Origin of the sequence: Paenibacillus albiflavus, from assembly GCF_004344915.1 — a bacterium.
Classification (GTDB): Bacteria; Bacillota; Bacilli; order Paenibacillales; family NBRC-103111; genus Paenibacillus_AM; species Paenibacillus_AM albiflavus.
Map to the genome: position 1 here is coordinate 57,672 of NZ_SKFG01000013.1, position 57,671 is coordinate 115,342.

Genomic DNA, 57,671 nt, shown 5'->3' on the forward strand with positions numbered 1-57,671 from the left:
AATAGGTCTCTGAATCCATACCTACTTTCTCAAGCAGCTGAATAACCTCATCCTTTACATCCTTTTCAGAACGATTACTGTAGTTGCGAATGGGTTCGGAAATCAGGTGTCCTATCATCATTTTCGGGTTAAGGGAAGCAAAGGGGTCTTGGAATACCATCTGCATATCCTTGCGGATTTGCCTGAGTTTAGTTCCTTTAATATTTGTGATGTCATCACCTTGAAAATGAATCGATCCTTCAGTTGGTTCTAATAGTCTAAGAATGGTTCGACCTGCTGTTGATTTCCCACAGCCTGACTCGCCAACAAGACCAAAGGTCTCTCCGTATTTAACCGTAAGTGACAAATCATCGACTGCTCGAACGGCGCCAACCTGTTTGCTAAGAAATCCAGCAGTAATGGGATAATGCTTCTTCAGGTTATCTACTTGAAGTAATACATTTGATGATTTGGATTCAGATGATTCTTTTAGGCCCATGTTGTTGCCTCCTTCGTACGAGTAGGATGACTCTGCTGGTACAGTAAACAGCGTACATGATGGTTGTTCCCGATATCTGAGAGTAATGGTGTAACCGATCTGCATTCATCCATTACATTCGGACAGCGGTCAGCGAACCTGCAGCCAACCTTGGGCATATTGATAAGGGAAGGAACAATGCCTTGAATGGATTCTAGGCGTTCTCGTTCCTGATCAAGCCTAGGAATTGATTGAAGAAGCAGTTTTAAGTAAGGGTGCTTAGGATCGTGGAAAATTTGATTGATAAGACCTCGTTCCACAATCTGACCTGCATACATTACGAGTACTTCGTCTGCCATTTCTGCAACGACACCAAGGTCATGAGTTATGAGAATCATGGCCATACCGCTTTTCGTTTGTATATCTCGCAAAAGTTCAAGGATTTGTGCTTGAATCGTAACATCGAGAGCTGTGGTTGGTTCATCGGCGATCAGTAATTTAGGCTCGCATGCGATTGCCATTGCAATCATGACCCGTTGACGCATACCACCGGATAATTGGTGAGGATACTCATCTACAATCGAATCCGCTCTTGAAATTCCAACGGATTTAAGTAACTGGATGATTTTATAACGCGCTTGTTTCTTGCTAATTGTAGAATGGTTAAATAGAACTTCCGCCAGTTGATAACCGATTGTGAAGACTGGGTTAAGAGCAGTCATCGGTTCCTGAAATATCATGCCGATTTCCTTGCCACGAATATTGTTCATTTGCTTATTCGTCAGCTTGGTTAAATCGACGCCGTTCAGTTGAACCTCTCCACTTGATATTTTACCGATACCTTTGGGGAGGAGTCCCATGATGGATAAAGACATGACACTTTTGCCACATCCAGATTCGCCAACGACACCAACTACTTGCCCGGGTTTGAGTTGAAAGGAAACATCATCGACCGCATGATGAAATTGATTGTCAATCATAAACCCAGCTTCTAGACGCTGAACATTTAGTAAAGAGTTAGATTGATTTATGGACATAGAACACCCCTTATAAAAATGTATGCGATTACACGCTTGAATTATTTAACAAAAGGTTAATAAATATTTGCACTACGAATTGATTATTGTGTAGTTAGAGGCATATTCAAGGTATCGTGAGTATGTATTATCGATGTTGTCATGAAGAGAGTAACCGTAGTGAGCTGAAAGTGATGAGTAGATGTATGGAGTATGAATGGAGAGATTATTAAACTAACTAATTGAATATTCAGATAATTCTAATTGTTAATCCTCGAATAAGCTAAATATAATAATTGTCTTATTATTCGTCAAGAAAAAAATGAACAAAACAGTTAAATGACTATACAATTAAAGTTAAATTTTAGCAAAAAACTAAACTAAAAGTAAATGTGAGATTTATTCACTTCTCATTACTCCTAACCCAATCTGATATAATGAAACGCAACGGAACTCCGTCCTGGTTGCTTTGCTATCTCTATGTTACAGCTGCTCGCATTATTAAGTAAAACAAACAAATCCCTGCTCTGAGTAATCAGAGGCGGGGATTTTTATTTACAGAAGATGTTTTATTTAGATCGATTCTAAATGTTACGAGGAAATAAAATAATTGTCCTAATCCTATCAAACATAAAGGTAAGGCAGAGTAAAAATATCTCGATACAGGTGCAAATGGAAGATACACAAGAATATTAGTCAAAAAAAACATAAATAAAATTAATCCAGAAGAAAGATTTCTCTTGATTGTCATAAATATTAGACCTATAACACCCAATATTACTGAAATAATATGAATACTCCGGAAATAATCTTTTGTTATATATGATGTCCCCGGAAAAATATCTTCAACTAAATATCGCAATTTCCCCCACGTATACCATTCAAGGTAAGTAAAAGGTTCGTTTTTAAACCCATTTATAATTCGATTTATAGCAATTTTACCCATGTCTTCTGGTTTCATTAATGGATCAATATCTGGGAAAGGATTGTTAGGGTATGCTCCCCACAGAAGTGGATTACCCGCTTGCTCTGCTAGAAGCACAATTTTATCAAGAGAAATTACATTTCTAATCCACCAAGGAAGCATCGTAACGAAGAAGCCAATGATGAGAAATACAGAATCCATCAATTTATATTTTAGCTTTTTATCTTTTTCTCTTATAAAAAAATAAAAAATTAATATGAACAAAAATGGTAAAATTGCTGGACGAATCAAAATACAAACACCAAATGTAAATCCAAGTAAAAAGAGAATGGTTTTGTTTTTCTTGTTAATAGAATGTATTAATAGAAATATAAATAGAAGATTGAATAAACCATATAAGGTTTCGGTTAAAATATAGGAAGAAGAAAGTATAAATGTTGGGTGTAGCAAATAACAAGCCATAACGAGTAATCCAACGATTCGTCTACTAAACAATTTAGTAGCAATTAAATAAAGCAACAAAGAGCAAATTAGTTGAATTAGTATTTGAAACAACTGAATTTGCATTATTGGTGGATTTCCATTGTGGTAACCAAAAATAGAATAACAAATGGCTAAGAAAATTGGATAACCTGGTGTTGTAAATGCATTAGGAGTAATAGAGGTTCCATAAGGAGTGTAACCATATATACCTTTATCTAGTAATTGGTATACCATTTTGTTATAGCCTACTTCATCTCCAGTAAGTGGCTTATTCCATTCAGTAAAATAGCATCTGAGTAGCAATCCTATCAAAAGTAATAGAATAATTGCACTTTTAAACAGTATATTATTCCTTTTCAAATAAACTTCCCCCATTAAGATACGGTAGAACAATGGTACTCTAAATGTAATGAGATGTCGAATTTTTCCATTACAGTGTCATAATATTACGATAGTGAAAATATGTAAATGATAAATATGTAAATTTATAGTATTAATTTCTTTATTTGCGGTCCTGAGGGTGAATGGATTGAATGGTTCCAATGATATAATTGAAAACTAGATTAAAAAGAGGCTTTTCCATTTGTAGAATGATCTACTTATGGAAAAGCCTCTCTTTTATTACATAGACTTAGCTTGTTGTCCGACGGAAGTGGTCTGAGGAATTTCGATATATGGGCTCCTCTTAGGTGCTGATCCGAATAAGATCCAAGATTTTGTCATATATTTCATAGCTAGACCCACGATTAACCATGATAATGTTAGTGTAACAACGAAGCTGCTACCAACGAATAGCATATATTTCAATGGGCTGCTGGTGATCGCAAAATATTTGAAATAGAAAAAGATAATTCCTGCATGAACAATATACACGCCGAACGAAACAATTCCTAAATGAATCAATCCATTGGTTAATCTAGCGGGCAGCTTGTTATATAAGAAGCTAGATACCTGGAGCAGAACGAATGGTACGGTTATCGTCTGAACAAACCAGACGAGCTCATATGCCAAAGAATGATAGCTCGTCCCATAAGCTCGAGTCGAAAACCAGATGTACACATTAGTTGCGCTTGCTGCAATCCATATAATCCAAATAAGGCTAATCAATATCATTTTGTTACTACGCAATGTTTCCTTTGATAGTACGATCCATTGTTTAATTTGCTTATAGTAAATACCTACGAAAGCTCCCATTAAGTAGTAGCCGATATAACTAAGCGCAAGCTGACCTTTATCCGGATAGTGTAAGACATAATGATTTAATAGAATGAATCCAACATGCAACAGAATGCCGATCCAAGCCAGATGTTTCGTAATAGAGGGCAGCTTCTGAAATAGCCATAACAGGATCGGGAAAATAAGATAAAACTGCACGCTGATAAATACAAAATATAGATGATAAAAGCCTTTGCCCAGGAGCAGTAAATTTAGGAAATCTCCAATTGAGGTATACTCAGCAAATAGCTTCCATGATTGTCCGTATGAATAATACATTTGAATAACGTAATAATATATAGAACAGATGATGTAGGGAATAACGATGTATAATAGTCGACGTTTATAGAAGTTTCTAATGATTTTACCGCTGATCGGTCGTTCATAATAACTATAGAAAAGGACTAACGCGCTTAGGAAAATAAACGTAGATGTACCAAATTTATTGAAAATATTTAAGAAGTTTGCTCCTAGGTACATAAGGGAGCTTTTGTTTGCAAGGTCTCCAACGGGGTAAGAAGATATATGCACGAAGATTACTGCCATGATCGCAAGAGCACGTACAATATAAAGATAATTGATCTGTTCCTTGGTTTGATTGGCTTGCTGACCCAAACCTATCACTCTCCTATTTCAGATTAAAAATATAGTATATCATGTAATGTGCAAATTAGCTGTTATGATAGTGATACTACAAATTATTGCCATTTGGCAAATTTTGAATATAATAATTTTAAGAACATACAACAAAAGCGTTGAAGAGAAAGAGTAATTGGATCGATTCTTATACAGAGAGCTCCTGCTTGCTGAAAGGGAGTTAAGATAAATCTGATGAACATGGTCTCTGAGCTGCACTCCTGAAACCTCATGAGGAAGTAGTCAGTGCCGTAAGCTTGCACACGTTAACGTGCTAGGGTATATACACAATGATGTGTCGTACCTGATAAGGTCTGTGCTGTGAGGCATAGATGAAGCCTGGGTGGTAACACGTGAGATGAACTCTCGTCCCTTTTATAGGGATGGGAGTTTTTTTGTGTATTACAGAATTTATAACTTTCGTGTCAAATGAAATGGAGGATGATTCGAATGACTATTTTTATCGGTGGTGCTTGGCCTTATGCCAATGGTTCCTTGCATCTTGGTCATGTATCAAGCTTGCTTCCAGGGGATATTCTTGCTCGTTATTATCGTCTGCAGGGACAACAGGTTCTGTACGTATCCGGAAGTGACTGTCATGGGACGCCAATCTCGATTCGTGCCAATCAGGAGGGAGTTACACCGCATCAAATTGCGGATCGCTACCATCAAGAATTCGCGGCATGCTTTAAGCAGTTAGGATTTACGTATGACCTTTATACGAGAACAGATGAGGCATTTCACCATGAGGTAGTGCAGGAGCTATTCCTGCAGTTACTCGATAACCATTTTATCTACCCTAAATCTGTCCTGCAAGCTTATTGTACGACCTGTGATCAATTCCTGCCTGATCGATATGTAGAGGGAACCTGTCCGCATTGCGGTAAGCCAGCTCGTGGAGATCAATGTGATTATTGCTCAGCATTGCTAGATCCAGAAGAGCTGGTTGAACCTAAATGTAAATTATGTGGTACTAGTCCATCTGTGCGCAGTACAATCCATTACTATTTAGCTTTATCCAAGCTGCAAGGAGAGCTTGAGCAGTATGTTCGCAGCCATGTAGAGGATTGGCGAGAGAATGCACTTCATTTATCTGAACGGTATCTAGAGGAAGGTTTGCTGGACCGTGCAGCGACAAGGGATTTGCCTTGGGGAGTCGATGTACCGCTTGAGGATTGCGAAGGCAAGAAAATTTATGTATGGATTGAAGCGGTAAGCGGATATTTATCTGCTAGCAAGCAGTGGGCGAAGCGGAATGGCCAGCAGTGGGAGCCGTTCTGGTCAGAAGAAGGCAGTCTATCCTATTATGTGCACGGAAAGGATAACATCCCGTTCCATACACTTATTCTTCCAGCATTATTGTTAGGTGTAGGGGGACGACTGAAGCTGCCAGAACGAATTGTTTCGAATGAGTATTTGACGCTGGAGGGGAAGAAACTGTCTACAAGTCGAAATTGGGCCGTCTGGGTACCGGATATATTGGGACGGTACCATCCTGATTCTATTCGCTATTTTCTTACGATTAATGCACCTGAGAAGCGGGATGCGGATTTCTCCTGGAGAGAATTTATCCATAGTCATAATGGAGAATTGTTAGGAGCATTCGGCAATCTTGTGAATCGCAATCTTGCTTTCATTCGCAAGTCTTTTGATAATCAAGTTCCTGCAGGTACTGTAGATCCGATTATCAAGAATCGCCTAGTGGAGTTGTATGTAACGACAGGTCAGTTAATCGAGCAAGCGAGAATAAAGGAAGCGCTAGAGGCTATTTTTACTTTTATCCGAAGCGGGAATAAGTACATCGATGATCGTAAACCATGGGCGCAATTGAAGGACGATCTATCGGCATGTAAGTCTACGCTAAATACTTGCGTACAAATCATTGCAAATTTAGCCAATTTACTTACACCATTCTTACCATTTACGTGTGATCGGATACGAGCTATTCTTCATCTGCCTGCAGCAGCTTGGGGGTATATTGAAGTGTCAGATGATCATCAGCAGCTTGCGCCTTTTGAGCCTCTGTTCGAGCGTATTGATACTGCCCAAATTGAACTTGAGTTAGCTAAACTTGGATAAGTGGGAAGATATTCGACAAAAATTTATAATTTAGGAGGAATTGTTAAGATTCTGACGAATCTTATAGTGATAAATTATTGGCAAATGGAGAATACGCATGGTTTTTGACGGGATTGTGATCTCAATAATATTAGCTTTGATCAGAGGCGGTAGCTTTAGAAGCTTTGCTGATCTTAGGCTTAAGGGCGGATGGATATTCCCTATCCTGTTAATCGTTCAGATTGTAATTTTTAATCTGCAGAGTCAAATTGCTTGGATCGCCTCTTTAAGTAATTATGCGTTTATAGCGGTCTATGTGATCGGGCTATTATTCTTATGGCTTAATCGACATCAATCAGGGTTTATCGTCATTTTTATTGGCGTGTTATTGAACTTTATTGTGATGGCGGCCAATGGCGGAAGAATGCCTGTATCTTTGGAAGCGGCTACAATACTCGATCCGTATTTTGGGCAAATCATTCAAGAAGGCGTGTATGCAAAGCATCAGTTATTGACAGACGCATCCTGGTTTGGATTCCTTGGGGACATAATCCCGATTACGAAGCCTTATCCTCGTGATCAAGTCATTAGCATTGGTGATGTCGTGATGAATGTAGGGATATTCTTATTTATTCAAAAATTAATGTTAACGAAGAATGACAAGTTGACCGAAGAAATAGCGCTTGAGACGAAATAGATAGATTAAGAGAAGGAGGTGAAAAGTTGATTATGAATAGTGCAAAAGCTAAACGCGTTTTGTTTAACTTGGTGATCGTTGCTTCCGTTGTGATCGCATTAACATCAGGTTTTAGACTGGTTTAGATTATTTTTAGAACCTCTACGAGGAAGAAGTAGAAATAGGCTTCTTCCTTTTGGGTAATTTAGAAAGGTTGACCTTTGATGAACTTAACGGCGAAAATTAAAACATATTTGGCTGCTCCGTCTAATGTATATTTGGTCCTACTATCCATATTCGGTCTAATTATTTTCACGTTAAACTTTCGATTGGAGACTCATACTAGTTCACAGTGGGTAACGCTATATTCACTTACAGGAGCAGTTGTTCTCTTGAATCATTTTTTGTTTAAACTGCCACCGCAAGGAAATGCTCAATCAATGGATTCAGCAATTTATCTTGCGTGTATTTTTTCTTTTGGCATGCAATTATCATTTGAGGTTTTATTATTAAGTTCTATTATTTATATGATGTATGAACGATCTATTCATATTTCTAAACATATCGGTAATTTTGCGATTTATAGTTTGATGATTATTGGAACCTATGAAATTTTCCTGCTAACAGGAGGGTCCATAGGTGCACTGGACACAAAGACAATTTACCCTTACATCATTGCATTGGTTGTTTACTTTGCTATCAACGTCGTTGCGCTTGGAATTTTTCATTTTATTGCTGTTAAAGGCAATTTGTTTGAGTTATTGGATGGTATGCGCAAAGAAATTGTTACTTCATTTATCAGTACTCTCTTATTCTCATTCTTATTAACTATGCTATTTGATAAATACTTCTACTTCGGGCTATTCGTTTTTTTAGTGGTGGCAGTATTATTATCATTTTCATTTAGAAAATTATTTCAACTTTATCAAGAGGTATCTGATAAGGCAACACGAGATCATCGAACTGGCTTATACAATCATGGATATTTCGAAGAATTATTAGAAAAGGAGCTGAATAAGGCTAAGACGGGAAAGGAACCGTTTAGTCTAGTTCTTCTCGATGTTGATAGCTTTCAGAAATATAATGATACATTTGGTCATTTGCAAGGGGATAAGCTGCTTGATTTTTTTGGCAGGCTGCTAAAGCAAGCGTGTGATCCAGATAAATATATTGTAGCGCGTCATGGGGGTGATGAATTTACGATCTTAATGCCAGGTAAACTGGAGAAAGAGGCATTTTCTTTTATTAACGCATTGCGAAAAAAGATCAATGACTCTTACTTCGAAGGTGTCGAAATATTACCGCATGGTTGCCTGACATTCTCGGCAGGAATTGTACAATATAAAGATGGTATTTATGATAAAGCGCAGATGCTGGATAAAGCAGATCAGGCGATGTATTATTCTAAAGTCCAGGGGAAGAATCTGGTACATATTTACAATGAACAATCACAGCTCCACAAAGAAATTGACATCGAACAGGATATTCTTGAAATTGAACAACAGCTTAAAATTTTCCTATCCAAAGATATTTATACGTTCCAGCATAGTAGACGAGTGTTCGCTTACGCGATTGATCTATGCGAATATATCAATTTAAGTGATGTGGAGAAGAAGATTCTAATCCTAGGTGCATTATTCCATGATATCGGCAAACTTGAAGTCCCCAAACATATTCTGCAGAAGAAAGAGAAGCTTACGACGGAAGAATGGAATATCGTGAAAAAGCATGTGGAATGGGGCAAGGACATTGTATCAGCAATTGGCAAATATAATGAACTCCTGCCGCTTATTGAACTCCATCACGAGCGTATTGACGGTAAAGGATATCCTCATGGTCTTGTTGGGGAAGAGATTCCGAAGTTGGCCCGTATTCTAAGCGTGATCGATTCATTCGATGCGATGACTACGGAGAGACCGTATCAGACAACGAAGACTTTTGATGAGGCGATAGGGGAGCTTAAGCGCTGCGCAGGTCAACAATTTGACCCTATATATGTAGAATTATTCATTCAGATGATTAAGAGCAAGTATGAATTTAAACTGGAAATGGCCAATTAGGCTAGATCTGTGCTTAAAAAGAAATTCACGCCGTTATTTGGACGAGAGTTTCTTTTTTTGTTGCAACATAAATAAGGATTTTCAATAATGGTGACATGTAAGCTGTCACTAATTGGTTGTTATAATTTGATTTGTTAGGAAGTGCATCTACTTGAGAAAAATCGATCGATTAATGGCGATCTTGCTGGCATTGCTGCAGCGTCGTGAAACAGCACAGTCATTGGCCGACAAGCTGGAGGTATCGAAGCGAACGATTCTTCGCGATATGGAATCACTTGCTGAGATGGGTGTTCCTTTATTTGCAACAGCTGGACCTGGAGGTGGATTTCAGCTCATGGAAGGCTTTCAGCTTCCACCTCTGCAGCTTAGCTCAAGGGAGGCCATGACGGTATTATTTGCCTTACAAGCATTGACGCAGTTGCAAGATTCACCATTCAATCAGGAAAGGTGGACGGTAATTGATAAAATAACGAGCATCCTACCCCAAGATGTCTTGCAGCAGGTTGGACCTTTACTGAATAAACTTACCATGCAAGTTCCGAGACGCAATTATAAGACGCCATACCTCGAAGCCTTGTTAGAAATAACGATCAGCTCCAAGTGGATCAAAGTATTTTATCGATCAGCTAATCATGAACGATGGCTGCAATTGCATCCAATCAAAGTATATACTGCTCACGGATTCTGGTATTGCGAGGCCTATTCGATTACACATCAGGAAGAACGATTATTCCGAATAGATCGTATGGAACAATTGGAAGTGATCGATTCTCCTATGGTAGATGCTCATCTGACGTCTAAAAAGATTTCATCTCCTAATAGCACCCTTGATTCTTGTATCCCCATACGGGCAAGACTGAATTATAAAGCGATGCTGCAAGTCGAGCAGGATGAACATATCGGTGAGCTGATTACAGCGATATCGGAAGATGAATGGGAAGTTCAGTTTCAATGTCGATCTGAAGATTATGAGTGGGCAAAACAACTGTTCTTCTCACTTGGGATGAATGCTGAAGTGATCGAACCGACCTCATTGCGTCATGAAATTTACCATCAAGCTGTGGAATTGTCCATGCGGTATTACAATCATGCATTTGTGAGAGAAGATGGAGATGTGTAAGCAATTGTGAAAAAAAAGGAGCGTTCATATGAAAATATCTTCGGATGTGCTAACGCGTGCTAGAGATTTCATTTATCAGAATGGAAGACTGATTGATCGCAGAAGATTTGAGTTTTTGTGGGGTGATGGTTCTGCGGAATCTGTATTAGCTGTTCTTCGTGGCTATCAGAATGAAGACGGTGGTTTTGGGAATGCACTGGAAAGCGATATTCGTTGTCCAGATAGCCAGCCTGTTGCGACAGAAGTTGCCTTGCAGATTATGGATAGTGTTGGTGTGTATGATTCGAATATGCTAGATGGCATATTACAATACTTGGAATCCATTACGGTTAAGGAAACTGGAGGATTTCCCCGTGCGATCAGCACCTTAAATGCTTATCCTCATGCACCTTGGTGGACAACAGAAGTGGATGGCGTAGCATCTCTTAATCCGACAGGTAGCATAGTAAGTTACTTGTACAAACAGCGGATCAGAACAGATTTCTATGATGCGGCTTGGTTCAAGCAGACGGTAGCCTTTATATGGCAGCACATGGATCAGGTTAATATTCATGATTACCATGATGTCATTCAATGCGTCAATTTCTTGGCTCAAACACCGGAATATGAGAAGAAAGAAGCTTATTTGAACCGAATTGATGGCTGGTTAAGCAATTCTTCGCTTATCGAGCGCGATCCCAAGGCGGAAGGATATGTACATAAAGTATTAGACTGGGCGCCTACAGCAGATAGTTATTGTACAAAATTTATTTCGCAGCAGGATATTGAATTGCATTTGGAATATTTGCTGCAAGGGCAGCAAGAAGATGGTGGTTGGACGATTAGCTGGCCTGTAGTTAGCGAGGCTTGTCTTCTAGACTGGCGTGGCTGGATCACCGTTGAAAGGCTGCGTACGATGAAATCTTATGGCTGGTTATAACCTATAACTCATAAAAGGAAGCCATCCCTTTAAGGACGGCTTCCTTTATAATTAGCGTCTTTCAAATGCATAATACGTTCATGTTCAGGTTCAAGATGGATGAACACTTGTGCCCTAAATAGTGTCTGCTGAATTTGTTTTTCAATTCGATCACAGAGATCATGCGCTGTTTCGATGTCTGTAGACGATGGGACGACCAGATGGAAATCAATATACTCTTCTGGACCGGATCTTCTTGTACGCAAGGCATGGTATTCAATGAATTCATTTTTATAAGATTCGATGATTTCACGTACTTGCTTCTCTTCCTCTTTATCAAGGCGTGTATCGAGCAGTGGCAGGAACGATTCCTTACCTAAAGAGTAGGCTTCTTTCATGATGTAAAGCGCAACGATGATACCGATGATAGGGTCAATCATTTGGAAGTTCGTGAAACCGACGATCAATAAGCTCACGGCAACCCCAAGCGATGAGTATACATCCGTCATGAGATGAAGTGCATTGGAACGCATGGCGACAGAGTTCATCTGCTCTCCAACACGCTTAACGATTCTCCCTACGAACAAATTAGCTGCAGCTCCAATTAGCATAACCGTAACCCCGAGCATGGGCAGGCGGATCGGTTCAGGATGCAATAGTTTATTAACGGATTCATAAATAATCCAAATCCCTGCTACAAAAATAAGAAGGGTTTCTATCGTACCAGCGACATTCTCAAATTTACCATGTCCATAGGGATGATTCTTATCGGGTGGCTTAGATGAAATGCGCACGGAGAAGAATGTAATGATGGATGCCATTAAATCAAGCGAAGAGTGAATCGCTTCTGACATGACGGCAACTGAACCTGTCAGTATACCAACAATTAGCTTAAGTGTAACAACCGCAAAGTTGCTTACAATTGATAAACCAGCTGTTTTGGTGGGCAACAAAGTGATCAACTCTTTTCATTAAATCTCGGTTTCTCTTGTATTATAGAATTCATAACATTCGTGTCATAAATTCTAAGTAATACCTTAAGAAACGCTACCGCCATTAAGGGCGGTAAAGTCGTTTCTTCTGGTATATCATTTATTTTAACTTATCAATTTCGTGTGGGTCTAGAGAAACAGTTTTAGTCCATTTTCAAAAAAGTTGCTGGAGGTTAAAAAGTTGATTATGCGAAAAAATGCAGTCGGAATCGAGAACCCAAGCATCTGCTGAATGTTTGCATATGCTGATCTATGATCTCATTTATAGTGATAGGCTATTGGAGGTGATAGATATGGCTAGTAGACTACGGGGGATGGAAAGAGCGGCTAAGCGTTCAGTTGGTCAACTGGTATGTGTAGCGATTCAGGACGGCAGCTATTATGTTGGTAGAGTAGTAGGTATAGAACATGGAGAGCTGATTCTAGCTGGAGTCAAAGGTAAAAATAAAATTCCGAGAAAAGCTAATTTGAAAGGTAAGGCGCAAGTATCTGGCCTATTCAGCAACTTAATCGGTGGGGCCGGGTTGTTAAAACCCCTTTTGGGCGGACTGGGAGGGGGTTTGCTAAAAAAACGCGGTGGTGCTAAAGCGGCTGGTGGCGGTGCATTTGGTATGATCGGTAAAATCTGGTCAGGTATCCGAATTGGCTTTCGCATGATTAAATTTATATGGCCAATATTTGCTGGTAAATAATCGATAAGTTATTCAAATAAGAGGATCTATTCAAGTCGAAAGATGATGGTAGATCTTTTTTTATGTTTAGTAGACAATTGCCATTATCAAAGTTAGAATAAACATTATATTCAAAAAAATTACATAATAGGAGATGGTAGGGTGATGAAACTCGGCATGCGGGTGAGAACGCTTGTTGTATTATTTTGTTTAATATTCGTTTTTAGCGGTTGCAGCATGTTAGGAGATAGTAGCAAAGATGTAATGGAGAAGCTTGATCCGAAGAAGAATTTTACGATAAAGGTCATGTCACATAATGAACAATACTTTATGCAGCAATTTGGTTACTTGTTCATGGCAAAGTATCCTAATATCGATATAGAAGTCGTCTCAACACAGAAAATGTATGAAGCAAATCAGCAAGAGCAGCTAAAGCCAGAAGAAATGTACCAGAAATTTATTGAGACGAATAAGCCTGATGTGATTGTGGTTTTTCAAGATGTGTTTGAGAAGCTGGCAGCTGATCAGCTGTTCTATGATCTTGATCCCGTAATTGCACAGGATAAATTCGATATTCAGAACATTCAACCTCAAATTATTGATTATTTGAAGTTAAAGGGTGGAGGAAAGCTATTTGGTTTGGCGCCTAAAATCCAAAGTCAAGCCCTCTTCATTAATCGTGATATGTTCAATAAGCACGGCGTGCAGCTTCCAGAAGGACCGCTGACATGGGAAACCGTTCTGAATACAGCTCAGAGATTTCCTACAGACGGCGATGATAAGACAAGAAGCTATGGATTTACGAATCGAGATTATCAGACAGACCCTTATAGTTTAATCGTGATGATTGGTACCGCGGAAGGACTCATCATGCAAAATGAAGGTAAAGCTGCGCTAAATACACCGAGCTGGAAGAAAGTATTTGAACTCGTATCGAATGCTTATAAGACGAATACGATTGTCAATGAAGCGGCTCCTGATATGAATACGACATTCAATTATGAAGACTATTTGATGCGTAATAAATTCACAGCAGGCAGAGCGGCAATGACAATTGGAGATCTATATTTAATTCAGAACATGCGTGAATTGAAAGAGTATAAGAAGGATCTGCAGTTTAATTGGGAAGTTATAAGTCTACCCAAAGATGCTGAATCAACACAAAGAACCAACTTTGATTTAACTGAAATTTTTGCTGTTAATGCCAAGTCGGAGAATCAACGCGCTGCCTGGGAGTTTGTGAAGTATGTGAATAGCGATGAATTTGCGCGGGTTCATGCCAAGACACCGACCGATCTTTGGTCCCGTTCAACTTATTTGAAGAGCATTGATGGTGTTTCATTGGAGCCTTTCTATCAATTATCATTTAATAGCAATGAAATGGTAGACACGGGCGAATATCGTAGTGCGCAATATATGCTTCGCGATGAAGCCAATAAAATTATTGATGAATATTTGACAAATAAGAAAAATATCGATCAGGTGCTTGCAGAGACGAATGATAAATTACAAGCAAATCTAGATCAGATAACGGAGCAAATGAAGAAGAAAGATGAGAAGAAATAATTGAAAATGAATATGCAAAAGGGCTGTTCCCAAGGAACAACCCTTTTTGTATGAATAAATTAAATTAACCCCACTTAACAACATCTTCAAATGGTAAGAAGGAACGTTGTCCTGCTTGTTCTGCCGGCCAACCAAATGGCATTTGAGCGACTAATGACCAGCCTTCAGGGATACCCCATTTGCTCTTCACTTGCTCATCAATTAGAGGATTATAGTGTTGTAAGGAAACGCCGAGTCCTTCAGAGCTTAATACGAGCCACATAGCATATTGCAGCATCCCGCTGCCTTGCTGTGAGTATGCTGGGAAAGCTTGTGCATACGAAGAAAATTGCTCTTGATAGTTCTTGATTGTATTTTGATCTTCGAAGAATAGAACGGTTCCCAGACCAGCACGGAAACCATTCAAACGCTCTTCTGTAGCGGGGAAGTTCTCTGCAGGAACAATTTGACGAAGTGTTTCTTTCACTAGATCCCAAAACTCCTGATGTCCTTCATTCATAAGCACTAGCAAACGACCGCTTTGCATGTTGAATGCAGTTGGTGAGTGAAGCGCTAATTTAACTAATTCCTTAACTCGCTGCTGAGATAAAGCAGGAGAATTTGTAAGTTTACGAATTGAACGTCTTTCTTGAATTGCTTGCGCAATGCTTGCAGTTTGAACTGTAGTTGCTGTCATAAATAAATCCGATCCCTTCTGTAATGAATATGTCATTTTATTATTATAGATAGTATAATGAAATGTTGTCAATTAAAAATATTTAAATTCAAATTGTTTTAATTAAAGATAAATGAAATTAAAACTTTGAGCATCTTCACATTTTGTATGTGGGGATGAATTTGTTATAGTTAAATCAGGACTAATAATAGAAGTAGAAAGGAAGCCCAGTGATGAATCCAACTTTTCGTGCTTTAGTTGTGAATCAAATAAACGAAGATTTTTCATGCCATATACAGCAGCTCCTTATGAATGATTTGCCTGATAGTGACGTTCTTATTAAGGTTAGCTATTCAAGCGTAAATTATAAGGATGGATTAGCCTTGAGTCCGAACGGACGGGTCGTAGCTACATATCCGATGGTGCCAGGGATTGATTTGGCAGGAACGGTTGTTTCGTCCAAAGATAACAGATATAAACAAGGAGATCAGGTGCTGGTAACAGGCTATGGTCTAGGCATATCACATTATGGGGGATATGCGGAGTATGCAGCTGTGCCAGGTGATTGGGTTGTTCCTCTTCCTGCCGGTCTTACGCCGAAGGAAGCGATGATCATTGGAACCGCTGGTTTCACAGCTGCACTATCGATCCATCGATTAGAACAGAATGGCATGCAGCAAGGTAAAGGCAAAGTGCTTGTAACAGGTGCAAGCGGCGGAGTGGGCAGCCTTGCGATAGCTATGCTATCTAAGCTCGGTTATGGCGCAATTGCAAGTACAGGCAAAGAATCCGAGCACGAATTCCTAAAGCAGATCGGCGCTGAGGAGATTATTTCGCGCGAAGCAATAGGAGCGGGTAACCATAAGCCGCTAGATCGGCAGACATGGGCGTATGCCATTGATCCAGTCGGCGGTAAGACACTCGCAGCCATAACGAGCAAGCTGATCTATGGCGGCTCGGTTGCCGTGAGCGGATTAACTGGAGGCAGTGAGGTTCCGACTCATGTTTATCCTTTCATATTAAGGGGAGTTAGTATTCTGGGAATTGATTCTGTAAATTGTCCAATGGAATTAAGAACCGCAATCTGGAAGCGACTTGCATCGGATATGAAGCCTGCCAATTTGCATCAAATTGGCTCAAAGGAAATTCGGCTAGAGCAAGTTCCAGAAGCTGTAACGGCTATTTTCCAGGGCAAGGTACGTGGTAGAATCGTAGTATCACATGTATAGATAACCTAAGTCATTGTGTAAGGAAGGAGTGAGAGAATGTTCTCACGCACGGAGAGTTTAAAGCAATATCTTAAGCTTTATCCCATTACATCGGGAATTATTATTGTTAATTTGCTGATGTTCGGGATCATGTCAATTGTGGGTTCAACGAAGGACGGGTTGACACTTTATAATTTTGGTGCGATGTATAGCTCATCTGAGGCAGAGTTATGGCGCTATTTAACGGCTGTATTTATCCACATCGGGTTTGCTCACTTATTCTTTAACTGCTTTACCTTATATGTATTCGCACCGCCTTTAGAACTGATTCTAGGTAAAACCAGATACGTAATCTTCTATTTGTTAAGTGGTGTTGCAGGTAATCTGGCGACTGTACTGCTTGAACCAGACGTTGTTATCTCAGCAGGGGCTTCTGGTGCGATATATGGGCTCTATGCAGCGTATCTCTTCTTGGCGATCTTCCGCAAAGAGTTCTTCCCGAAGCAAATGAAACAAATGATCATAATCATCATTGTCATGGGATTTGCTTATTCCTTTATTGTTCCTGAAGTAAATATATACGCACATCTGGGCGGCTTCGTAGGAGGATTTGCTGTCTTGGCGGTAATGGTTCTGTTCATCAAGCGCAAGCAACGCAAGCGATCACAATAATTGGATGCGCTTGGACTTGAGTCTAACATAAAGAAGTAGGAATTCCATAATTTTGAATAAAGACCGCAAGCGATTGCGGAAGACCGCAAAATGTTTTCGGTGCCACCTTATCTTGATTATGCTACATTGAATTAAAGGGACCCTTGGAACAATCCTTAATCAATGAGGTGAATACGTTTGTTGCGGAAAATGGTTCAATACCTGATACGCAATCCGGATATTGTCGCTCTTGTAGCCAATGGTCAAGCAAGCTTAGTTGGCGTATCAGCAATACAACAGCAAGCTCTAATTGAAGTGTTCGACAACAAGGATATCAAAAGCGCTTAACCATCTCAACTCTAAATATGCATAAGAAAACGAAGAGGCTGTCCCAAAAGGGACAGCCTCGTTTCTTCTTTCATCCAAATTCCGACTTATACTTGTTTTTTGCAACACTACTGGAATTGTGATGTAATAAACGTGTTGTGTAAGTCAGCTTTATAAGGTTTTATCTAGAGTAAAACAAAAAGTTAGGATGATCATCAGATGAAAATTTTGCTTGTGGAAGATGATAAAACAATCGCATCTGGACTTGAATATTCATTGCAGCAAGATCATTATTCTACGGTGCTTTGCTTTGATGTTGCCTCTGCGAAAAAGATGTTAGAGGAAGGTTTAGAGCAATTCGATTTATGTTTATTCGATTTATCCCTTCCGGATGGAAGCGGCTACGATTTATGTAGGATTGTGAAGCAGCGAAGCGATATTCCCGTTATTTTTCTTACTGCGATTGAGGATGAGGTTAATGTCGTAATGGGGCTTGATATGGGAGCTGATGATTATATTACCAAGCCATTTCGTATTCGGGAGCTTTTATCTAGGATCAAATCGGTTTTAAGAAGATACCATAAACAGACGCAAACCAATACCATAGAGATCGATCAGATCCGAATCAATGTGCTCGAAGGAAAGGTTTATAAACAAGGCAAAGAAATTACGTTAACTGCTTTAGAATACCGCTTATTACTCATCTTTGCTAACCATGTCGGACAGGTGCTCTCCAGAAATCAGCTTTTGGAACAAATTTGGGATGTAGCGGGAGATTTCGTGAATGATAATACATTAACCGTTTATATCAAAAGGCTGCGGGAAAAATTGGAGGATCATCCGCAAAACCCGACTCTAATCAAAACGGTGCGAGGACTTGGCTATAAGGTAGGTGATTAGATGCTGCGTAACCGAGAATATCAACTTGTATTATTTGTGATGTGTTTACTCAGTTTACTTGGAATTATTGCAGCGTCTTTCATATCGGCCATTGCCATGATCCTCATTGCCATTATCTCAGCTTTACTTATTGCAAGTAGTTTATTTTTTACGAGTTGGAGATATCGTGAAATAGCTAAGTTATCAAGCTATTTGCGTCAAATTAGTAGCGGTGATTATTCGCTAGATGTTCGTGATAATGAAGAAGGCGAGCTTAGTATTCTAAAGAATGAAATTTACAAAGTGACGCTCATGCTATCTGAGCAGAGCTCTATTTTAAAGCAAGATAAAATCCAGCTTACAGATGCTATTTCGGATATATCCCATCAGCTCAAAACCCCGATTACCTCTATGATGGTGATGGCTGATTTATTAACTGATGCCGAGCTGCCAGTTGAGAAAAGAATGGAATTCACACACAATATTCACGTTCAGCTGGAACGGATTAAGTGGCTTGTTTCTTCGTTATTAAAGTTATCCAAAATCGATGCAGGAACGGTGCAATTCAAACAAGAACCTGTATCCGTGTACAAGCTTTGCCACAAAGCGTTAGAGCCATTACTGATTCCAATAGACATTAAAGAACAAGCCGTTTCGATAAACGGGGACCAAACAATCTCTTTCCTTGGTGATCTTAATTGGAGCGTAGAAGCAATGATCAATATTCTGAAGAATGGTGTTGAGCATACGCAAGAAGGCGGTAACATCGACATTACTTTTGCAGAAAATGCGCTGTTTACGGAAATCGTCATTGCCGATAACGGACCGGGAATCCCGAAGGAGGATTTACCCTATATTTTCAAGCGTTTTTATAAGGGCAAGAATGCAAGCGAAGAAAGCATCGGTATTGGTCTTGCTATGGCTCACAGTATTATTACAAGCCAGAATGGACATATCGTTGTTCAAAGTGAGAAGGGAAAGGGTACACAGTTTCGGATTAAGTTTTACAAGCAAGTTATTTAGGATGACCGTTATGTGACTAGGTAGTCATATTACATTCACCTGAAAGTCATTTTAGACAGATATACTAAACCCATTATCCGAATAGTGGAGGTTTAACCATGGAAATTTTACGAATAGAACATCTGTCTAAAGTGTATGGCAAAGGGGAAACAGCCGTAAAGGCGCTTGATGACGTTTCATTATCAGTAAAAAAAGGGGAGTTTGTCGCGATTATCGGACCATCTGGTTCGGGGAAATCAACACTCTTGCATATGCTCGGCGGTGTGGACAGGCCAACAAGTGGCAAGGTATTTGTCGATAACACAGACATATATAACCTGAATGAAACGCAGCTTGCGATCTTTAGGCGCCGGCAGATTGGCTTGATTTATCAGTTCTATAATCTGATTCCGGTCCTAACGGTTGAAGAGAATATCACACTGCCCTTGCTGCTTGATGAACATAAGGTGAATAAGAAGCACCTTGATGATATCGTAACAACATTAAATTTACAAAATCGCTTAAATCATTTGCCGAATCAGCTTTCTGGGGGACAGCAGCAGCGGGTTTCAATTGGCAGAGCGCTGGTTAGTAATCCTGCCATAATGCTGGCAGACGAGCCGACAGGTAATTTGGACAGCAAGAATAGTGAAGAAATTATTGATCTACTCAAAATGTTTAATCGAACCTATAATCAGACGTTGATCATCATTACGCATGATGAACGGATTGCGCTGCAAGCGGATCGAGTCATTGCGATTGAAGACGGGAGGATCGCCAAGGATGAGGTGACCCGTCCATGAATATTGTCAATAAATTAACGATAAGACATTTGAAACAGAACAAAAAACGGACGCTTGTTACCATTATTGGCGTCATTATATCCGTTGCGATGGTGATGGCTGTTGCAACTCTCGGCATCTCTTTTATGAATTTAATGCAAAGACAGTCGATCGTAGACAACGGAGAATGGCATGTTCGTTATAAAGATGTGAACAAAGCTCAGCTTCAAGCGGTTAAAGCAGATGAAGCAACACAAATGGTAGTAATCTCAAGGGATCGAGGCTACGCTCCTTTAGAAGGGGGACGTAATCCCAATAAGCCCTATTTATTTATCAGGGAATATAGTACACAAGGCTTTGCACAGTTTCCGATTGAACTAAGCCAGGGAAGGCTTCCGCAAGCAAGCAATGAAGTCGTTATCTCGGAGGAAATTGCAAAGGGTGCTAAAGTGGATTACAAGATTGGTGATACTTTCACACTTGAGGTTGGTGAAAGATTTGCAGAAGACAAAGAGGATATACAGCGAGCACTTACACAGAATGACCCCTTGCGAATCGGGGATGATCAGAATGCGGAAACCTTAAAGAATACCGAGTCAGCAAGTTACACTGTGGTAGGCATCATTAAGCGTCCAACATGGGAACAGACCTGGGCTCCTGGTTATACCATCCTATCTTATGTTGATGAGAAATGCTACGATTGTGTTAAACAAGATCAACAGCAACTTATATACGCATGCTGAAGATTTAGCTAAGGCCAATGCAATCGATCCAGAGTCTATTGTATTTAACAATGATTTATTGCGTTATTACGGTATAACGAATAATGATGGTTTGCGGAGCACGCTTTATTCCTTGACTGCAGTCATTATGACGGTCATTGTTATTGGGTCGGTTTCGTTGATCTACAATGCATTTGCGATTTCCGTTTCGGAACGTTCGCGTCATTTAGGTATGCTTTCAAGTGTGGGGGCGACCAGAAGGCAGAAGCGAAACTCGGTGTTTTTTGAGGGAATGGTCATCGGTGTGATCTCTATCCCTATTGGAATCATCTGTGGCCTTGTGGGAATTGGCATCACCTTTATGTTCATTAACTCAATGGTTCAAGGAGCATTAGGATTAACAGAGAAATTTATAGTGATCATTACGCCTTTATCGATAGTAGCTGCTTGTGCGATCTCGATCCTAACCATTTTCATTTCAACGTATCTGCCGGCCATGAAGGCTTCTAAGGTCTCTGCTATTGATGCAATTAGGCAGACAACAGATATTAAGCTGACTGGCAAAGCGGTCAAAACATCGAAGCTCATTCGCAGGTTGTTCGGAATTGAAGCGGAAATCGGCTTGAAGAACCTAAAACGAAATAAGCGCAGATACAAGGCAACCGTGTTTTCACTTGTCATCAGTATTGTTCTGTTTCTGGCCGTTTCCTTTTTCACCTCTAGCATGACCAAATCGGTTGAGCTGTCGCAGCATGGTGTGAATTTCGATATTCAGGTCTATTTGGGTAATGAAGACAGAACAACCATTGATCCATTGATACAGTCCATAACAACCCTACAGAATGTAACAGAAGCTAGTGTTATACAAAACATGGGTGTATCCTCTCTGATTGAAGAAGCATCACTTGCACCAGAATTGCGAGAGCGGGTGAAGATGGATAATAGCATGCTTAAGGACGGAAAATTACCTTATCAAATTGAGGTTAATGCACTAAATGAAGAGAGTTTGCGAGCATATGCTACAGCTATCGGTGCAGATTACGAACAGCTAGTTGACCCAGAACAATTAGCCGCGATTGTAATTGATACGACTATTTACGAAGATATGATAGCAAAGAAATATGTTGAAACAAAAGCCATCAATACGAAGGTTGGCAATAGTCTTGATTTAATTTATACAGGTGGGCTAACAGATAAATGGATAAACTTAAACCAAGTGAAGATTGCTGCTCTGACCGATCAACTTCCTATGGGTATTCTATCTGTAGGAGTAGGTAATTTAAATATCATCGTCTCTGAAAAGGTCATGAATCAACTGATTGATGATCAGATAAGAAGCGGAATTCAAACGTTTATCTATCTCAAGAGTACAGATCCAATGAATACACAGCGACAAATTGAGGAGATCAAAGAAGGTCGTATGTCTGTTTACAATATGTATCAAGGTAGACAACAGGAAGAACAAATGATTATGCTCATGTCTGTATTTACTTATGGCTTTATCGTATTAATTACGTTAATATCGATTGCCAACATATTCAATACAATCTCCACGAGCATATCACTGCGCAAACGTGAATTTGCAATGCTTAAATCCGTTGGAATGACACCGCATGGCTTTAATAAAATGATGAATTATGAAAGCATCTTCTATGGAATAAAGTCGCTGCTCTACGGGCTTCCGCTCAGCATAGTAGTGATGTATTTGATCCATAAGTCGGCGATGTACACCTTTAGCTACCGATTCACACTTCCCTGGACAGATATTCTGTTTGTCATCGCTGCTGTGTTCGTCATCGTTGGTGCAGCAATGCTGTATTCCAGTTCAAAAGTGAAAAAAGAAAACATTATTGATGCCTTAAAGCAGGAGAACATATAGTTAATATTTGTCAAACAAAAAGAAACCTATTTTTGAATATTTACGTGAAAAAGGAGCTGTTCCCTTAAGTAGAAAAATCTACTTTTGGGACAGCCCCTTACCTTAAGAAACGCATCCGTCTCCAAAGACGGATGCGTTTCTTCATGCTACAAAAATGCAAAGCAATGAGAGTCTCATTACTTCGTGCTATGATTGAGTAGAGATGGCAGCATTTTTGTGTTTTTAACCATAACTGAACTGCAAATAGGACAAGCTGGGCTTTCCTCAAAAGAGAAATTTTCCCTCATCCAGCAGGAGCAAGTATCTTCACTACATATCCAGACTGAAGTCGTTTCTTCTTGAATCGGTTCCATGTTTTTCTTAGAGAAATACACGAGCACAACCCTCTTTCTGCATAGCTATTGTAGTCAAATAACATCTTTAACGCTGATCCAGATTCGAATTGTTCAAATTCGTATCGGTGCTTGTATCACTGAAAAAGAACTGCCCGTCGTAGAGCAGTTCTTATATATGGCTGAAATTATAGTTTTACAACGTTTTCAGCTTGTGGTCCACGGTTACCTTCAACGATGTTGAACTCAACGCGTTGTCCTTCGTCTAGTGATTTGAAGCCATCACCAACGATTGCGCTGAAATGTACGAATACATCTTTACCGCCTTCAACTTCGATGAAACCGAAACCTTTTTCTGCATTAAACCATTTTACTGTACCTGTTTCCATTAACGTAAAACCTCCACAAATTTTATTACTCATACTACTTAGAAGAAAAAATCACCCGCTATAAAGGGAGTCCTAACTTGAGAACACCTTTATAATATGTGAATGATGGTCTTCAAATATACGAATTACCTTATTTTATCATACAAATGCTGTAAAAACAATGTTAGGACTAGCACTCAAAATATAAATAATTGTGTTGGAGCAGCAGCCTGTTATGAATATTCAGAAATAAATTGTATAATAGAAATTGGAAATTCGATTCAAATGATATTTGGGGGTCTTAGGATGAGTGTTCATATTGGTGCTAAAGAAGGGCAAATTGCTGAATCCGTATTACTGCCAGGTGATCCGCTTCGAGCAAAGTATATTGCAGAAACCTTCTTGGAGAATGTCGAGTGCTATAATGAAGTCCGTGGCATGTATGGCTTCACTGGAACTTATCAAGGCAAGCGCGTTTCTGTTCAAGGAACAGGTATGGGGATTCCATCAGCTTCTATCTATATTAATGAGCTGATAAGCAGTTACGGTGTGCAGAATTTGATTCGAGTAGGTACATGCGGTGCAATTCAGAAGGATGTTAAGGTGCGCGATGTGCTGCTTGCGCAAGGGGCTTGCACGGATTCTTCGATGAATCGCATTACATTCCCTGGATACGATTATGCGCCGATTGCTAATTTTGATTTATTGAAAAAAGCTTATGATGCAGGTGTGAACAAAGGACTGCATATTCGAGTAGGAAATGTTTTCTCCGCGGATATGTTTTATTCCAACAATCCCGATATGACCTTGAAGCTGGGTAGTTACGGCGTATTAGCAGTTGAAATGGAAGCTGCTGCATTATATACGATTGCTGCCAAATTCGGTGTTAAAGCGTTAGCCGTATTAACAGTAAGCGATCATATTCTGACAGGCGAAGAAACAACTGCAGCCGAAAGACAAACGACATTTAATGAAATGATTGAGGTTGCATTACATACAGTTCTGTAATACGCTTACATAGTTGAAAGTAAACGAAGCTCTAATAAAGGGAGAAATTTTCCCCAGTTATTAGAGCTTTTTGGTGTGATATAAATAACAATGAGTTAAGTGATGAAAATCACAAGAGAACGTGATTTATTTCACATCATCTTTCTATTTTCCGTTATATAATGACAGCACAAACAGATAATTAATGACTCTAAGGGGGAGAAATCGAATGAAAAAATTATCAATGCTATTAGCCGCTATTATGCTCGTAAGTGTATTGGCAGCATGCGGTTCAAAGGCAAACGACGAAGCATCCACACCAGCTCCAACAACAACTCCAGCGGCATCATCTGATGTTGCACAAGGTACTCTAGCAGATGGTAACTATTTTGCTCAAGAAGATAAGTTTGAAGATTCTGGCTGGAAGTACATGGTTGAGATTGAAGTTAAAGATGGTAAAATCGCGAATGTCAATTGGACAGGCGCTAACAAAGATGGCGGCATGGACAAGAAAGCTCTTGATAAAGCCGGCAAATATGGCATGAAGGAAAAAGCTAAGGCTCAAGCTGAATGGTATGAGCAAGCTGAGAAAGTTGAAAAGTTCTTGATCGAAAAGCAGGACGTTAAAGCGATCACTTTTGACGATAAAGGTAAAACCGACGCAATTTCTGGTGTATCCATCTCCGTAAACGCATTTGCTAAGCTTGCAGATCAAGCTCTTGCAGCTGGTCCTGTAGCTAAAGGTCCATACAAAGATGGAACATACCATGCAGAGCAAAAAGCTTTTGACGAAAAATCAGGCTGGAAATCCACTGCTGACGTAACAATTGTTAATGGTCAAATCGTTGCAGCTAACTGGAATGCTGTTCATAAAGATGGTGGCGACGACAAGAAGAAACAATCAATAGATGGTAAATACGGTATGAAAGCTGGCGGCGCATCCGCTGAATGGCATGAGCAAGCAGCTTTAGTAGAAGCAGAATTACTTGCTAAGCAAGACCCAGCGAAAATTGCTGTTAAAGAAGATGGCAAGACAGATGCAATCTCTGGCGTATCTATTCACGTATCGGACTTCATGACTCTTGTACAAGAAGCATTAGCATCTGCTAAATAATAAATGAAATAAGAAATTATTCTTTGATCTAATTCATATGGGTCCCTGTCAGTGTTCTGGCGGGGACACTGTATGTCTCCTGAGAAAACATTCCTCTAAAGAGCTTCACCTATATATAAATCAACCAAAAGAGGTGCACACACATGAAAAAGATCGTCGTTTTGGGTGGCGGATATGGCGGTGTTTTAACAGCTAAGAAGCTTGCGAAAAAATTCAAAAAGTCTTCTGATGTTGAAATCACATTGATCGACCGCAAACCTTACCATACACTTCTAACTGAACTTCATGAAGTTGCGGCTAACCGCGTAGAAGAAGATTCAGTAAAGATTGATCTTAAGAAGATTTTTGCTGGTAGAAAAGTGAATGTCGTACTAGATGAAGTTGACACGATTGATTTTGAAGGCAAAAAGCTGAATGCGAAAAACAAAGATTATGACTATGATTACCTCGTAATCGGTACAGGCTGTAAACCATCCTACTTTGGCATTTCGGGTGCTGAAGAACATGCTTTCCCGCTATGGTCCTTTGAGGATGCTGTACATTTGAGAGAGCAAATTCGCGGCATGTTCATGAAGGGTGTTCAACAAACAGACCCTGCGATCCGTAAAGAAATGCTGACATTCGTTGTCGTAGGTGCTGGTTTTACGGGTATTGAAATGATCGGTGAATTAGCCGAGTACAAAAAAGAGCTTTGCAAAGAAAACTACATCGATGAATCAGAAGTTCGTCTAGTAGTAGCTGATATGGCTCCGAAAATTTTACCAATCCTTCCGGACAAGTTAATTAAAAAAGCTGAGAAGCATTTGGGTAAACTAGATGTAGAAATTGTTACAAGCGCGCAAATTACAGGCGTAACACCAAATGGCGTTATTCTTGGTGAAAAAGGCGAGATTGCATCCAGAACGGTTATCTGGACTGCAGGTGTTGAAGGTTCTGAACTTGTTGGCAAACTAGATGTAGCTCAGCAAGGTAGAAAGCGTATTGTAACAAATGATAAGCTTCAAAGCGTTGATCATGAGCATGTTTATGTTGTAGGGGATAACATCTTCTTTATTCCAGAAGGTGAAGAGCGTCCTGTACCACAGATGGTTGAGAACGCTGAAGCAGCAGCACCGATTGTTGCCAACAATATTTGGGCTGATGTAACAGGAAACAATGCACACAAGAAGTACAAGCCTACTTTCCATGGCTGCATGGTATGTATCGGCAGTCGTTACGGTGTTGCTAATGTAGGTATGCCAGGCAAAATGTTTGCGATGAGCGGCTTTTTCGCAATGTTCATCAAGCACTTTATTAACTGCTTCTATCTCGTTCAAGTGGCAGGTTATAACAAAGTATTCTCTTATTGCATGCATGAATTCTTCAATGTCAAAAATAATCGCAGCTTCTTGGGCGGTCATTTTGCAAAACGTTCACCGAACTTCTGGTTATTCCCATTACGAATTTATATCGGTTATATGTGGTTATCACAAGGTCTTGAGAAATTGCCGAAGGTATGGAAAAATCCTTCAGACATCTTCTTGATTCCTCCAAAAGTAGTCGATGGTGTGACAGCAGCTTCTCAAGCTGTAACTGATGTACACAACACAGTAGATGCCTCTTCTGCGGCATCAGCAGTACAAGGTGCATCAACTGCGATTCAAGCATTGCCAGTTCCTGAATTCATCACCAAAATGATGAACTGGTCCATGGATCTAATGTTCTACACTTCAGATGGTGGTTATACTACATTGGCAACTGTGTTCCAAACAGCAATGGTTTTAGGTGAAGTTGTATTCGGAACCCTGCTAATTCTTGGCTTGTTCACAGCTTTATCCTCAGTTGGTACAGTTGCGATGGGGGCAATGATTTGGGTATCGGGAATGGCGCCTTACGAAATGCTATGGTATCTTGCAGGTGGTATTGCATTAATCGGTGGTTCAGGAAGCACGCTTGGTGCTGACTACTACGTATTGCCTCGCTTAAAGAGAATTTGGAAGAAAATCCCTATCGTTAAAAAATGGTATATCTTTAATGATTAATTTATAAACATTAAATTCTGGCTGAGTAGAGTAATGTGCCTATGTAGGTGTATTACTCTCTCTCCATATTTACAGGAGAATTTTATGGACAAATTATTAATTGAAGAAACAATTGTAATGCTAAATCAAAAATTGTCGCCTGATGCAGCAATTGAAATTGATCTCGGACCAGATTGTTGTACGGAGATGCTTCAATTATTAGAAAAGTATGAGGCAGACCGCGAACGCATCAAAATTTTATTGGCTTGTTATATTCTGCTGCAGCTTGCCAAGAAAAAGCACTGCGAGTTTTCGGATGATAACGAGATATTGACCAAGCAAATTCTAGATGGCGATTATTTACACAGCATCTATTATGACTTTGCACTTAGTCATAAGGAAACGGAATTGGTTGCGTATTTGGCACCGATTAACAAGCAGATTCATATCCGCATGGCGCAAGGTGAAAAGCCAGATCGAATGTTGTATAATTGTTTTCATCAATTTATTTCACGTAAACATAGACAGGTAGCTGGATTATGAATCTTGATCAAATGCTTAAGATTGACCTTAATCGAATAGAGAAAGAAATTATAAAGATCATTAAAAATGATCCCGATTTACCCAAGAATTCAGATGTGAGAAAGAGCCTTACGGATATGGTCAGATCAGGCGGTAAACGACTAAGACCCATTATGGTCATCGTGGGAAGCAGGTTCGGCAAAGAGGCAGATGAGAATAAAGTGATACAATTAGCGTCGCTGCTTGAATTCGTTCATGTAGCTTCTCTTATTCATGACGATATCATCGACCAATCCGATACGAGAAGAAGCCAGCCTGCGCTTCACGTTAAAACAGGTGTTCCAACTGCTGTTCATATCGGCAATTACATGATGGCAAGAATCGTTGAGCTGATGACCGTTTATTATAAAGATCGTGATCAAATCTTGAATGACTTAAGTACGCTGGTAACGACACAGTTATGTCTTGGAGAATACCAGCAATTGAATAATCGCTTTAATTACGATATGACCATTGATACTTACTTACTCAAAACAAGCAATAAAACCGCCCTACTGATGGCAACCTGCTTACAGCAAGGAGCCAGATTAGCAAAAGCAGAACGGCTTGTGATTGAACAGCTATATGATTTTGGACATAATTTAGGAATGGCATTTCAAATTCGCGATGATGTTCTCGACTTTACCCAGTCAGCAGAGGTGTTAGGCAAGCCGTCTGGCAGTGATCTTATTAACGGCCAGGCTACACTGCCTGTGCTGTACGCAATGGAGGATGAGGCACTTGCAGGCCGTATACGAAGCCTTAATGTAAACACGCCAATTGCCGCATTCGAAGAAGTGATCGAAGAAATTAAAACTAGCGATGGAATCGACCGAGCGAACGCACTTAGCAGACAATACATGGATACCGCGTGGTCACAAATCGACATGCTGAAGTCTTTCCCTGCCGCTCGCGATCTCGAACAAATCTGGTATTACTTTGAAGAGAGAATCAAATAAGATGCACACCCGATATGAGGTAGTGCATCTTTTGTGTTTTTGTAAAGATTTTATGAGGTAGATTGTACATAGAAGTCGATCAAGGTACAGAAGAGAATGACCATGCTGATCACTTGATTTAATTTGTAGGAAGCAAGCTTCATCAGCTTGCGATTGCTCGGCTTGATGATCTGATGCTCTACCAGAAGCAAGATAATAGCGATGCCGATACCGCTAAGATAAATCCATCCAAGACTTCGCATCCAGGCGAGAACGAGCAGGAGAAGTACCATGATGAGATGGAGACTCCTTGCGATAAATAAGCTGTCCTCCAAACCAAACACGCTAGGCACGGACCATAAGCCTGTTTTGCGATCAAATTCGATGTCCTGCGTCGCATAGACAATATCGAAGCCTGCGATCCAGAGCATGACGATTGTCCCAAGGACAAAAGGAGTGAACGCGAATGCTCCGGTAACAGCGAACCATGCACCGACAGGCGCGGAGGCGATGACGAACCCTAAGTACAGATGGCTAAGCCATGTGTACCGTTTGGCATAGGAGTAAGACGAAATCAAGATAATCGCAACTGGTGATAAAATAAAGCAAAGCGTATTGAGCATCGCTGCAGCCACAATGAAAATCGCGTAGTTGATGACAACGAATATGACGACTTCTTTACTGCCAAGCAGCTTTCGCGGCAGATGCCGATCCGCTGTTCTTGGATTAAGCTCATCGAATGTTCGGTCCGCGACACGATTGAGCGCATTAGCCCCGTTACGAGCGGCTACAAGCGCGATAAGCGACCATATCATGATGTACGCGGAGGGCAGCCCGCCTGCTGCCCACACCATCGAGATGAGGGCAAACGGCAAGGAGAAGAGGGTGTGCGAGAACATAACCAGCTCACCGAACATTATCGTCTTGCGCCATATTTTATGTGCTAATGCGGTCATGATACGTTGCTCTCCCCTATCTGAGCAAGTACCTGATCTAGGATGTTGACCATCGACTGCACATCATCCTCTGTGATGATAAGTGGCGGTTGAAAGGCCAGTACATTGCGATTCAACCCATTCTTGCCGATCAGGATGCCGTTGTCTTTCATTTGCTCTAGAATTTGATCGACGAGCGCGGCGCCGCGAGTTGGGTTGTCGGCGAGGATTTCCATGCCGAGCATGAGCCCTTCACCGCGCACGTCGCTCACGTGCGCAGGATACCGCTGCTGCAGCTCCAGCAGCGCGGATTTGAGCGCGCCGCCGCGTTCTGCGGCGCGCTGGACCAGGCGCTCGCGCTCGATGTAATCGAGCACCGCGAGCGCGGTCACTGCCGACACGGGATTGCCGCCGAAGGTCGAAGCCGATGGCTTCGACAATGCGGCAGCGATCGTGTCGGTAGAAGCGAAGGCGGCGATTGGCACGCCGCCGCCGAGTGCCTTCGCCATCGTGATGATATCAGGTACGATGCCGAAGTGCTCACAGCCGAACATCTGGCCTGTTCGGCCAAATCCCGTCTGCACCTCGTCCATGATCAGCAGGACGCCATGAGCGTCCAGCAGCTTCTTGACCTCGCGGTAATACCCCTTAGGCGGCACAATGATGCCGCCATTGCCTTGGATCGGCTCGACGATCATAGCTGCGATCTTGTCTCCCTTAGCGTCCAGCACAGCTTGCAGCGCCTCAAGAGAACGTCTGGCTGCTGGTGTAAGCTCATTCTCACTTAATTGTGCATGAAGCTCCTTATGATCAAATGGCCTTGGGATGAACGTAACGCCTGGGTACAGATAAGGATCTGTTTGCCACATCGGAATGCCGGTGACGCTCATCGTCAAATTCGTCCGTCCATGCAAGCCACCTTCCATGGAAATAAAATCGCTTTTGCCAGTATACATACGAGCTAGAAGAAGGGCGCCTTCATTCGCTTCCGATCCGCTATTGCAGAAGAAGGTCCGTCTTAGATCGCCTGGCAATACCTCGGCTAAACGTTCAGCCAAATCAACCATGGGCTGTGTTAAATAAATCGTAGTCGTATGCTGCAGCGTCTGTAATTGTCGTACAGATTCACGCGTGATTTCTTCATTGCAATGTCCACAGGCAACGACAGATACACCTGCAAAAAAGTCGGTATACCGCTTGCCTTGCTCATCGAATACATACTGCATGGATCCGCGCACGAGTTGTGGGGGTTTTTGATAGAAATGCTGTGTGCAAGGATAGAAATAAGCTTTTCGTTTATCGATAATTTGCTCTGGGCCGATGTATGTGGGTTGTTTATGTTCCATCATCATATCTCCTATTCGAACTGTTCCAGTACCCTGGCAGCAGATTGAATTAATTAAAATGTAAAGTCCCGAGCGTATAGCCAGCGCCAACTGGCGGCAATTGTTTAAATTGATCTACGCATTGTTCAGGAGAGTGAAGTGCCTTCTTGTAGGCTTGGATAATCGTTCTAAGCTGCTCTGTCTTGTACGAAGCACCTTCAATTCGAACGATTGCGGCTCCAATTGCTTGCAGCTCGCGCAAGAATGGTAGATAGCATAATTCTTTGGCCAGAGCCAGATGATTGCGACCATGGTGATCCTGGTAAACCGGACTCTCTCCCTTATCCGTCATTAACACAAGGATATCATTATCGACGAATTGATTATCCTCTTCACCGATAGGTTGGAACACTTCCACATTCTCGTAGAGATCATGCTCCAAATACATAATAATCGGTGAACCATGAACGATCACTTCTTTAGGAATCGTAGACTGAACCATGAAGTTTGTGAATTCTTGCAGCGGCAGTTCAATCGAAGTGGTGAATCGTTCAAGTCCCATTTGCTCATACAGCTCTACTGCTTTGTGATTGTATAGGTTAAGCGACAAATCACCTATCATTGGATAACCGAAGCTGCGGAATTTATATAAAGCCCCTAAGTTCGTAATGAGCAGTCCATCAAGATCAAAGCGCTGCTGCTTCAATAAATGCTCATATTGTTCAAAATGCAGTTCTGTCATCATTCGAGGCATACCGAGATAGATCTTCGTATTCCCCTTATTGGCTGTTAATTCGATAAGATCCTGCTTCGTAAATGGCAGATCAGGCAGGAATACATCTCCACTCAAATAAAGGTGATCGACTCCTTCTGCTATTGCCATTCGAGCTTGTTCTATATTATTCACACGAACAGACAATTCAGTTCGGGTGCTTTGCGAATGCTTATTATTCCCAGACGATGCCTCTGGATTCTTGGATTTCTTTACAGCTTCCATAATGGAATTGGATATGAGTTCAATTCGCTCATCTGTTATGTTCTTCTCAGCGGTTGGCGTACTGAATACTTTACCTGTGCTGTAGAACTTGCCTGTCCCTTCATAACGACGATTGATGTTGTCAAGACCAGGCTTGCCAAAGGCGTAAGCAGTTGAGAAGTCACGTTTGCGATTATCGTACAGAAGCTTTGTATCCTGTGAGCGATTAAAGCCGATAGGGTCATCAATATAACGATCAATTGCGTCCCCGTAACTATTGACCAGCATCGTAACAAATTCCTTATCACGCATACGTCCTTCAATTTTGAAAGAAGAAACGCCATGCTTAATTAGCTCAGGAATATGCTCATACATGAACATGTCTTTTGCAGCCAGCGGATATTCGGTTGGATAAATGTAACCATCTTTCTTCACGCGATAATCCCAGCGACAGGGCTTCATGCATTTGCCGCGATTGCTGCTTAGACCGAATATGGTAGAACTGATCAGGCAGTTCGCTCCGTGTACGGTACACATGTCACCATGCATGAAATATTCAATTTCCATATCTGTTTTCTGATGAAGCAATTCAACCGTTTTAAGATCCATCTCGCGAGAGGCGACTACACGGGTAACGCCAAGCGCTTTGACGGCTTGAACCATTGCGATATTATGGACGTTCATCATGACAGATGAATGAATTGGGATGTTTAGCTTATGTTTATAAATAAGTTCAAGAATTGCAAAATCTTGTACAATTAATGCATCGGGCTGAACGCGCGCGAGGAATTGCAAGTACGCCTCGGCATCTTCTAATTCTGTTTCATTAAGCAGGTTGTTGACAGTGATATATACTTTTTTATTTAGAGAATGAGCAATTGCGATTGCCTGCTCAATTTCTTCGTAAGAGAAATTATAACCCTTGCGCAGCATGCGCATATTCAGGCTAGGACCTCCCATATAGACAGCATCGCAATTAGTACGAATAACAGATTCGAATATTTCGAATGTGCCCACAGGTGCAAGCAGTTCAATTTCTTTCCCGTTAAAATAACGTGCCATGATGTCCACTCCTTTAGTTGTCTTAAGTGCAACCTAATAATTATATCAAAAAATAATGATATTGTGCCAAATTTCACATGTAAACTCATGGAAACTTTGTGACAATCCCGGCACAGGTGACTACTAACGTGCCTCTTGAATTGATTATAACCAAATAATTAGTGCAATGAGGAGGATAAATATCATAAGCAGTAAACTATCGTTATTGCTCCAAGATAAAGTATGATACTTGCTGCGAGTGGCACCAAGCTCATAACCGCGGGATTCCATTGAATTCACGAGATCATCTGCGCGTCTGAATGCACTGACGGTTACAGGCAATAAAAGCGAAATGATCATTTTTCCTTTGGCTTTCCATGGCAGCTCTTTCAGATCTGCACCTCTAGATGCTTGCGCCTTAATAATTCTGTGCGTTTCTGAGAAAATCGTCGGAATGAATCGAAGGGCAATTTGCAGCATTAACGTAATTCTTTCTGGCGATACACGAAATAGCTTCAATGGATATAGAACGCTCTCCAGACCTTGCGTCAATCTATTCGGTGTCGTCGTAAACGTGAGCATCGCTGTAAAAGAAATCATCATCGCCATTCGCCATCCAGCGAACAAGCCCTTCCATAAACCATTGCTTGTGATATGGATCCATCCCCAGGTAAATACAGCTTGACCGCTCTGCGTAAAGAGCAAATGGAAAATCATTATATAGAGAATCAAGAATCGCAAGGGACGAACTGCTCTAAGATAGGTGGATAATGGAATCCGCGTACTTAACATAATGGCAAAGGATACAAAAGAGATTAAGATAACATCGTATAAGGAATCAGATGTAATGATCGTGATGACATACAGCATCATGGCGATGGTTTTGGATCTCGGATCCAGCTTATGTATCCAAGAGTTCGTATCAATGTAGCGACCTATAATGAACTTATTGTTCACAATCCTCAATCCTTTCCTTGCTTAACCAGATAAGCTTCAATTTGGTCGGCAAGCTCGGCTGGTGTAAATGATCCGTAATCTTCTGATAAAGGAGTATGGAATTTGTCCTCGAATGCCTGCTTTAAACGGATCGATTTAGGAACAACCAGACCTAGCGATTGCATGAAAGGTTCTGTTTGTTTAGCCCATTCACTAGGTGATCCATCAAAGGCAATTTTGCCATCATGCATCACAATCAGTTGGTCTGCATAGTTCAGCATTTCCTCTAAGCGGTGTGTGATGATCAGGATCGTTTTGCCGCCTTCCTTACAAAGCTTATACAGTAACGACATTAGCTCATCGCGACTCTGCGGATCAAGTGTCGCTGTAGGCTCATCGAGTATCAGTGTATCAGGATTCATAGCAAGGACGGATGCGATGGCAGCTTTGCGCATTTGACCGCCGCTTAGCTCAAATGGGCTTCGGCTGAGCAGAGATTCGTCTAGTCCTACAGCTTGCAAAGCCTGCCCCGCAAGCTGCTTAGCTTCTTCTTCTGCGATTCCAAAATTTAAAGGACCAAAACATAAATCCTTCTCGACCGTTTCCTCAAATAGCTGCTGTTCAGGAAATTGGAACACAAGTCCTACTCGCTTACGCAGCATTCTAAGCGGCTGCTTTTTGCCTGCCTCAATCACATAATCGTAAATGTGTACACTACCCTCTGATGGTTGTAGGATTCCGTTACAATGCTGAATCAGGGTTGATTTGCCTGAGCCAGTTGAGCCTACGATTCCGACGAACTGCCCATCTGGAATCTCTAAATTAATCGAGGTAAGTACATTTGGGGCGTCTTTACTTGTAGCTTGATAACGATAACTTACATCGTGGAAATATATTGCCATAAATTATTCACCAAATCTCGTTCGTTAAGATGGATGCCGATGTCGATGTTGCGTTGTCGCAGCTCCTGACATAATGCTATATAGAAAGGCGGCTTTAATCGGCATGCCTCAATAATTTCTTCTTGCTGTAATAAGTTAAATGGGGAGTCATCCGCGATAATCTGACCACTCTTCATAGCAACTACTCGATCAGAAGCAATGATTTCGTCCATGTCATGCGTAATCGAAATAATCGTATATTGCCCACTTGCATGCATGGACCTCATAAGTTCAATGACAGATTCTTTGGCGCCTTCATCCAGCATTGAGGTTGCCTCGTCAAAAATAACGATCCGCGGGTCCATTGCAAGCACAGCTGCAATTGCTGCCCGCTGCTTCTGACCACCTGATAATTCACTCGGGTGTCGATGAAGGAATGGCGTAATTGTTAGCTTGTCCGCAAACCGCTGTACTCTTTCATCCATTTCGCTACGGCTTAAGCAGTTGTTCTCCATTCCAAATACCAGATCTTCGAATATTGTACTTCCAATAAACTGATTATCTGGATTTTGAAAAATAAAGCCAATCTGCTGACGAATCCCTCGTAGGCTGGATGAAGTAAGCTCTGTCCCATTCACTGTAATTGAGCCTTTATTCGCACGCAATAACCCATTCATTAATTTGCTAAGCGTTGATTTGCCACTACCGTTTGGGCCGACAATCGATATCCACTGTCCTTCCAGAATATCCAGACTCACATCGTTAATCGTTGCTGATTCCATGTTATTCCTTCCTGGATATGTGAAGGTAACGTTCTTTAATTGAATGATTGGTTGCTTCATGTTGTTCATTCATCCTTATTTCGTATTACAAGCGGCTTTCATAGGGTTTAAATAATGGAAGTTTGCTCAAGGAATTCACTAGGTGATGCGTTGCATAGCCGATAAACACACCAGTTGCGATTCCAGTGATCATTAGAACAGGCAAATAGGAGAAAATAATACTGCTCTTAATGACGATAAAAGCGGCTGCAAGCTGGCCGATATTATGGGCAATTCCTCCATATACACTAATGCCAATTGTACTGAAGTTATCTTTCCCAAGCCTCGTTAGGCTGAACATAACGATGAAACTGAATAGAGATCCCATAAAACTGAATAAAAAACTAGAGAATGTCCCAAAAATAATGGCGGTTAAGATTGTTTTGAGTACAATTAGTGTAAACGTATCTCTTCCCTTAAAGAAGTACAAGCAAGTAAGTACCATAATGTTGGATAGCCCTAGCTTGGCGCCAGGAACAGAGAAGAAAGGAATGATCGATTCGACAATACTCAAAACAACGGCAACAGCACCAAATATGGATAATATGACGGTTTTTCTGAGAGCTTCAGAAGAGGAATCAACTTGTAGATGCATCTAATTCATCTCCTTGATTGCTTCCGCCTACAATTTCAACTAACAAGCGATTCGGCAAGCAAACAATAGTACCACGAGGCTTAGTTACAAACCCAAAGGTAAAACATACATCATCAGGGCAATTCGCTTCATGCATCTCGATACCACGATTGTGAATTTTGAGCACATTATGTCCAAACTTTGAATCGATTGGAACGAGCTGTTCTTCTTCGGTTAATTCAACCGTTTTGATCAGCTGGCCATCTACAGTAAGCTTGGCATAAAGTTTATCAGAGGCTGAGGGATTCCCCTTATCGCCAATAAATTTAGGCACAATAAAAGCTAGGACAGCGATGAGGATAACAGCGAAAAGTATGATATCGCCACGTTTTAATTTCATATCCTTTATCTCCTTAGATGTATTTCATCTTGTGATATTAGGTACAATGTACTTGTAGAACCTCGTAATTATACACTTATCCATGTTAAACTTTCAATTAAGCATGGCATAGCGAATACATATTAAAGAATTGAGGGACATCATGAAAAACAATAGGAAACGTTATTATGGTTTGTATTTTTGTTTAATGTTAATGGTAGTATTCATTGTAGGCTGCAATAATTCAGCGCCAAATGGGGGAACTGCTCCTGTTAAGGAACCCAAATCCGATAGCTTCTTTGTGTTCGATACAATCGTCTCTATACGCATATATGACGATAAGGCTACGGAAAAGAATTTTCAAGAAATTAAAGAACTTACGCATGTAATCGATACTCAGATCAGCCGTAATTTGGACACAAGTGAGATTTCTAAGGTGAATCAAGCCGCTGGCAAAGCAGCTGTACATGTGTCGGACAAGACCTTCTATGTTGTTCAAAAAGCGCTAATGTATTCGGAGCTGTCAAAAGGACAATTCGATTTAACGATTGGACCCCTTGTTTCCTTGTGGGGAATCGGAAATGAAGGCGCTCATGTTCCGACGAAGCCTGATTTAGATGCGGCACTAACGAAAATCAATTATAAAGATGTGCTGCTTGATGAGTCGAAGAAAGAAATTAAGCTGGCCAAAGAAGGTATGGAAATTGACCTTGGGGCGATTGGCAAAGGATACGCTGCGGATGAAATCGCTGATTATCTGCTTAAGAATAACTTCAACAGCGCAATCATTGATTTAGGCGGCAATATTTTTGCACTCGGCGTTAAACCTGATGGCTCGCAGTGGAATATTGGCATTCAAGATCCAAAGGAAGAACGCGGTAACCAGATTGGAAAGATGAAGGTAAACAATAAAACAATCGTTACTTCAGGTATTTATGAGCGCTTCTTTGTCGAGAACGGCGTACATTATCACCATATTCTAAGTCCGCAAACAGGTTATCCCGTGAATAATAACCTGAGCAGCGTATCGATCGTGACCGATAAATCCATTGATGCAGATGGATTATCAACATCCGTGTTCGCTCTTGGTCTGGAGGAAGGGAAGAAATTTGTCGACGGATTGGACAATGTAGAGGCGATTTTTGTTACTGCGGATCAGAAGGTTTATATAACAGATGGATTGAAGGGCAATTTTGATCTTACAAATGAAATGTATCAACTTTGTGAATTTTCTAACAATTAACCCGTTTAAATACTTCTATTGCTTTATAATTTGATTATTCTGATATATAATGAAATTATCAAAGGATAAGGGGTGTTAACGATGGAATATCAGGCTAAGCCTAAAGAAATCATTATTCCAGACAATCCGGTCTCACGATTTTTATTTAGCAGCACCCGTTCCGCTTGGATCTGGCTTATTATCCGATTATATGTAGGATATGCGTGGGTCACAGCAGGCTGGGGTAAACTTAACAGTGAAACTTGGGTAGGCGGTCAAGCGGGTGCAGCCATCCAAGGATTTGTAAAAGGCGCACTCGCAAAAGCGGAAGGCGGCAAGGACGTAGCGGGTTGGTACGCATGGTTCCTAGAGAATGCTGTTTTGCCAAATGCTAAAGTATTCGCTTATGTAGTAGCATGTGGTGAAGTATTGGTTGGACTAGGTTTAATCTTCGGTTTGCTAACAGGTATCGCTGCTTTCTTCGGTGGCTTTATGAACGTTATGTTTTTATTCGCGGGTACTGTTAGTACAAACCCTCTGCTTTTCGTTCTAGCTACTTGGTTAGTTATGGCGTGGAAAGTTGCTGGTTGGTACGGTTTAGATCGTTGGGCATTACCGTTCCTAGGAACTCCTTGGAATAGTGATCTGCGGAATAAGCTGACGAAGAAACAAGCTTAAAGCTACATAACACCTAATAATTAGGGGTATTTCGAGGTAGTGTTTCTACCTTGGTATACCCCTTTGCTATGTTCAAGTTCAACCGTTTATAATGATATCGGATGCTTCACATTATTATTTTGAAAGAAGCGTGTTTACGGATGAGTTTGTCCAAAGGATTGCGTACTTTGCTTGTCATGAACGTGGTTTCGAATATCGTGTTTATCTATGTCGCAATCTTTATCAATCTTTATATCTGGGAGCAGGGGCAGAATATATTCGATGTCTCCTGGTACAATATGATGCTGCTGTTAGCATGGGGAATCGCCTATTCTATCGCTACTCGCATGCTGTCCAGGTGGTCGATCCGATTGTTAATGTCGCTGTCTGCAAGCTTTGGGGCAATTGCATTCCTACTGTTATCCTTGCTTGAGCTCGATAATCGCTTGTTATGGATCACGCTTATTGGAATCCCAGTCGGTATGATGCAGGGGATTTTCTCCACAGCACATAATTTGAGTATTACGGTCTTGGGGCAGGATAAAGAAATTGGACATTATTTGGCGATTACAAATATTATGGGTCAAATACTTAACATGTCCATTCCTCTTATCACATCTCAGATCATCAAATGGTTTGAGTATGGTGGTTCATTCGTCCTAATGCTTATTTTTATTATGATGATGTTAATGCTGTCGCTTAGACTTCCGCCTATTTCTCTGCAAAATCATGTAACCAAGGAAACAATAAAGCCTCGGGTTTCCTTCTCTAATATCTTTCAATTTCCTCAAGCGAAATGGTTTCTCATATCCTGCCTAACTACGGGTATCATTCTTCAATTTCAAAATTTATTTGCTCTGCTATTCACATTCAGTGTCACGAGTGATAAGACGATGATTGCATTACTCAATACTTGTTATACAACCTTTGCGCTGCTCGCTCTGTGGGCTTATCGCAAGTTTAAAGTGAAGGAATCGATGTGGCTCGTAATATCGGTCGTATTCTTGGGCTGTGGCCTGCTCTTGATGCTCATTCCATTACCTGTCGTGCGAATTACCTCGAATATCGTTACGACGATAGGGATGTTCTATTTTCTAACGATTGTGGTTTCACAGCAATTGAAGATGACGGCAGGCAGTCTTGATATTGTTAAACGTTCGCACATGCTTGTATGGCGGGAATGGATGTATGTCGTATCTAGAGTATTCATGCTTCTGTTTATGATGAGAATAACGAATTTTACAGATCCTTTATTTATTGGATTAGCCATTTTTGTCGTGCTATGTTTATTGACAATTTCCTATATTCAAGGCAAATTAATGGCGCGAACCCAAGATGCAAGCGTTCAAATGAGCTCAAATGGATAAAAGATTTATTTTTCATGTAACTCTGCAATGGAATACCAGGTCGCAGGATGCTCTTTGATCAGATTGGCAATTTCGAGAATACGATCTTGTAAACGCTCACTTCACGACGTGGCCACCTCCATTCGGGTTCGCATTTGATTTTGGAAAAGAAATTTGTCACTATAAAAGAAGTCTCTGGGATAGAGATCATAGTAACTCACCTGTACATTAGTGCAAATTTATGGTCTATTAATCCATTCTCATAGCTCGATCTTATCGATATAATTATTCTATTACAGGAGCTTGATATCAAAATACGCTATAATATGAAAAAACGATTTTTCTAGGAGGACAAGAGAGTATGTCAACAACGATCACAGTTGGTATTGTCGGCTACGGAAACTTAGGTAAAGGCGTAGAGAAGGCAATTAAACAAAATCCCGATTTACAATTAGAAGCAATCTTTACACGCAGAGCGCCAGAGAATGTTGCCTCAGGTACTAAAATGGTACATATCTCTGAGATTGAGAAATATAAAGGCATTATTGATGTCTTGATTCTATGCGGTGGATCCGCAACTGATTTGCCTGAACAGGGTCCTCAATTCGCTGCTATGTTCAATACAGTAGACAGCTTCGATACACATGCCAAAATCCCTGAGTATTTTGCGCAAGTAGATGCGGTTGCTCGTCAGGCTGGTACTGTAAGTGTCATTTCAACAGGTTGGGACCCAGGTCTATTCTCCCTTAATCGCATGCTAGCAGAAGCTGTCCTTCCTGAAGGCAAAGAATACACATTCTGGGGTAAAGGCGTGAGCCAAGGTCACTCCGATGCTATTCGCAGAATTAAAGGCGTTAAGAACGGCGTACAATATACAATTCCTAGCCAGGATGCGGTTGAAAGCGTTCGTGCAGGTAAAGATCCTGTATTATCAACACGTGACAAGCATCTGCGTCAATGTTTCGTAGTCGCTGAAGAAGGCGCAGATCTTAAACAGATCGAGCACGAGATTGTGTCTATGCCGAACTACTTTGCAGATTATGATACAGAAGTGAATTTCATTTCGGAGGAAGAGCTTAAAGCGAACCACTCCGCAATGCCTCACGGTGGTCTTGTTTTCCGCAGTGGAGTAACAGGGGAAGGCACGAAGCAAATTATTGAGTTCGGCCTGAAGTTAGGCAGCAACCCAGAGTTCACTTCGAGTGTGCTTGTTGCATATGCAAGAGCTGCTTACAAGTTGTCCAAAGAAGGGCAAGCAGGTGCTAAGACGGTGTTCGATATTCCATTCGGACTTCTTTCACCTAAAACACCTGAGCAATTGCGCAAAGAACTGCTATAGGTTCTAGATCGAGATACGGGGCAATGCCTTGTATCTCTTTTTTTAGCCAAACGATAGGCGCATAAAACAGAAAAAACATAGGATACGAAAGTATCCTATGTCTTATATCTGATAAAGAATTCTGTCAATTGAATTCCTTATTAAGCCTTAACCTATTGGAAAAGGTGCTCTACATATTATTTGAAAAACGCACGGTTCTTCTCTATGTATTCCTTTTCGTTGTCAGGCACATCATCTTCGTAGAAAATCGCTTCAACCGGGCATACAGTTACGCATGCTCCACACTCGATGCAAGTATCTGGATCGATATAGAACTGCTCTGGACCTTCTTGGATACAGTCAACCGGGCAAGCTGTTACGCATTCTCCCGCCTTCTCACCAATACAAGGGGACACAATTACATAAGCCATTAAACAACCCTCCTCCTACAAGATAAATTCAATACTTATTTTAACTCCTAACGCCTTAATTGTATATAAATTTAGTAAAATTCATACTAAATTCATAAAGTGATAATGGTTCTCTCATCTAATACGCAATGCTAGTTTATGTATATGTTAATTATTATGGAATATTATCAAATTTATACATAATAGTCATTTGCGTGGTTTAGACATTTATTGAAAATTGGACATATAATGTCAAATTTCAAGTTATTTATCTGAAAACATTGATATAAAGTAGACGAAATTGTATACTTATTTTGTATTCTAGAATTTATAACATTCGTGTCAGAGGACTCGTACTAATCAGGCATTCTTCCTAGTCATTACTAACATTGGGAGAATGCTTTTTCTATTAAGAAACGCAACCGTCTTTAAAGACGGTGAAACCGTTTCTTCTTATGTGACTTTACAAAAGGGAGTTGGTTTCTGTTGAACAAACGTATGTCATTAGAGCAATTTATGCGTGGCAAGATCAATCAGTACTTTATCCAATCTCATCTAAGAGCATTAGCAACATCATTTTTGGAATACAAATTGACGGAATCCTTCATTTTCAGTGATCTCACTAGGCTTCATTATCAAATGTTAGGTGGAACTTCACAAGAGATCGAGAAGGCTGGCGCCGCTGTCGAACTTATGGTGCTTGCTCTTGATATTTATGATGATCTACAAGATAGAGATAATCTGGATGTGCCTTGGTCGCAGGTAGATCCTGCTCAGGCGCTGAATGTAGCGATTGGACTACAGTCGCTGAGTATCGCAACCTTGGATGATTGTGCATTCTCCAACTCTAGCAGAACGAGAGCGATGAGATATTTGAATCATGGGATTCTGCGCTCAGTGAATGGTCAGCATACAGATTTGCTGAACTATGTGAATGAAGAAGAAGATTGTCTGCATATGATCCGCAATAAATCAGGCTCTTTAATTGCATGTGCTTGTTTAATTGGTGCAACTTTGGTTACAGATGAACATCATGAGCTAATTGCTCAATACGGGCAAAGTATTGGGACCATTGGCCAGATCCGCAATGATATCAAAGGCATTTCTCGTTGGGATCTGCGAAATGATTTATTGAATCGTAAGCGTACATTGCCTATACTATACTTCTTGGATCATGATCACCCGATTATGCAGATCGTAAGAGATTATTATGAAGGCTACGCGTCACAGACAGATTTACTATCGATCAAGAATCAGATCATTGATCTTATTGAATCATCAGGCAGTAAGCAATATGCTGAGGTTATTTTGCGTACACTTCAATATGAGGCGAAGGAGCTTATTGAGAAGCTGCCTATTGAGCAAGAATGGAAACAAAAAATAGTGGAGTTTGTAGAATTGTGAGATACATATGATTGAAATATTACTAGTAGATGATCATCCCTCCGTTGGCGAAGGCACCAAGAATTTGATAGAAAAAGAAGCCGATATGAAAGTAACGGTTATTTACTCTAGTGAGGAAGCGCTTAAATTAGTGTCTGCAAGGCAGTTCGATATTATGCTGTTTGATTTGAACATGCCCAATATGAACGGTCTTGAACTTACCCGCAAGGTAAAAGTTATTAATTCAGATGCCATTATCGTGATATATACGGGATTCGATATCGCTCCTAATTTTAATATTTTAGTAGAAGCTGGTGTATCTGGATTTATTTCCAAGGCATCGTCACGTGATCAATTGATTATGGCGATTAGATGCGCTTTACGCGGCGACGCGATTATTCCATCGTTCTTGCTAAGACAACTAAGACGCACTGAAATTTTCTCCACCACGAATAACAAAGACCAAGTAGAAGGTGTTACAATATCGGAAAAAGAACATAATATCTTACGAGAGGCTGCAAATGGATTAAATAATCGTCAAATCGCCGACATGTTATTCATGAGCCAGCGTACAGTGGAGTATAATCTTTCTCGAATCTTTGAGAAGTTGAGGGTTCGCTCTCGTGCAGAAGCAATCAAAGAGGGGAAGCGTCTTGGCCTCCTTGATGATGAAGAGATCCGAAGCTAATCATAGATAAAAAGGAGCTGCAATTGCATGAGATTTAAAGATGTATTTGCAATCATTGGGCCAGCGATGGTTGGACCGTCGAGCTCCCATACAGCAGGGGCAGCTCGTCTTGGACGTGCAGCAAGACAATTATTAGGATGTCAGCCAGAGCAAGTTGTAATTACGTTCTACGGTTCTTTTGCAGAGACTTATAAAGGACATTGTACGGATCTTGCAATTGTTGGAGGTATTCTGGATTACGATACAGATGACAGTCGTCTCGTGACTTCAATGGAAGATGCTGAGAAGATGGGTATCCAAATAACGTTCAAAGTAGGATTTGGCAATTATGGTCATCCCAATACAGCGAATATTGTTCTGAAGCACGGCGATAAGGAATTAACGATGAAGGGCGCATCGATCGGTGGCGGGAACATCGAAGTCAGCAAAGTTGACGGCTATGATGTTAGATTTACTGGCAATTATTCAACACTTGTCATTACACATATAGATCGCCCAGGCATGCTAGCTGAAATTACAGGGCTTTTGCAACGCGAAGGCGTTAATATCGGTCACTTATCTTTGGACCGCAAGGGACGAAGCGGAGAAGCGTTAACGGTGATTGAAATCGACAATCCGATAACGTCCAAGCTGATTCAAGAATTGCAGGAGATGCAACAAGTGAAGGAAGTAAGAACTGTTGAACTTATGAAAAGAGGGTAACGATGAAGTTTCGGACATTAGAAGAGTTGCTGAGCTTATGCGAACAGTCTGGTCGATCAATCTCTGATATCATGATTGAGAATCAAGCGGCTGAGTCAGGAAATACACCTGACACTGAATTTATGCGTATGGCAGAATATTATGCGGTTATGAAAGAAGCTGTCCAAAAAGGTTTAACACAGGACACGACTTCACGCAGCGGATTGACGGGTTTAGATGCTCAGCGCGTGCAGAAGTTTAACGAGCAGGGTGAGGCTTGTTTAGGTGACATAGCTGGTACAGCCATGGCGTATGCGCTAGCAGTATCTGAAGTGAATGCATCCATGGGACGTATTATAGCTACACCTACTGCTGGTTCATGTGGGATTATTCCTGGTGTATTTGTAAGTGCACAATCTCGCTTTGGCTGGGACGACGAGCATCTTGTCCGTGGATTATTCTGTGCAGGGGCTATCGGTTATGTAATCGCCAATAATTCATTCGTATCGGGTGCAGAGGGCGGTTGTCAGGCTGAGGTAGGGTCAGCTATTGGGATGGCTGCTGGTGCAATGGTTGAGCTTCGTGGTGGAACGCCAAAACAGGCGATCCATGCTGTAGGACTTGCTCTGAAGAATACGCTTGGACTTATTTGCGATCCAGTTGGTGGATTAGTTGAAGTACCGTGTATTGTACGCAATGGTTTTGGCGCTGTAACGGCATTAGCTGCAGCCGATATGGCACTCGCTGGGGTTAGAAGCGTTATCCCTTCTGATGAAGTTATTCAAGTTATGTATGAGGTTGGTGTAAGTATGCCAGAGAAGCATCGCGAGACTGCACAGGGTGGACTAGCACAGACTCCTACTGGTAAGCGTATTATAGATGAATTGCGTCGTAAGGATCAATAATGACGAGTTCAAACCACAAACAGTTCAAGCATGAGAATATGCTTGAACTATTTGTGGTGTGTATTTTTTGTAGACGGTGAAACCGCTTCTACTTGTCGCCGCGATCCGCATGAAGTCTTGGTGATGTATTCTGTTTGTTCTGATGATCGATTTCGCCTTCATTTAAGGAGAAGCCTTTGAGCTCCCAAGTGGTTTGCCCTAATATAACATCTGCTGGAAACTCATCTCCACGTTTGAGGCTAGTTTCCTGACCAGACTCATTCGCATAAACACCATCAGTTGCAACTTTCTCTCCAGTCATGGGATCCATAGTTTTATCTTTAGACATATCAATACCTCCAAAAGAACTAGTATACTAAGCTATATTTCCCTTAGTAGGCACTAGCTATAGGAGGGAATTACTACCAAGATGCAGAATAATGTATCTTACTGCAATTAAATGTCGATGTGAGGGATTTATGTGAGTAAATTTTCGAAAATAATGCTTGCCTTTATTTTTATCGGAATATTTGCATTTTACCTTACCGTTAAGTTCTTACCACTATCATTCGGCAAATCGGAGCTTCTCACACTTGATAAATGGAGTTACTACTGGGAAGACTCAACTATTAATGCCTATGAAGTTCCCGACTGGATTCATAAGTTGAATCAAAGAAATGATAGCTGGGAAACGATTACGAGCCCATTAAATCCCGAAGGACGTAAAGAACATAATCAGTTATGGTTAAAATTAAAAATTCCGCAAGGAGATTGGCGAGATCCTAGTATAACGATCCAAGCTCATCAGCAATATGAGATCTATTCGAGCCGAGGTTTATTTTATAAATATGGAGAAATTAATTCTGCTTATAGTATGAAATTTCCTGGTACTACAATGCGGTTAGTAGCCCTGCCGGAGAATACTTTGGGGGATGAAATCTATATTCGTGTCTATTCTAACAGCTCCAAAATAGGGGTGACGGGGGATACGATTATTGGTGCCAGGTCAGACATCATGCTGAATGTTATTTTAAGAAATATGGATGAGCTGGTCTTCGGTTCATTTTACATCATTATTGGTGTTATATTCTTATATTCTTTCGTTGTATTCCGCAATCAGCAGTTATTTGTTTCGTTCGCGGTTCTATCAATCTGGATGGGGATATTTAATATAAGTCGTATGACGAGCGTTTATTATTTGTATGACAATACAATGTTCTGGACTTGTTTGAATATGATTTCACTTAATTTTAGTTATGTAGGCTTTATAATGCTGATCGAGTTTATGTTCGGAGCTGGCAGCTTGAAGTATGTGAGAAGAATCTGGCAGATTCACCTGCTGTATTGCCTGGTAGCCGCTATACTCATTCTGATGGATGCGGCATCGATAATGAACCTGATAAGCGGGTACTTAATCGTTATTCTCATTACGATGTTCATTAACTACTTGACGATCTATTATAAAGTAAAGCAGGGACATCGCGAAGCTAAGCTGTTCATGTTCGGAAGTTTCGTGCTTAGCATAGCTGGAGCTACAGAAATTGTAGAGCGATTATCAGGTATTGAGGGTAACTGGTCGTTTCTGCTCAGCTTTGGTACCACGTTCTTCTTCTTAATGATTCTGATTCAGCTTATGCGGCGTGTGATGGAGCTTATGATCGTAGCACGGAATTCGGAGAAGCTGTCAATGGTTTCTCAGATGGCGGCTGGTGTCGCACATGAAATTCGCAATCCTATTTCCGTTATTTCTGGTTTCGTTCAGTTGATTAAGAAAGATCCTAGTAACATTCGGTTTCTTGATCTAATTTCATCCGAAATTGAACGAATGGATGGGATAGTCAGTGATTTTCTATTGTTCTCTAGACCGACAAAGGAGAGTATGACCTATTCCTATATCCATGTCATTATGCAAGAGACATTAGAGTTGTTCAAGGCCCAAATGCAGGAGAAGCAGATTGGCTTGCAGTTCGAGATTGATGAGGATTTACCGATGATTAAGTGCGAAGCAAATCAACTCAAGCAGGTTTTCATTAACATTGTTAAGAATGCAATTGAATCCATGAAAGCAGATGCTAAGCTGGTGGTTGAGATTCAGAGGGAGGATCGGAATCATATTCGGATACGAATCATCGATCAAGGTGTGGGGATTTCACCAAAAGAGCTGCAAAATTTAGGACAGCCGTTCTATACGACTAAAGAGCAGGGGACTGGTCTAGGTTTGATGATTTGTGTGCGATTTATTGAATACCATGGCGGAACGTTAAAGTTTCAGAGTAAGGTGAATGAAGGAACAACGGTTGATATTTTGCTGCCAATCCAACCGAAAACTATGTCCAGTGCCGGAATGACCTATTCCTGAACCATACATAATAAAAAAGCGCTCAGGTCGTAATTGCTACGAGTGAGCGCTTTGATTTGTTAGGATACTTCTTCATCCGAGATGAAGTAAGGTTCTGTTTGTGTGCGGCGAATTAGAATGCGACAGACTCGCAGGTGATCCACCTCTGTAATGATAAATTCGAATTGCTTATATGAAACGATCTGATTAGCTCTAGGTGGAATTTCAACTTGTGAATACATCCAGCCTCCAATCGTATCGTAATTATCCGTATCAATACTCGTATGAAGTAATTCATTAATCTGATCGATCAGCATCAAGCCATCTACCGAATAAACACCATCTTCAACCATTTCGATAGCAGGACGTTCCTCATCTAGCTCGCCTTGTATGTCGCCAACGATTTCCTCAATGATGTCCTCTGCGGTTACAAGACCACTAGTTCCGCCGTACTCATCAATTAATAAGGCAATCTTCGTCTTCCTCTTCTGCATGAGCTGCAGTAAGGTAGAGATTTGCATAGACTCAGGGACGCTTAATACAGGACGAATCAAGGATCGGAGATCGGTATTAAGACCGTCATTCTGCATTAAATCCTTGATGTGTACAAATCCAATAATATTATCCTTATCGGGATCACAGACAGGGTATCGTGTACGCATCTCCTGAATTGAAATTTGCTTATTCTCTTCATAAGGCAAATTAGCGTACAAACACACCATTTCAGTTCGAGGAATCATGATTTCTTTTGCATTTGTTTCTGCAAACTCAGCAATATTATCCATTAAGGTCTGTTCAGATTGATTCATGCTGCTGTCGTTATAACCCTCTTGCATAAGAATGCGGATTTCGTCTTCTGGATCGGAATTAGCTTGCTCTTCGTTAACACGAATGCCGATCATGCGCGAGAATCCTGCAGATAGGCGATGAGTCAACCAGTTCATCGGACGCATGATGTTATAGAGCATAAACATCGGGATTGCTAACACAATTGCAATTTTGTCAGCAGATTGATTGACGAGCATCTTGGGTATTTGTCTACCAATAACACCATGTAGAATTGTAAGAAAACCAAGAGCGAGTAATAGAGCAGCCAGATGATTCAACCAAATGGGAAAATGAATCAATTGGAATAAAGGTGATAACAGTGAAACAATAGCTTGTTCTCCATACAGCCCGGTAATTAAGGTCGCCATAATAATGCCGAGCTCTGAAGCAGATAAATAAGCTTGTAAATTGTTCATCATATGTTTGGCCAATTTGGCCTGAAGACTGCCGCCCTCAGCCTTGGTGTCAATGAAAGATCGAGGTATCTTGACGAAGGCATATTCTGCGGCAACTATCATACCATTTATAACGACAAACAACAAAACTAACAATAAGCTTATAAATATGGGAATGGGGTCACTGTCCAAGTAACATCCTATCTCTCCTTATGGAGAACGATAGGTTGCACCTCCTTTGATAATTAGATTTTTAATTAAGTGATAGATTAAATTATGAAGCATAATCTGTAAACAGTCAAATTGTGGGATTGTAAACTGTTTCCAATTCATTGATTTGATGTATTTCTATTGTATTCAGAATGAGTTGTCACTTATGCTGATTGGGCCAAAGAAAGAAACGTTTATCCTCAATTAAAAGTGAGAATAAACGCCTAATTATTGTTAGATAGAACTCATTGACTTGACCTTAATTCACTTGACCTAATTTGCCTTCTGCTTTACTAGCAGGATGCAGCTCATGTTTGTTATTCGTGACTAGCTTAGGAACAGTTGTCTCTGCTGCTGTCACCATGGTGCAGTTGCCACTAAATATGCCGCCATCTTCAATAATAATGGTTCGGACCTGGGCATTGCCTACTAATTCGCCTGTAGGGGTGATGATCATTTTGCCTTTTGCACTAACATCACCTTTAACCTTACCTGCGATTATCACATCACGTGCTTGAATTCGTGCTTGCGCTACGCCGCCTTCACCGATTGTGACATCTTCTGCGCAATCCACTTCACCCTGGATTTGACCTTCGATTCGGATCGAAGTTTCAGACATAATCTTCCCTTCACATAAGGTGTGTCCGCCGATGATGGAATCGGGCGAGCCGCCTGAATAATATTTTTTGCCTTTCAATCCAAACATACGCTTAATCATCCTTTCTGGAAGAGAGTAGGTAAGGTTCGGGATTCACACGCTTACCGTTTAGAATTACTTCATAATGTAAATGTGGCCCTGTACTACGTCCCGTGCTTCCGACAAGCCCGATTAAATTGCCTTTGCTGACTTTGTCGCCTTTCTTCACAAGTATTTTGCTAAGGTGCATATATTTCGTTTGAACGCCTTTAGAGTGCTCGATCAGAATGTAATTCCCATAATCATGATGGGTTCCTGTTTCTATCACCTTACCGCCGGCTGTAGCGTATACATTATCGCCGATCTCACCATCAATATCGAGCCCTGTATGCATACTTGCTTTGGAGGTAAAGGGATCCTTGCGTATCCCGAATCCGGAATTTTTACGACGAGAATCAGATGGCCAAATCGTTGGCGTGATTTCTCGTAAAGCTTCCGCCTCTACTAATTTCTGCTCAGAGGCAGTAAGAGAAGTTAATAATCCTTCGATGTTACTAATCAAATCGGATAAATCGGTCTTCGTGTTGCCTATTAAGGCGATCCATTCGTCCGCGGTGACTGGCTCTTCAACGCCGCCTACATCTTGTGAAACTTGCGGATGGTTCTCGCTATTAGGGGTAATGGAGTTATTCGAATTTGAGGCTGAATTGTCTGTCATGATGGAAATAACATGCTCCAGCTTCTGAATTTCAGCCAGCTTCTGTTTGAATTGATCGGTTTGGTCGGAGAATTCCAAGAGCTGATCTTGTAATTTTTGCATTTCAGAGTTTTGCGTCGCGATTTGCTTGGAATAGGACTGCTCCTGCTCTGTATTCACTTGCTGTAACGATTCTGTCGTTTCCTGTAAATTCAAATCCATAAAATACACGGTGAGTAGAAAACCGATTAAGACTAGGCTGACTATAGTCGGGATAATAATAAATGTGCTTTGCGGAAGCTTTAAACGAATGACACGACGATTCGCGCCGCGAATGATCATTAGGGTGAATTCCTTTTTGCCCCATATGAACTTCATGCGATCTCCTTTCCCTCCATTTAAAACAACCCCTGTTTATAGTTGTATGCCCCTAATTTGCAGGACATGACGAAAAATACAATATTCCTGACAGTATAAGAGGCCTTCCCTTAAGTAGAATCTACTGTTGGGAAAGCCTCTTTCATACAAAAAAATATTTGGGTATTATCGAATTTAGACGGTGAGACCGTATCAATTGGCTGTTTCTTTCTTTTTGGTGCTATAGCATCTACGGCATACAGGGAGATAGCTTTCATTGCCGGCAATATAAATTTGCTGCCCTTCAAAAACAGGCTTGCCGTCCTGCAATCTCATATTCATCGTCGCCTTGTGATCGCAATACCAGCAGATGGTTTTAATCTCTTCAATTTTATCTGCAAGTGCAAACAGGTGATAGCTGCCTTCGAACAGCTCTCCACGAAAATCACCTCTTAATCCATAAGCAATAACAGGGATATTCAGTTCATCTACAATGGCAACTAGCTGCCATATATGATGTTTCTTTAGAAATTGGGCTTCATCAATGATCATGCAGTTGGGACGCTCTTCGTGGGCAATGGCGAATAGATCTGCTTCTTCTTCTACGATAACCGCATTCTTCTGCATTCCAATTCTGGATGCTATAATCCCGACACCGCTTCGATCATCAATCGATGGCGTTAATAAGAGCACTTTCTTACCTTGTTCTTCATAATTATGTGCGGTACGAAGCACCTCTATCGATTTACCGCTATTCATCGTTCCATATCGAAAATAAAGTTTAGCCACAAGAAGCTCGTCCTCTCTCTACTAAAATTCAACATTATCAGTTAATATCATAGCATTTTATACAGAAAAAGCATCTTTTGTTCATAATTTAAACAATTACAATTCGACATTGACTGCTATAATATATACGGATATATACGAAAAGTTTTTATAATGTTCTGATAATTAGAGGTGGGAAGAGTGCTTAATGAACGTATGCAGCCAGTTGTCAATCTTCTTGGAAGAAGCGCTAGAAAAGAAAAATCAGTTTGGATTCATCAAGCAAATCAAATGAAAGATGCGAATCTATTCGTGAATGAGCGAAGTGATATTATGACGCAGCTTAATCTTATTAATCTGACAGAAGAGGATTTGCGAATCGTTCGTTGCATTCAGCCTTTAATTGCAGAACATATTGATGAAATGGTTGCAGCCTTCTATGGATCCGTATTAAAAGTGAATAAGCTTCATAACATTATTGAGACCCATAGTACAGTGGACCGATTGCGTGATACGCTCAAGGTTCATTTAACAGAGTTATTTAGCGGTGTCATTGATGAACAATTCGTTAGTAAGCGCTTACGAATTGCACAAGTTCATCTCAAAATTGGCCTTGAGCCTAAGTGGTATATGGGTGCATTTCAACATCTGTTCAATATATTCATTGAACTTCTACATGACAAAACGCCAGATGCCGATGAACGATTCCTGGTGATTCGTACCGTTTCCAAGTTACTAAATTTTGAACAACAGCTCGTATTGGAGGCTTATGAAGAGGAGAATTTGAATCAGAAGCAGCAGCAATACAATGAGATTAAAGAAATGCTGAAAGGTAAAATTGCTTCATTAACACAAGCATTAGCCGCTCTAACAGAGGAAACGAATGCATCTGTTGAAGAGCTGATCGCGAGTAGCGCGGAAATACATCAATCGGTTAATATTAACATCACTTTCTCAAGACAAACGCATGAGCTCGCGAATTTAGGTACGGACAAAATGCATGAACTGAATGATCAAATTACATTCATCTCGAACTGTACAGGGAGAATGGAACAGACGGTTCAACAGTTGTCTCAATCTTCAAGGCAAATATCCAAGATTATTTCACTTGTCGAGAACATTGCCAAGCAGATCAATATGTTGTCCATCAATGCTTCGATTGAGGCAAAGCGTGCTGGTGATTATGGCAGGGGTTTCTCGGTTGTAGCGTCAGAAGTGCAGCGATTAGCGGTTGATACGAAGAATACCGTTTCTCGAATCAATGAACTAGTTGCACAATCCAATCGTTATGCTTTGGATGTAACGGAAGCGATTAATGAAGTGACACAAGCGATGATAAACGGTAAAGCGAAGGCGGTTGATACGAGGAACGTATTTGATAATATCAAAGCCTCAATGGATTACCATATTGAGAAGTCATTGCGTGTTGGAGAAGAAATGAACGCACTCGTTCAAGTAATAGAACAAATAGGGGACTCAACGAATCAAGTCGCCCTATCTGCAGAAGCATTAAATCAAACTACTGTCGATCTATAATTGGCATTACGTGTATAGTTATCAATAGCCTCGGGGACTTGATGAAGGGAGTGAATCTCGAAGAAAGCTCCCTGAGGTTTGACGTTAATGACCGCTTCATTATATTGCCACTCAATTTGCGCTTTCATATGAATGGCATTCAATCCATTCTCAAGCGCTGGCAGCACATCTGTACGAACAGAGTTACCGATCATCCAGGTACGGGCATGATCAAAATCATATTGATGAATAAGAGACTTGAGGTACTCCGTTGTTTTATGAATCGTAACAAAAATGCGTTCCTGAAAATAGGATGCTAGATTTGCATTGTGAACCTTGCGCATCTGAATCGAAGATTCTCCGCCAGTATATAAGCACAGCGTATGTCCATTACCTTGCAGTTGGCTAAGCGTCTCATGCAAGTAAGGATAAGGCTCTGCTTTAACCTCATATACACTAAATCCTAGCTCTTTTACATAGATAATATGCTGTTGTTCAGGCTGAAGCCCGTATTGTTTACAGAAGTAAACATAGGTTTCTACTAATGACTCAGGAAATCGCTCAGGTATTAAGCCTTGCTGTTCAATACCCGCTAAATCCATTTCCACTTGGCACTTCAGAATGTCCGCCTCATGCAAGTTATAGCTGCTGAACCACCCTACTAGCGTCTGGGCAAATTTCTTCAATACTTCATGAAAATATTTATTACAATGGACAAGTGTATCGTCTAAATCAAATAATATCGTTTGTTTCGTCATCCTATTAATCTCCTATATTTCTATTCATTATAGTCTATTGATTTGAGGCGATATTAGAACTAGTTTGTATCGGAGTAGTAGATTCTTGCGAGTTCTTGGTATGCATCGTACTGATGCCATGAAATATTCCGCCTTCTTGTATTGTAAACGATGGTGTACTCACATTGCCATATAATTGTCCAGTTGAGGCAATGACAATTTTTCCTTTCGTTGTTACATCACCATGGAGTTTGCCAGCTAGAACCACGTCACGAGCGGAAATATTGCATTTTACATTTCCTTTTTCACCAATCATAACGTCACCTGAACATTCGATCGATCCTGTAATCGTTCCTTCTATTCGAATGGTTGCACTTGATTTGATCGTGCCCTCAAAAATGGTGCCTTCTCCGATTAAAGTATCTGTTGTATTTGGATTCATTGGATTATTTTTGGATTTGAACATGCCTATCATTCCTTTTCTAGCAAATTAGTTATTCAGATATGGAGTCGGATCAATTGAGATGCCATCTTTTATAATTTCATAATGGAGATGCGGGCCAGTGCTTCTGCCAGTATTGCCGCTAAGGGCGATGATATCCCCCTTCTTGATGACATCGCCTTCTTGAACAAGAATCTTATTTAGATGCATAAAATGAGTTTTGAGCCCGCTCGCATGGCTTATGATAATATGATTGCCTGGTGCACGATCATAGCCAGTAGATTCAACAACGCCATCGGCTGTGGCATGTACGGGCGTATTCATATCTGCCGAAATATCAAGCCCAGAATGGAATGAAGCACGTCTTGAGAGGGGATCTATTCGATAACCGAATTCGGAAGTAATCTTCCTTGAATCAGTAGGCCATATGGATGGCGTGATGGCTAATTCGTATTGCTTACGTTCTACATAGGCTTTAGCTTCGATAAGTGAATCTTTCACATCACTCATTTGCCCATCGAGCTTGGTGAGGAGCTGCTGGGTTTCCTTAGACAATTGAAGCATCTCTTCGCTTGTGACTTCGTTCAGGCTCCCGCCGATACCGCCTGATTGACCAGAGTCACTAAGCGCCGTTACTTTAGGGGATGTATTTTTCGGACTTGTATTCGCTATATCGATGACAGTTTCTCCTAATTTTCGCATTTCTTCAAGCTTTACCTGAACCTGTTTTGCCTGGTCAGATAGGGCGACGACTTGCTTATGCAGTTCATTAATCGTTGTATTCTGCTCGGATTGCAGAGCTTCGGATTGTGACAAGCTTGCCTCAAGCTGTTTGGCATATTGAACACTATCAAGTCGCAAATAATAGATGATAGCAGAGCAAATCACAATAAGCATAAGAAGGGCAGCGCATAAATAAAGCATATATTTCGATATTCGAAATCTGACAACAGCGGAATTGGCATCCGGTATGACAAGAAAGGTAAGTTTCGTGTTTTTGCGGAACATGGTAAACCTCCAAAATCATGATAAAAAATCTCTAAATAGTAATAGATTCGGTAAAAGAGGTCTAAATACCTGCCTAATAGACGGAATATTATAAAAAAACTACATATTTAGTCTTGGATAGGTTGCGATGAATAGGAATAAATAACTAAGCGCATCTTATAGAATACAAAATTATGCAATCATTAATGATCGATAGATGAGATTCTAGGGGGAGCCTACGTGGTAGTACTTATTGTTTTATTAGTTCTATATATCATTCAGATCGCCTTGATAATGATATTGGAGCGCAAGCGGCCATCCAAAGCTGTTGCTTGGATGGTTTTGATGTTTATATGTCCGTTTATCAGCCTGATCGCTTATTTCTTTATTGCGAAGCAGTACAGGCGTTCAATCCAAGAAAAATTAAAAATAGAGTCGTTAACGACAGAATATCCCATATCCGGATGGACCGATGATAATGAAGTACAGGTATGGAGTGATGGCAATGCTTTCTTCGATGCCTTATACCAAGCGATTGAACAAGCAAAAACATCCATATTATTTCAATTCTATATCATAAACGATGATGTGTCTGGCAGGCGATTTGAACAAATTTTATCATCCAAAGCTAAGCAAGGCGTACAGGTTAAGGTATTGTATGACGGCCTCGGCAGCAGTAAATTAACCAAGGAATACATCAATCGAATACAAGCAAGCGGGGTGGAAATTTATGCTTTTCTCCCCGTGATTACTTCTTTATTCAAACGAAAAATCAACTACCGCAATCATCGCAAAAATGTTGTGATTGATGGCGTTATTGGATTTATGGGCGGATTTAATATCGGTGATGAATATGTAGGCGGAGACAGTAAGTTAGGTTATTGGCGCGATACGCATCTGCAGATTACGGGAGGCGCTGTATCTTACTTGCAGCAGTTGTTTCAAATTGATTGGGAGCTTGCAAGCGGTAAACAGCTCTCGTTTGTTATGCCGCAAGAGGATATGGAGAAGTCAGCGGACAGCGGACATATGACGGAGTCTCAAGCTAAAGCGTCCATACAGCTCGTCACCTCAACCCCGAGTTTAATTGATGATGTCATTTATGAGACATATTTAGATGTTATTACATCGGCACAGCACAAGCTGTATATTGAAACACCGTATTTCATTCCGGATGAAGGGATGAAGACTGCACTAAAGATTGCGGTTAAAAAGGGGGTAGACGTTCGAATCATTCTTCCGTCTATTTCCGATCATGCGCTAGTACAGTGGGCAACAATGTCGTTCGTGGAAGATATACTGTTACATGGCATTCGCGTTTATCAATATGAAGCGGGTTTTCTACATGCAAAGGTTATGATTATTGATGACAAGGCGATTGTGGGAACAGCTAATTTTGATGTACGCAGCTTCTATAATAACTTTGAGATAAATGCGACGATTATTGATGAACAAGTCACTAACCGGTTATTAGATGACTTTTATCAAGATATGAGCGGCAGCCTAGAGCTTAATCTTGCGGAATATAGACAACGTCCGCTTATGGTGAAAATGAGGCAATCATTTGTTCGAATGATTGCCCCGCTCTTTTAGAATATGAAGGATGGGATGCAGATTCTGCTGGGGAACTTTCGCAATCAGATCGCCATACTCGCTTAATCGACTTGAAATTGTATGCAGATTATAATCTTGAATTCGCACACCAGCACGTACTTCATCCCAAAAGAGAGGAGTAGATAAGGTTGCATGTTTCTTAGCCCGAGGTGTGTAAGGCGCAGATAAAGTTTTGCCATACCAATGCTGCAAGTAATCGATATAGATCCGATTGCCGCGATCCTTCTTCAAGCGTTCAATTGTAAAAATATCGGGATATTTCTGTACGGCATAGCTTCCAATAAAATGCCCAATGGTTCGCAGCTCATCAAATGTATAGCCAGATTCGATCGGGACATAAATCTGAATGCCCGTTGCTCCAGAAGTCTTGGGAATCGATTCCACTTGCAGGGAATGGAGAATGTCACCAATTAAAGCTGCTGCTTCCATGATACGAGGCTCTTCCTCCATACTTGGGTCTAAATCAATAATCCATTCAATCGGCTTGTCACTCTGAATAAAGTGGAATGAT

Annotated in this window: 55 protein-coding genes, 1 pseudogene and 1 other annotated feature (2 of these 57 cut by a window edge); of the genes and pseudogenes, 30 read left to right on the forward strand and 26 right to left on the reverse strand. The window is 40.8% G+C overall.

Going from position 1 to position 57,671, the window contains the following annotated elements; translation table 11 throughout:
• The 4 genes from E0485_RS14075 to E0485_RS14090 form a co-directional block, all read right to left on the reverse strand.
• Positions 1 to 478: the beginning of an ABC transporter ATP-binding protein gene (locus E0485_RS14075; protein WP_132418695.1), read on the reverse strand. Its footprint begins 518 nt before the window's first position; only the first 478 of its 996 coding nucleotides appear in the window; it begins with the start codon at positions 476 to 478; its stop codon lies off the left edge, out of view.
• The gene (locus E0485_RS14080) at positions 469 to 1,494 is read right to left on the reverse strand and encodes an ABC transporter ATP-binding protein (protein WP_132418696.1); all 1,026 of its coding nucleotides are present in this window, start codon (positions 1,492 to 1,494) and stop codon (positions 469 to 471) included. Before E0485_RS14080 ends, E0485_RS14075 begins: the two co-directional genes overlap by 10 nt.
• Positions 1,495 to 2,008: 514 nt before the next feature.
• Positions 2,009 to 3,241, reverse strand: a complete 1,233-nt coding sequence (locus E0485_RS14085) for a glycosyltransferase family 39 protein (RefSeq protein ID WP_165921182.1) — start codon at positions 3,239 to 3,241, stop codon at positions 2,009 to 2,011.
• Between the two features lie 261 nt (positions 3,242 to 3,502).
• The gene (locus E0485_RS14090; RefSeq protein ID WP_132418698.1) at positions 3,503 to 4,711 is read right to left on the reverse strand and encodes an acyltransferase; all 1,209 of its coding nucleotides are present in this window, start codon (positions 4,709 to 4,711) and stop codon (positions 3,503 to 3,505) included.
• A gap of 131 nt (positions 4,712 to 4,842) precedes the next feature.
• Positions 4,843 to 5,109: a binding site (T-box leader), on the forward strand.
• A 73-nt stretch (positions 5,110 to 5,182) separates the two neighbouring features.
• On the opposite strand from E0485_RS14090, the gene metG reads away from it, so the two are divergent.
• The 5 genes from metG (at position 5,183) to E0485_RS14115 (ending at position 11,565) form a co-directional block, all read left to right on the forward strand.
• Entirely contained in the window at positions 5,183 to 6,811 is a 1,629-nt protein-coding gene (gene metG, locus E0485_RS14095; protein WP_132418699.1) for a methionine--tRNA ligase, read from the forward strand.
• 97 nt (positions 6,812 to 6,908) lie between these two features.
• Entirely contained in the window at positions 6,909 to 7,487 is a 579-nt protein-coding gene (locus E0485_RS14100) for a DUF5317 domain-containing protein (protein ID WP_132418700.1), read from the forward strand.
• 203 nt (positions 7,488 to 7,690) lie between these two features.
• Positions 7,691 to 9,526: a bifunctional diguanylate cyclase/phosphohydrolase gene (locus E0485_RS14105; RefSeq protein WP_132418701.1), complete on the forward strand. Its 1,836-nt coding sequence runs from the start codon at positions 7,691 to 7,693 to the stop codon at positions 9,524 to 9,526.
• 151 nt (positions 9,527 to 9,677) lie between these two features.
• Complete coding sequence (locus E0485_RS14110; RefSeq protein WP_132418702.1) at positions 9,678 to 10,646, forward strand: helix-turn-helix transcriptional regulator; 969 nt, start codon at positions 9,678 to 9,680, stop codon at positions 10,644 to 10,646.
• 28 nt (positions 10,647 to 10,674) lie between these two features.
• Positions 10,675 to 11,565 carry a hypothetical protein gene (locus E0485_RS14115; protein WP_132418703.1) on the forward strand — a complete coding sequence of 297 codons (891 nt, stop codon included), beginning with the start codon at positions 10,675 to 10,677 and terminating at the stop codon, positions 11,563 to 11,565.
• A 29-nt stretch (positions 11,566 to 11,594) separates the two neighbouring features.
• Here E0485_RS14115 and E0485_RS14120 read toward each other — a convergent pair whose 3' ends face one another.
• Positions 11,595 to 12,497: a cation diffusion facilitator family transporter gene (locus E0485_RS14120; RefSeq protein ID WP_132418704.1), complete on the reverse strand. Its 903-nt coding sequence runs from the start codon at positions 12,495 to 12,497 to the stop codon at positions 11,595 to 11,597.
• 332 nt (positions 12,498 to 12,829) lie between these two features.
• Here E0485_RS14120 and E0485_RS14125 point away from each other — a divergent pair, with 332 nt between their 5' ends.
• Positions 12,830 to 13,228 (forward strand): hypothetical protein, encoded by a 399-nt coding sequence (locus tag E0485_RS14125; RefSeq protein WP_132418705.1) that lies wholly within the window; start codon positions 12,830 to 12,832, stop codon positions 13,226 to 13,228.
• 144 nt (positions 13,229 to 13,372) lie between these two features.
• A complete protein-coding gene (locus E0485_RS14130; RefSeq protein ID WP_235857580.1) occupies positions 13,373 to 14,773 on the forward strand; it encodes an ABC transporter substrate-binding protein in 1,401 nt (466 codons plus the stop codon).
• A 64-nt stretch (positions 14,774 to 14,837) separates the two neighbouring features.
• Here the strand turns inward: E0485_RS14130 and E0485_RS14135 are convergent, their stop codons facing one another.
• Positions 14,838 to 15,449, reverse strand: a complete 612-nt coding sequence (locus E0485_RS14135) for a nitroreductase family protein (RefSeq protein ID WP_132418707.1) — start codon at positions 15,447 to 15,449, stop codon at positions 14,838 to 14,840.
• A gap of 212 nt (positions 15,450 to 15,661) precedes the next feature.
• Here E0485_RS14135 and E0485_RS14140 point away from each other — a divergent pair, with 212 nt between their 5' ends.
• The 7 genes and pseudogenes from E0485_RS14140 to E0485_RS14170 all read left to right on the forward strand — a co-directional run bounded on the left by E0485_RS14140 (position 15,662) and on the right by E0485_RS14170 (position 22,878).
• Positions 15,662 to 16,657 (forward strand): acrylyl-CoA reductase family protein, encoded by a 996-nt coding sequence (locus tag E0485_RS14140; RefSeq protein ID WP_132418708.1) that lies wholly within the window; start codon positions 15,662 to 15,664, stop codon positions 16,655 to 16,657.
• Positions 16,658 to 16,693: 36 nt separating this feature from the next.
• The gene (locus E0485_RS14145) at positions 16,694 to 17,308 is read left to right on the forward strand and encodes a rhomboid family intramembrane serine protease (RefSeq protein ID WP_132418709.1); all 615 of its coding nucleotides are present in this window, start codon (positions 16,694 to 16,696) and stop codon (positions 17,306 to 17,308) included.
• Positions 17,309 to 17,497: 189 nt separating this feature from the next.
• Positions 17,498 to 17,635 carry a competence pheromone ComX gene (gene comX / locus E0485_RS14150; RefSeq protein ID WP_235857581.1) on the forward strand — a complete coding sequence of 46 codons (138 nt, stop codon included), beginning with the start codon at positions 17,498 to 17,500 and terminating at the stop codon, positions 17,633 to 17,635.
• Positions 17,636 to 17,833: 198 nt separating this feature from the next.
• Positions 17,834 to 18,514 carry a response regulator transcription factor gene (locus tag E0485_RS14155; protein WP_132418711.1) on the forward strand — a complete coding sequence of 227 codons (681 nt, stop codon included), beginning with the start codon at positions 17,834 to 17,836 and terminating at the stop codon, positions 18,512 to 18,514.
• On the forward strand, positions 18,515 to 19,516 hold the full coding sequence (locus E0485_RS14160) for a sensor histidine kinase (RefSeq protein WP_132418712.1): 1,002 nt from the start codon (positions 18,515 to 18,517) through the stop codon (positions 19,514 to 19,516).
• A 98-nt stretch (positions 19,517 to 19,614) separates the two neighbouring features.
• Complete coding sequence (locus E0485_RS14165) at positions 19,615 to 20,298, forward strand: ABC transporter ATP-binding protein (protein WP_132418713.1); 684 nt, start codon at positions 19,615 to 19,617, stop codon at positions 20,296 to 20,298.
• Positions 20,295 to 22,878 (forward strand): annotated as a pseudogene (locus E0485_RS14170) (ABC transporter permease). Before E0485_RS14165 ends, E0485_RS14170 begins: the two are co-directional and overlap by 4 nt.
• A gap of 176 nt (positions 22,879 to 23,054) precedes the next feature.
• Here E0485_RS14170 and E0485_RS14175 read toward each other — a convergent pair.
• Entirely contained in the window at positions 23,055 to 23,258 is a 204-nt protein-coding gene (locus E0485_RS14175) for a cold-shock protein (RefSeq protein ID WP_407944851.1), read from the reverse strand.
• 140 nt (positions 23,259 to 23,398) lie between these two features.
• Positions 23,399 to 23,599, reverse strand: coding sequence for a cold-shock protein CspD (cspD, locus tag E0485_RS14180; RefSeq protein WP_132418715.1), 201 nt, complete (start codon positions 23,597 to 23,599; stop codon positions 23,399 to 23,401).
• Between the two features lie 285 nt (positions 23,600 to 23,884).
• Between cspD and deoD the strand changes: the two genes are divergently transcribed.
• From deoD to E0485_RS14205, 5 genes are all read left to right on the forward strand, one after another.
• The gene (gene deoD, locus E0485_RS14185) at positions 23,885 to 24,586 is read left to right on the forward strand and encodes a purine-nucleoside phosphorylase (RefSeq protein WP_132418716.1); all 702 of its coding nucleotides are present in this window, start codon (positions 23,885 to 23,887) and stop codon (positions 24,584 to 24,586) included.
• A 208-nt stretch (positions 24,587 to 24,794) separates the two neighbouring features.
• Entirely contained in the window at positions 24,795 to 25,679 is an 885-nt protein-coding gene (locus tag E0485_RS14190; RefSeq protein WP_132418717.1) for an FMN-binding protein, read from the forward strand.
• 143 nt (positions 25,680 to 25,822) lie between these two features.
• Complete coding sequence (locus E0485_RS14195; RefSeq protein ID WP_132418718.1) at positions 25,823 to 27,700, forward strand: FAD-dependent oxidoreductase; 1,878 nt, start codon at positions 25,823 to 25,825, stop codon at positions 27,698 to 27,700.
• Between the two features lie 84 nt (positions 27,701 to 27,784).
• The gene (locus tag E0485_RS14200; protein WP_132418719.1) at positions 27,785 to 28,222 is read left to right on the forward strand and encodes a hypothetical protein; all 438 of its coding nucleotides are present in this window, start codon (positions 27,785 to 27,787) and stop codon (positions 28,220 to 28,222) included.
• Positions 28,219 to 29,199 (forward strand): polyprenyl synthetase family protein, encoded by a 981-nt coding sequence (locus E0485_RS14205; protein ID WP_132418720.1) that lies wholly within the window; start codon positions 28,219 to 28,221, stop codon positions 29,197 to 29,199. Before E0485_RS14200 ends, E0485_RS14205 begins: the two co-directional genes overlap by 4 nt.
• Positions 29,200 to 29,249: 50 nt before the next feature.
• On the opposite strand, the gene E0485_RS14210 is transcribed toward E0485_RS14205, so the two are convergent.
• From E0485_RS14210 to E0485_RS14245, 8 genes are all read right to left on the reverse strand, one after another.
• Positions 29,250 to 30,134 carry a UbiA-like polyprenyltransferase gene (locus E0485_RS14210; protein ID WP_132418721.1) on the reverse strand — a complete coding sequence of 295 codons (885 nt, stop codon included), beginning with the start codon at positions 30,132 to 30,134 and terminating at the stop codon, positions 29,250 to 29,252.
• Positions 30,131 to 31,459, reverse strand: a complete 1,329-nt coding sequence (locus E0485_RS14215) for an aspartate aminotransferase family protein (RefSeq protein ID WP_132418780.1) — start codon at positions 31,457 to 31,459, stop codon at positions 30,131 to 30,133. Before E0485_RS14215 ends, E0485_RS14210 begins: the two co-directional genes overlap by 4 nt.
• A 49-nt stretch (positions 31,460 to 31,508) precedes the next feature.
• On the reverse strand, positions 31,509 to 33,476 hold the full coding sequence (locus tag E0485_RS14220; protein ID WP_132418722.1) for a peptidase U32 family protein: 1,968 nt from the start codon (positions 33,474 to 33,476) through the stop codon (positions 31,509 to 31,511).
• A 144-nt stretch (positions 33,477 to 33,620) separates the two neighbouring features.
• Positions 33,621 to 34,412 carry an energy-coupling factor transporter transmembrane component T family protein gene (locus E0485_RS14225; protein ID WP_132418723.1) on the reverse strand — a complete coding sequence of 264 codons (792 nt, stop codon included), beginning with the start codon at positions 34,410 to 34,412 and terminating at the stop codon, positions 33,621 to 33,623.
• A gap of 5 nt (positions 34,413 to 34,417) precedes the next feature.
• Positions 34,418 to 35,293 (reverse strand): energy-coupling factor transporter ATPase, encoded by an 876-nt coding sequence (locus E0485_RS14230; protein ID WP_132418724.1) that lies wholly within the window; start codon positions 35,291 to 35,293, stop codon positions 34,418 to 34,420.
• Entirely contained in the window at positions 35,269 to 36,114 is an 846-nt protein-coding gene (locus E0485_RS14235; RefSeq protein ID WP_132418725.1) for an energy-coupling factor transporter ATPase, read from the reverse strand. The genes E0485_RS14230 and E0485_RS14235 overlap by 25 nt, the downstream gene beginning before the upstream one ends.
• A gap of 25 nt (positions 36,115 to 36,139) precedes the next feature.
• On the reverse strand, positions 36,140 to 36,688 hold the full coding sequence (locus E0485_RS14240) for a Gx transporter family protein (RefSeq protein WP_132418726.1): 549 nt from the start codon (positions 36,686 to 36,688) through the stop codon (positions 36,140 to 36,142).
• A complete protein-coding gene (locus E0485_RS14245; protein ID WP_132418727.1) occupies positions 36,672 to 37,067 on the reverse strand; it encodes a NusG domain II-containing protein in 396 nt (131 codons plus the stop codon). Before E0485_RS14245 ends, E0485_RS14240 begins: the two co-directional genes overlap by 17 nt.
• A gap of 142 nt (positions 37,068 to 37,209) precedes the next feature.
• Here E0485_RS14245 and E0485_RS14250 point away from each other — a divergent pair, with 142 nt between their 5' ends.
• The 4 genes from E0485_RS14250 to E0485_RS14265 all read left to right on the forward strand — a co-directional run bounded on the left by E0485_RS14250 (position 37,210) and on the right by E0485_RS14265 (position 41,610).
• Positions 37,210 to 38,289, forward strand: a complete 1,080-nt coding sequence (locus tag E0485_RS14250; protein WP_235857577.1) for an FAD:protein FMN transferase — start codon at positions 37,210 to 37,212, stop codon at positions 38,287 to 38,289.
• Positions 38,290 to 38,370: 81 nt separating this feature from the next.
• Positions 38,371 to 38,946: a DoxX family protein gene (locus tag E0485_RS14255; protein WP_132418728.1), complete on the forward strand. Its 576-nt coding sequence runs from the start codon at positions 38,371 to 38,373 to the stop codon at positions 38,944 to 38,946.
• A gap of 140 nt (positions 38,947 to 39,086) precedes the next feature.
• Positions 39,087 to 40,292 (forward strand): MFS transporter, encoded by a 1,206-nt coding sequence (locus E0485_RS14260; protein WP_165921183.1) that lies wholly within the window; start codon positions 39,087 to 39,089, stop codon positions 40,290 to 40,292.
• A gap of 340 nt (positions 40,293 to 40,632) precedes the next feature.
• Positions 40,633 to 41,610 carry a diaminopimelate dehydrogenase gene (locus E0485_RS14265; RefSeq protein ID WP_132418730.1) on the forward strand — a complete coding sequence of 326 codons (978 nt, stop codon included), beginning with the start codon at positions 40,633 to 40,635 and terminating at the stop codon, positions 41,608 to 41,610.
• Positions 41,611 to 41,786: 176 nt separating this feature from the next.
• Here the strand turns inward: E0485_RS14265 and E0485_RS14270 are convergent, their stop codons facing one another.
• Complete coding sequence (locus E0485_RS14270) at positions 41,787 to 42,020, reverse strand: indolepyruvate ferredoxin oxidoreductase subunit alpha (RefSeq protein ID WP_132418731.1); 234 nt, start codon at positions 42,018 to 42,020, stop codon at positions 41,787 to 41,789.
• 465 nt (positions 42,021 to 42,485) lie between these two features.
• On the opposite strand from E0485_RS14270, the gene E0485_RS14275 reads away from it, so the two are divergent.
• From E0485_RS14275 to sdaAA, 4 genes are read left to right on the forward strand one after another with little or no spacing between them, the layout of a single operon-like run.
• Positions 42,486 to 43,403 (forward strand): polyprenyl synthetase family protein, encoded by a 918-nt coding sequence (locus tag E0485_RS14275; RefSeq protein WP_132418732.1) that lies wholly within the window; start codon positions 42,486 to 42,488, stop codon positions 43,401 to 43,403.
• A gap of 7 nt (positions 43,404 to 43,410) precedes the next feature.
• Entirely contained in the window at positions 43,411 to 44,070 is a 660-nt protein-coding gene (locus E0485_RS14280; protein ID WP_132418733.1) for a response regulator transcription factor, read from the forward strand.
• 27 nt (positions 44,071 to 44,097) lie between these two features.
• On the forward strand, positions 44,098 to 44,772 hold the full coding sequence (gene sdaAB / locus E0485_RS14285) for an L-serine ammonia-lyase, iron-sulfur-dependent subunit beta (protein ID WP_132418734.1): 675 nt from the start codon (positions 44,098 to 44,100) through the stop codon (positions 44,770 to 44,772).
• A 2-nt stretch (positions 44,773 to 44,774) separates the two neighbouring features.
• A complete protein-coding gene (sdaAA, locus tag E0485_RS14290; protein ID WP_132418735.1) occupies positions 44,775 to 45,656 on the forward strand; it encodes an L-serine ammonia-lyase, iron-sulfur-dependent, subunit alpha in 882 nt (293 codons plus the stop codon).
• An 88-nt stretch (positions 45,657 to 45,744) separates the two neighbouring features.
• On the opposite strand, the gene E0485_RS14295 is transcribed toward sdaAA, so the two are convergent.
• Complete coding sequence (locus E0485_RS14295; RefSeq protein ID WP_132418736.1) at positions 45,745 to 45,984, reverse strand: hypothetical protein; 240 nt, start codon at positions 45,982 to 45,984, stop codon at positions 45,745 to 45,747.
• Positions 45,985 to 46,116: 132 nt separating this feature from the next.
• On the opposite strand from E0485_RS14295, the gene E0485_RS14300 reads away from it, so the two are divergent.
• On the forward strand, positions 46,117 to 47,994 hold the full coding sequence (locus E0485_RS14300) for an ATP-binding protein (RefSeq protein WP_132418737.1): 1,878 nt from the start codon (positions 46,117 to 46,119) through the stop codon (positions 47,992 to 47,994).
• A 59-nt stretch (positions 47,995 to 48,053) separates the two neighbouring features.
• On the opposite strand, the gene E0485_RS14305 is transcribed toward E0485_RS14300, so the two are convergent.
• The 4 genes from E0485_RS14305 to E0485_RS14320 form a co-directional block, all read right to left on the reverse strand.
• Positions 48,054 to 49,388, reverse strand: coding sequence for a hemolysin family protein (locus tag E0485_RS14305; RefSeq protein WP_132418738.1), 1,335 nt, complete (start codon positions 49,386 to 49,388; stop codon positions 48,054 to 48,056).
• A gap of 277 nt (positions 49,389 to 49,665) precedes the next feature.
• The gene (locus E0485_RS14310) at positions 49,666 to 50,112 is read right to left on the reverse strand and encodes a bactofilin family protein (RefSeq protein WP_165921184.1); all 447 of its coding nucleotides are present in this window, start codon (positions 50,110 to 50,112) and stop codon (positions 49,666 to 49,668) included.
• A gap of 4 nt (positions 50,113 to 50,116) precedes the next feature.
• Positions 50,117 to 51,118 carry a M23 family metallopeptidase gene (locus tag E0485_RS14315; protein ID WP_132418740.1) on the reverse strand — a complete coding sequence of 334 codons (1,002 nt, stop codon included), beginning with the start codon at positions 51,116 to 51,118 and terminating at the stop codon, positions 50,117 to 50,119.
• 192 nt (positions 51,119 to 51,310) lie between these two features.
• A complete protein-coding gene (locus E0485_RS14320) occupies positions 51,311 to 51,886 on the reverse strand; it encodes a thymidine kinase (RefSeq protein ID WP_132418741.1) in 576 nt (191 codons plus the stop codon).
• 180 nt (positions 51,887 to 52,066) lie between these two features.
• On the opposite strand from E0485_RS14320, the gene E0485_RS14325 reads away from it, so the two are divergent.
• Positions 52,067 to 53,401, forward strand: a complete 1,335-nt coding sequence (locus E0485_RS14325) for a globin-coupled sensor protein (protein ID WP_132418742.1) — start codon at positions 52,067 to 52,069, stop codon at positions 53,399 to 53,401.
• Here E0485_RS14325 and E0485_RS14330 read toward each other — a convergent pair.
• The 3 genes from E0485_RS14330 to E0485_RS14340 are packed head-to-tail and all read right to left on the reverse strand — an operon-like array spanning position 53,380 to position 55,567.
• Positions 53,380 to 54,138, reverse strand: coding sequence for an HAD family hydrolase (locus tag E0485_RS14330; protein WP_132418743.1), 759 nt, complete (start codon positions 54,136 to 54,138; stop codon positions 53,380 to 53,382). The genes E0485_RS14325 and E0485_RS14330 overlap by 22 nt on opposite strands.
• A gap of 34 nt (positions 54,139 to 54,172) precedes the next feature.
• Positions 54,173 to 54,583, reverse strand: a complete 411-nt coding sequence (locus E0485_RS14335) for a bactofilin family protein (RefSeq protein WP_132418744.1) — start codon at positions 54,581 to 54,583, stop codon at positions 54,173 to 54,175.
• A 24-nt stretch (positions 54,584 to 54,607) separates the two neighbouring features.
• Positions 54,608 to 55,567: a M23 family metallopeptidase gene (locus E0485_RS14340; RefSeq protein WP_132418745.1), complete on the reverse strand. Its 960-nt coding sequence runs from the start codon at positions 55,565 to 55,567 to the stop codon at positions 54,608 to 54,610.
• A gap of 219 nt (positions 55,568 to 55,786) precedes the next feature.
• Here E0485_RS14340 and cls point away from each other — a divergent pair, with 219 nt between their 5' ends.
• A complete protein-coding gene (cls, locus tag E0485_RS14345) occupies positions 55,787 to 57,139 on the forward strand; it encodes a cardiolipin synthase (RefSeq protein ID WP_132418746.1) in 1,353 nt (450 codons plus the stop codon).
• Here the strand turns inward: cls and ligD are convergent.
• Positions 57,107 to 57,671, reverse strand: partial view of a non-homologous end-joining DNA ligase gene (gene ligD, locus E0485_RS14350; RefSeq protein ID WP_132418747.1) — the 3' portion only. Its footprint extends 350 nt past the window's final position; only the last 565 of its 915 coding nucleotides appear in the window; its start codon lies off the right edge, out of view; the stop codon is at positions 57,107 to 57,109. The two genes, cls and ligD, sit on opposite strands and share 33 nt — an antisense overlap.

What these genes read in the sequence shown, in the direction of transcription:
- E0485_RS14080 (WP_132418696.1), bottom strand. Translation starts at nt 1,494, where the DNA reads ATGTCCATAAATCAATCTAACTCTTTACTAAATGTTCAGCGTCTAGAA.
- metG (WP_132418699.1), top strand. Translation starts at nt 5,183, where the DNA reads ATGACTATTTTTATCGGTGGTGCTTGGCCTTATGCCAATGGTTCCTTG.
- E0485_RS14100 (WP_132418700.1), top strand. Translation starts at nt 6,909, where the DNA reads ATGGTTTTTGACGGGATTGTGATCTCAATAATATTAGCTTTGATCAGA.
- E0485_RS14105 (WP_132418701.1), top strand. Translation starts at nt 7,691, where the DNA reads ATGAACTTAACGGCGAAAATTAAAACATATTTGGCTGCTCCGTCTAAT.
- E0485_RS14115 (WP_132418703.1), top strand. Translation starts at nt 10,675, where the DNA reads ATGAAAATATCTTCGGATGTGCTAACGCGTGCTAGAGATTTCATTTAT.
- E0485_RS14125 (WP_132418705.1), top strand. Translation starts at nt 12,830, where the DNA reads ATGGCTAGTAGACTACGGGGGATGGAAAGAGCGGCTAAGCGTTCAGTT.
- E0485_RS14130 (WP_235857580.1), top strand. Translation starts at nt 13,373, where the DNA reads ATGAAACTCGGCATGCGGGTGAGAACGCTTGTTGTATTATTTTGTTTA.
- E0485_RS14135 (WP_132418707.1), bottom strand. Translation starts at nt 15,449, where the DNA reads ATGACAGCAACTACAGTTCAAACTGCAAGCATTGCGCAAGCAATTCAA.
- E0485_RS14140 (WP_132418708.1), top strand. Translation starts at nt 15,662, where the DNA reads ATGAATCCAACTTTTCGTGCTTTAGTTGTGAATCAAATAAACGAAGAT.
- E0485_RS14145 (WP_132418709.1), top strand. Translation starts at nt 16,694, where the DNA reads ATGTTCTCACGCACGGAGAGTTTAAAGCAATATCTTAAGCTTTATCCC.
- comX (WP_235857581.1), top strand. Translation starts at nt 17,498, where the DNA reads ATGGTTCAATACCTGATACGCAATCCGGATATTGTCGCTCTTGTAGCC.
- E0485_RS14155 (WP_132418711.1), top strand. Translation starts at nt 17,834, where the DNA reads ATGAAAATTTTGCTTGTGGAAGATGATAAAACAATCGCATCTGGACTT.
- E0485_RS14160 (WP_132418712.1), top strand. Translation starts at nt 18,515, where the DNA reads ATGCTGCGTAACCGAGAATATCAACTTGTATTATTTGTGATGTGTTTA.
- E0485_RS14165 (WP_132418713.1), top strand. Translation starts at nt 19,615, where the DNA reads ATGGAAATTTTACGAATAGAACATCTGTCTAAAGTGTATGGCAAAGGG.
- cspD (WP_132418715.1), bottom strand. Translation starts at nt 23,599, where the DNA reads ATGGAAACAGGTACAGTAAAATGGTTTAATGCAGAAAAAGGTTTCGGT.
- deoD (WP_132418716.1), top strand. Translation starts at nt 23,885, where the DNA reads ATGAGTGTTCATATTGGTGCTAAAGAAGGGCAAATTGCTGAATCCGTA.
- E0485_RS14190 (WP_132418717.1), top strand. Translation starts at nt 24,795, where the DNA reads ATGAAAAAATTATCAATGCTATTAGCCGCTATTATGCTCGTAAGTGTA.
- E0485_RS14195 (WP_132418718.1), top strand. Translation starts at nt 25,823, where the DNA reads ATGAAAAAGATCGTCGTTTTGGGTGGCGGATATGGCGGTGTTTTAACA.
- E0485_RS14200 (WP_132418719.1), top strand. Translation starts at nt 27,785, where the DNA reads ATGGACAAATTATTAATTGAAGAAACAATTGTAATGCTAAATCAAAAA.
- E0485_RS14205 (WP_132418720.1), top strand. Translation starts at nt 28,219, where the DNA reads ATGAATCTTGATCAAATGCTTAAGATTGACCTTAATCGAATAGAGAAA.
- E0485_RS14210 (WP_132418721.1), bottom strand. Translation starts at nt 30,134, where the DNA reads ATGACCGCATTAGCACATAAAATATGGCGCAAGACGATAATGTTCGGT.
- E0485_RS14215 (WP_132418780.1), bottom strand. Translation starts at nt 31,459, where the DNA reads ATGGAACATAAACAACCCACATACATCGGCCCAGAGCAAATTATCGAT.
- E0485_RS14220 (WP_132418722.1), bottom strand. Translation starts at nt 33,476, where the DNA reads ATGGCACGTTATTTTAACGGGAAAGAAATTGAACTGCTTGCACCTGTG.
- E0485_RS14230 (WP_132418724.1), bottom strand. Translation starts at nt 35,293, where the DNA reads ATGGCAATATATTTCCACGATGTAAGTTATCGTTATCAAGCTACAAGT.
- E0485_RS14235 (WP_132418725.1), bottom strand. Translation starts at nt 36,114, where the DNA reads ATGAAGCAACCAATCATTCAATTAAAGAACGTTACCTTCACATATCCA.
- E0485_RS14240 (WP_132418726.1), bottom strand. Translation starts at nt 36,688, where the DNA reads ATGCATCTACAAGTTGATTCCTCTTCTGAAGCTCTCAGAAAAACCGTC.
- E0485_RS14245 (WP_132418727.1), bottom strand. Translation starts at nt 37,067, where the DNA reads ATGAAATTAAAACGTGGCGATATCATACTTTTCGCTGTTATCCTCATC.
- E0485_RS14250 (WP_235857577.1), top strand. Translation starts at nt 37,210, where the DNA reads ATGAAAAACAATAGGAAACGTTATTATGGTTTGTATTTTTGTTTAATG.
- E0485_RS14255 (WP_132418728.1), top strand. Translation starts at nt 38,371, where the DNA reads ATGGAATATCAGGCTAAGCCTAAAGAAATCATTATTCCAGACAATCCG.
- E0485_RS14260 (WP_165921183.1), top strand. Translation starts at nt 39,087, where the DNA reads ATGAGTTTGTCCAAAGGATTGCGTACTTTGCTTGTCATGAACGTGGTT.
- E0485_RS14265 (WP_132418730.1), top strand. Translation starts at nt 40,633, where the DNA reads ATGTCAACAACGATCACAGTTGGTATTGTCGGCTACGGAAACTTAGGT.
- E0485_RS14270 (WP_132418731.1), bottom strand. Translation starts at nt 42,020, where the DNA reads ATGGCTTATGTAATTGTGTCCCCTTGTATTGGTGAGAAGGCGGGAGAA.
- E0485_RS14280 (WP_132418733.1), top strand. Translation starts at nt 43,411, where the DNA reads ATGATTGAAATATTACTAGTAGATGATCATCCCTCCGTTGGCGAAGGC.
- sdaAB (WP_132418734.1), top strand. Translation starts at nt 44,098, where the DNA reads ATGAGATTTAAAGATGTATTTGCAATCATTGGGCCAGCGATGGTTGGA.
- sdaAA (WP_132418735.1), top strand. Translation starts at nt 44,775, where the DNA reads ATGAAGTTTCGGACATTAGAAGAGTTGCTGAGCTTATGCGAACAGTCT.
- E0485_RS14295 (WP_132418736.1), bottom strand. Translation starts at nt 45,984, where the DNA reads ATGTCTAAAGATAAAACTATGGATCCCATGACTGGAGAGAAAGTTGCA.
- E0485_RS14310 (WP_165921184.1), bottom strand. Translation starts at nt 50,112, where the DNA reads ATGTTTGGATTGAAAGGCAAAAAATATTATTCAGGCGGCTCGCCCGAT.
- E0485_RS14315 (WP_132418740.1), bottom strand. Translation starts at nt 51,118, where the DNA reads ATGAAGTTCATATGGGGCAAAAAGGAATTCACCCTAATGATCATTCGC.
- E0485_RS14330 (WP_132418743.1), bottom strand. Translation starts at nt 54,138, where the DNA reads ATGACGAAACAAACGATATTATTTGATTTAGACGATACACTTGTCCAT.
- E0485_RS14335 (WP_132418744.1), bottom strand. Translation starts at nt 54,583, where the DNA reads ATGTTCAAATCCAAAAATAATCCAATGAATCCAAATACAACAGATACT.
- E0485_RS14340 (WP_132418745.1), bottom strand. Translation starts at nt 55,567, where the DNA reads ATGTTCCGCAAAAACACGAAACTTACCTTTCTTGTCATACCGGATGCC.